Below are 57,671 nucleotides of genomic sequence, written 5' to 3' on the forward strand. Positions count from 1 at the left end.
TGCCTGCGCCTCGAGGGCGGTGCCGACGCGCGGCCGCTCGTCGACGACGCGCCTAGCGACCGACATTGGCCACTCCCTGGACAGTCGAGGTCGCGGCGCCGGATTGCTCCTGCACCTGCAGCAGGCTGCGCATGATCTGGTCGGACAGTCCGATGCCGCCGGCACGCTGCATCTGCTGGGCGTATTGCTGCGTCATCATCGAGCGATAGATGCCGCCACCGGTGCCGTTCTCGCCCATCGGGCCTTCGGTATCGGTGGTGGAGAAGAGCCGCTCGGTCATCTGCTCGAGGAACATGCTCTCGAAATCGTCGGCCTGCTTCTTGGCCTTGGCCTTGGCCGGATCGAGCGCATTGGTGATGCCGCTGATCAGCTTGCCGGCGGCGTCGAGCGCCAGGCTGGCGGCGGGGAGGGCGAGGGCAGCGGTCATCACATCACCTCGATTTCGGCCTGGAGGGCGCCGGCCGTCTTGATGGCCTGGAGAATGGAGATCAGGTCGCGCGGGCCGATGCCGAGCGCGTTCAGCCCGTCGACGAGCTCGGCCAGCGTCACGCTCTCGTTGACGAGCGCGAGCTTGTTGCCGCCTTCGGTGTCGACCTTGACGTTGGTCTGAGGTGTCACCACGGTCCGGCCGCGGGCGAATGGGTTGGGCTGGCTGACCTGCGGTTGCTCGCTGATCGTCACGGTCAGGTTGCCCTGCGCCACCGCGACGGTGGAGACGCGGACATCCTTGCCCATCACGATGATGCCGGAGCGCTCGTCGATGACGACGCGGGCGAGCTGGTCGGGCTCGACGCGCAACTGCTCGATATCGGTGAGCAGGCGGATCATGTTGCCCTGGAAGCGGACCGGAATCTGCAGCGCGACGGTCGAAGGATCGGTCGGCTCGGCCGTGTCGCCGCCGAGGAAATCATTGATGGCGGCGGCGATGCGGCGCGCAGTGGTGAGATCGGGATTGCGCAGCGAGAGGCGCAGCGTCTTCAGCTTGTTCAGCGCGAAGTCGATCTCGCGCTCGACCAGGCCGCCATTGGCGATACGCCCGACGGTCGGGACGCCGCGGGTGATCTTGGCGGCTTCGCCCTCGGCCTGGAAGCCGGAGATCGCGACCGGCCCCTGCGACACGGCATAGACCTCGCCATCGGCGCCGAGCAGCGGCGTCGCCAGCAACGTGCCGCCCTGCAGCGACTTGGCGTCGCCGAGCGCGGAGACGGTGACGTCGAGCTTGGTGCCCTGGGTGGCGAAGGGCGGCAGATTGGCAGTCACCATCACGGCGGCGACATTGGCCGTGCGCATGTTGGCGCCGCGGGTGTTGACGCCGAGCCGCTCCAGCATCGCCTGCAAGGACTGCTTGGTGAAAGGCGTGTTGTTCAGCGTGTCGCCGGTGCCGTTGAGGCCGACGACGATGCCATAGCCGAGGATCTGGTTGGTGCGCACGCCCTCGACCGAGGCCAGGTCCTTGATGCGCGAGAGCGCCTCGGCCGGGCCCGACGCCAGCGTGAGGCCGAGCGCGATGAGCGCGGCGAGCGGCGTCACGAGTCGTTTCAGGGCAGGCAGTCGGAGCATTCGTCACCAGATGAGCGAGAGCGATACGGCTCATGACTAGCGAAGGGCGTGCCAAACTCCGAAAAATTGAAAAGCCTTATTTGTCAGATGTTTGAATCTTCGGCTCAGTCTGGCCGAGGTTGCGGATGCCCTGCCGATCCTGCCGCGGCGGCAATTTCTGCCGGGTGATTTACCGTCCGTTAACCACGCCGACCCAAGGCTGCCCCATTGTCATTCGAGGCTCCGATGATCCGTATCGACCAGCGCGCGCCCGTCTCGGGAACCGGCTCGACCAGCCAGGGCAAGCGGGCCGGTGCATCCTCCTTCACGTTGCCGGGGCGCGAGAGCGCGACGGCGACGCGCGGCGCTGCGGTCAGCAGCGCCGGGCAACTGGACACCTTGCTGGCGGTCCAGGCCGAGGGCGAGACGCAGGAGCGCAGGAAGCGGCAGGCGAGGCGCGGCCATGACCTGCTCGACGGGCTCGACAAGCTGAAGGCGGCCCTGCTTTCCGGTCGCGTCCAGGTCAGCGAACTGGAGCGGCTGAAGACGGTGCTGTCGCTCAGGCGCGAGACCACCGACGATCCAGCGCTCGACGACGTGCTCGCCCATATCGAGCTGCGCGCCGCGGTTGAACTAGCGAAATTGGGGCGCTAGGCGCGGGGGCGGGCTGCGCGGTTCACCGCTGCGGCCTGGCGTCCAGGCGCTGGAATTTGGCGAGCCGGTCGATATCGCCGGAGCGAACCGGCTTCAGGCCACTCAGGAACGTCGTGATCGCGTCGTCACCATAGGCGCGGCGACTGATCGCGAGCAGGAAGACGCCCTTGCGTCCGGCATTATCCTGCCATGGCGTGTAGCGATAGGCATTCCATTCGGCGATTTGCCGGCCATCCGTGCCGCGATCGCTGATCAGGAAGTCGAGCAGGGTTTCGCCGGTCTTGGGGTTTTTCAGGATCGCCAGATTGAAGACCGGATCCTTGCCCTTGCGCTGATTGAGCCACCGGACCTGCGTGGCGAGCGCGGCATCGACCGAGGTGCCGTTGTCGAGCAGTTCGATCAGCAGCATCCGGTCATGCTTGCCGGGAACCTGGCCGGCGGGGACATATTCCTGCTTGTAGTAGCCGGGCGTCGGCTGTGCGCTCCAGGCGAGCGCGTAGCTGGTATCGCCGAATATCAGGGGGCCGGGGAGGCCGAGCCGGTCGAGCGATTGCGCGAACGCGGCCTGGACGCCGCAGATGAGCACGGCAAGGCCGAGCAGGCCCTGCGACATGAAGCTCGACGGCGTTCGCGCCATCCCGAAACCCCTTCGTGGCCGGCTTCCCGTCCGCTCCGCCAGAGCATTTCCGCGTTCTCTGAAACGCGGAAATTCTCTATCTATTTGTCTTGACGCATTTTCTTCACGCGAACCGGTATCCACTTCGCTCGAAAATGCTCTGGGAAGGGGATCAGCGGATGAACTGATCCACGTATTCCGCGCCGAGCCCGTTCTGGGCGTAATGGGCGCGGCATTTGTCGATGCGGGTGAAGACGTCGTCATAGCCCAGGCACTTGCCGTCCGGGTCGACATAGATCATCGCGCCATTGACCTGGAACATGGTGATCATCTCCTCGACATCGGGATCGACCACCAGCGTATGGGTCTCGCCCGGCGCCTCGTAGACATAGGAGCCCTCGGTAGCGACCCAGTCGTGCTCGAGATAGCGCCACTTGCCCTTGATGACATAGCCATGCACCGGCAGCGGATGGCGATGGCGCGAGAGCACGCCGGCGCGGCGGACCTTGAGCAGGTTCATCCAGTAGCCGCGCGAGGCGCTGAAGAGCAGGGGGCGGAACCAGACATTATCGTCGACCGGCACCCAGACACGCTCGTCGGTCGGGATGACATTCGGCACGACCAGCTCCGGCGGCGACTCTTTCGGCTGGGGATGGCGGTAGGGCGTCCAGCGTTCTTCGACGGTCGCCTCGACGGGCATCGGATTGGGCTTGTTCATGATGGCTTTCCCTTGAGAGCTTGATTCAAGGCGTTGTCGGATAGAGTCCGGATATAGCGGCAAGTGCCTGCCATGGCTGTCGTTTTCAGGCTAGATCATCGGACCGGATATCGTAACCGGTCCGATGATGCAGCTTCTTGCTTTCGCATCGGCTTTTCCGAAAACCGGAATCCACTTTTCGGGCTGATGCGCTGGCGCGGGTGGCCTCAAACCGCCAGATAGCCGCCGTCGACCGGCAGGATCGCGCCCGTGACGAACTTGGCCGCATCCGAGAGCAGGAACAGGATGGCGCCGCCGACATCGCTCGGCTCGCCCCAGCGGTTCTGCGGCGTTCGCGCCAGGATCGGGGCGGAGCGCACGGCATCCTCGACCAGCGGCTTCGTCAGCTCGGTTGCGATCCAGCCCGGCGCGACTGCGTTGACACGGATGCCCTCCTGCGCCCAGGCGGCTGCGAGCGACTTGGTGAGCTGGCCGACGCCGCCCTTGGAGGCGGCATAGCCCGGCGCGAAGGGCGAGCCGTGGAAGGTCAGCATCGAGGCGGTGTTGACGATGGCGCCGCCGCTCGCTGCGAGCTTCTCCCTGGCGGCGAGGCACATGCGCATCGAGCCGGTGAGATTGACCTCGATGGTGAGGCGGAAGGCCTCAATCTCGAATTCCTTGCCGCCGCGCTGGATCATGCCGGCGCAGTTCACGAGTGCATCGAGACGCGGGCAGGTGGCGATGATGGCTGCGACCTGATCATCCCTGGTGACGTCGAGCCGGGCATGGCGGATCGCGGGGTGGGGCGGCGGCGCCGCAACCTCCTCGTCGGTCAGGCCGGTGGCGAGGACCTCGTAGCCGGCCTGGGCGAGGGCGAGCGCGGCGCCGGCGCCGATGCCGCGGGTGCCACCGGTGACGAGAGCGAATTTGGCAGAGGGCTGTGTCTCAGAAGGCTGTGTCATGGCGCGCACGCTAGTGCGTGAGTGCCGTTGCGGGAAGTCGCAAGTCCGCACGGGGCCTTTGCATGGCGCGCTGCGGCTCGCCTCTCCTCCGATATTGCGGGCGTGCTATCGTCCGGAGACAAGGGCCGATTTCGGTGCGCCTGCCGCGCGAAACCTCCGCCTGCAATGGCGGGGTGCCGTCCGGATCCGGTGCGTGCCGAGTTCTCGGAGGATCAGATCATGTCCGACATCATCTCCACCGGCCCGAGCCGCCGGCAGCTTCTGGCTGGTACCGCCGCGTTCGCGACGCTGCCGGCCTGGGCGCAATATGCGCTGGCGCAGCAGGCCTATCGCTTCAAGCAGGGCGAGTTCGACATCACCGTCGTCAGCGACGGCTATCTGACCTTGCCGGCCGATATCATCATGCCCACCGCGAATGCGCAGGAGCGGGCCGAGCTGCTGAAGCGCCTCGGCGGCGCCGCCGACAGTGCGCCGATGCGGACCAATATCCCGGTGATCCGCGTCGGCTCCGACCTGATCGTCGTCGATACCGGCTCGGGCGACAAGTTCCAGGCCACGGCCGGCAATCTCGTCGAGAACCTCAAGGCGGCCGGCATCGATCCGGCTGCGGTCACCAAGGTCGTCTTCACCCACGCTCATCCCGACCATAGCGGCGGCACGCTCGGCAAGGACGGCAAGCTCGCCTTCCCGAACGCGGCCTATTATGTCGGCGCGGCCGAATGGCAGTTCTGGACCAATCCGGACTACAGGACCGCGATGCCCGAGCCGCTGCACGAATTCGCCCGCGGCGCGCAGCGCGACCTGTTCGCAGTCAAGGACCGGGTGACACTGGTCAAGCCCGGCGACGAGATCGTCTCAGGCATGCGCGTTCTCGACACGGCCGGGCACACGCCGGGCCATATCTCGCTCGAGCTCGCGGGCGGCTCCGGCATGATCATCACGGCCGATGCCGCGACGAACCATCTGATCTCCTTCGAGCATCCCGATTGGCGCTTCGGCTTCGACATGCAGTCGGACCTCGCCATCGCCAACCGCAAGAAGCTGGTCGACCGGGCGGCGAGCGAGCGGCTGCGACTGCTCGGCTATCACTGGACCTATCCGGGCGTCGGCTTCGCCGAGCGTAGCGGCAGTGGCTTCAGGTTCGTCGCCGAGGCCTGAGAGCCAGTCCGAGGCTGCGAGTCTCTGGCGCCGGGATGTCCGGCCGCGTCGCGGCCGGCGGCTCAGCGCGCCCGCAGCGCCCTAAGCAATTGCTCGTTCCAATTGTCGGACTGGTCGTTCACCGTGAAGAAGGAGCCGTCGCTGCGCTGCTCGATCCCGACCTGGAAGACCTTCAACTGGATGATGGCGGGAACGCCCTGCTCGAGATTGTCATTCTTGAAGGATTGGGTGGAGAGGTTCTTGAACTCGACCTGGGCCTCTCCCGAGGCCAGCCTGATCGGGAATTTGCCGGAGGCCGAAGCGCTTTGCTCGAAGCGAAGCTCCGCCTCCTTGCCGGTGGCCGCCCAGTTGACGATGACATAGCGCAGCGGCGAGCGGGGCTTGGCGGCCTCCGGCAGCTGCATCACCGCTTTTTGCTCGGGTGTGCTGGCATTGATCAGCTGGATGAAGTTCAGAGCCGGGGACCGCATGCGGGTGATGCGGTAGTCCTTCACGACGAGTTCCGCTGAATCGCTGATCTTCGCTTCGATCTTGACGATATCCTCGGCCAATGGCGCGCCGCCAGTGAATGAAATCCCGGCGGCTTTGATGCGTGATGCCTTGAACTCGGTGCCCTGGCCGTCCGGCCGGGTGAAATTCTGAGGCCAGGCGAGGTCGTCGAGCAATACCAGGCTGTTGGTCGATGTATCCCATAGATACAGGGTCGACAGACTGCTCAGGCCGGAATTGACGATGCCTTGATTGGTCGAGGCGTAATTGGCGTCGACCGTCACCGAATTGCAGCCGCCGAGCGTCAGGATCATCATTGCCGGCAACAGATAAATTTTGATGGAGTTCAGCACGCCAGCCCCCTCGCGCTTTATTTTGCGATTACTGGGAACTTAGCTTTTGAGGCGGGTCTTGGGAAGCTTGGCCAAGTGCGCAGGGTAAACGCACATCGCTGAAATCAGCGCGATATCGTCCTGGCGACGCTCGCGCGCCGCCGCAACCTAAGCTTCCGCCAGGCTCACTTCAGCTGGTACTTGAGCCGCAGCATCGCCGAGGCATTGCTCTGGAACTCGCTGCCGGCAAGAGGCACCTGCCGGGAGAGCTTGACGTCGAGCACTGTTCGCCAGGGTCCTGACATCGGCCCGGTCAGATCGGCCAGGACCTGCATCTGCGGTGTCACGGTCGCCTCGGGCATGTTGCGGGCTGCGAAGGCATAGGTGCTGGCCAGCGCGATCTCCGAGGTCAGGGTGACATTATCGAGCAGGCGCTGGCGATAGCCCAGCGTTGCGCTCGCATTCTGGTTCGCCGTGCCGGCCATGCCGACATCGCCGCCGGTCGCCAGCCCCCAGCGCAGTCCGGTCTCGCTATCGGCCGGCTTGCGCGCCAGCGCCCAGTCGAAGCGGGTGTCGGTGCTCTGCCAGGCGCCGGCGCCAGTGATGAAGGAGGTCGCGAGCGAGAACCGGTCGGGCCCGAGCTTCACGCCGACGGCGCGCTCGACGGCGGAGGGCGGCCCACCCCCCGTGCCGGTGAAGCCGCGCCTGATCGTGGTCGCCTCCAACTCCGGCCGGGCCAGGCCGGCCCGTTCGCTGCGGAGCTGGAAGGCGGCGCTCCTGTCGATTTGCGGCGCGACGAAGGTCGGCACGCTCAGCGCCTCGTCGGTCGGCAGCTCCCAGGAAATCGTTTCGGGCACGCGGGCAAAGGCGAGGGACGGCTCCGACCCGCCTTTCGGGCGAGCGGGCTCGGCCGTAGCCGGATGCTGCAGGACGGCCAGGGCGACAAGCAGCGCCGGCAGCACCGCACGCAGATGCGGCGCTTGATGATCAAGGTTTGTGGACACGACGATCGTCCCGTTCCAACGGTGGCGACCGACAAAGGCTGACTTTGGAAGATGCCGTTTTTGCGGCAGTGCAACATGAAGCCGGCTCAGCCTCCCGCTGCGGCCGCCACGTATCCCATGCCTAAAAGGCCGGCTTCCCCCTGCGCCGTTTAACAGCTAGGAAGCGCCGCAACGGCTTGCGGCGCCCCCGCCGCAGGTTGGGAATGGTTCCAATCCGAGCGGAAGCAGGGGTCGCATCACATGAGCAAGATCAAGGTCGCCAATCCCGTCGTCGACATGGACGGCGACGAGATGACCCGCATCATCTGGCAGAAGATCAAGGACACGCTGATCTTCCCCTATCTCGACCTCGAGCTGGATTCCTACGACCTCTCCGTCGAGAATCGCGACGCGACCGATGACCAGGTGACGATCGACGCCGCCAACGCCACCAAGAAGCATGGCGTCGCGGTGAAATGCGCCACGATCACCCCCGACGAAGGGCGTGTGAAGGAATTCAACCTGAAGCAGATGTGGAAGTCGCCGAACGGCACGATCCGCAACATCCTCGGCGGCGTGATCTTCCGCGAGCCGATCATCTGCAAGAACGTGCCGCGCCTCGTGCCGGGCTGGACCCAGCCGATCGTGATCGGCCGCCATGCCTATGGCGACCAGTACCGCGCCACCGATTTCAAGTTCCCGGGCAAGGGCACGCTCTCGATCAAGTTCGTCGGCGAGGACGGCAACGTCATCGAGAAGGAGGTCTTCAAGGCTCCGGATGCCGGCGTCGCCATGGCCATGTACAACCTCGACGATTCGATCCGCGATTTCGCCCGCGCCTCGCTGAACTACGGCCTGATCCGCAAGTACCCGGTCTATCTCTCGACCAAGAACACCATCCTCAAGACCTATGACGGCCGCTTCAAGGACATCTTCGAGGAGATTTACCAGAACGAGTTCAAGGCCGAGTTCGACAAGCTGGGCATCACCTACGAGCATCGCCTGATCGACGACATGGTCGCCTCGGCGATGAAGTGGTCGGGCGGCTATGTCTGGGCCTGCAAGAACTATGATGGCGACGTGCAGTCCGACACGGTGGCCCAGGGCTTCGGCTCGCTCGGCCTGATGACCTCGGTGCTGATGACGCCGGACGGCAAGACCGTCGAGGCCGAGGCGGCGCATGGCACGGTGACCCGCCACTATCGCGAGCACCAGAAGGGCAAGGAGACCTCGACCAACTCGATCGCCTCGATCTTCGCCTGGACCCGTGGCCTCAGCCACCGCGCCAAGCTCGACGGCAATGCCGAGCTCGCCAAGTTCGCCTCGCTGCTGGAGAAGGTCACGGTCGATACGGTCGAGGCCGGCGACATGACCAAGGACCTCGCCCTGCTGGTCGGCGCCGACCAGAAGTGGCTCTCGACCACCGGCTTCCTCGAGAAGGTCAGCGAGAACATGCGCAAGGCGATGGCTGCCTGAGGACCGTTCGATAATTCTACTGGCGCGGCCGTCTGACGCGGCCGTCTGCGCTTCCGGTGCTCACGGACGGATGTCTGCTCCGCTCCGGTTCTCGACGGCCACGCCAGTCGGCTCTCGCCAGCGAATTCTCGAAAGGCCTCTGCGCCGCCAAGCCCGTTGCCTGAGATCGAAAGCCCGGCCAGTCTGGCCGGGCTTTTTTCATGGGTGATCCAAATGACCGAGAATGGGCCTGTTCTCACCGGCGGCTGCCAATGCGGCGCCGTGCGCTATCGGTTGGCTCGGCCTCCGAGCAGGGTCTCGGTCTGCTTCTGCCGGATGTGCCAGAAGGCGGTCGGCGGCTATTTCGGCGCCTATGCCTCGTCGCGTGCCGAGGATGTGGTCTGGACCCGAGGCGAACTCAGCCTCTTCCGCTCCTCGGAGGTGGCCGAGCGCGGCTTCTGCGGGGTTTGCGGCACGCCACTGTCGTTTTCGTATCGCGGCAGCGGCCGGCTCTCGGTCTCGACCGGCAGTCTCGACGACCCGGCGGCGTTCCCGCCAGGGGTGGCCCATGGCATCGAGGGCAGGGTGCCGTTCTTCGCTGATATCTGCGAGCTCGAGGGCACGCGGACCGAGGACGACATTCCGGCCGATGAGATGGTGCGCTACCGCTCGCGCCAGCACCCCGACCACGACACAGAGCGCTAAAGCATTTTCGAGCGAAGTGGATACCGGTTCGCGTGAAGAAAATGCGTCAAAACAAAGAGATAGAGTATTTCCGCGATTCAGAGAAGCGCAGAAATGCTCTAATCGACCAGGAGCGGCCGCCGCGCCAGGATGCGCTGGCCGCTCAGCGGCGCGTTCATGATGTAGCGCAGCTCGTAGGTGCCGGATTTCTCCGGCGCCTCCAGCGTGGCCTCGACATTCTCGGCGGGGAAGAAGCTTGGTCCCTCGGCCTCTGTCGGCGCGCCGGGCTCGGTGATGACGACACGATCACGCCCGCCATTGGGGCCGATGCCCCGGGCGGGGAAGCTGACGCCGCGCTTGACGCGCTCCGGCGCCGCCAAGGTCGCCGAGGCCGGCGTCGTGGTGAGGGACTGGCGCGCCAGGATCTCGCTCTTGCCGTCGCCCTCGCGCAGCAGCCTGAGCTCATAGGTTCCGGTCTCGCCGGGAACCGTGATCGAAGCGGTGGAGGCCGCGCCAAGCGGCACCGAGACCATCGCCGTCTCCGGTGCATCGGTGGGCTTGGCGATGGCGACCAGCGACTGGGGCGGGGCCTGGCTGGCGAGAACGGAGAGCATGGTGCCGGCCATGGTGCTGCCCGAGGCGGAGAGGGCTGGCCCACCCGGCGGCGCGGGCGCGCGCTGCTGCGCCGGCGCGCCGGTCATGCCGGCGCAGAGACAGGTGACAAGGGTGAGGGCGGTCAGGGTTCGCATCATGCTTTCGAAGTATTGGACAGGCGTTCGGCGAGTTCAGGATGCCGCGCCATGAGCGAGCGGAAATCGACGGCGTCGAGGATAAGCAGCTTGGTCGGCACCACGGCGCGGGCCGCGGGCGTGTCCTCTCTACCCAGCAGGGCGATTTCGCCGAAAGTAAGGGCACCGAAATGATGACCCTCATCGAGCCGGCGGCTTTCCTTCTCGTCGTCGAGCTCGACCTCGCCGCTGGCGATGAAGAAGATGGACTGTATCGGCTCGCCGCGGCGCGTGATGGTAGCGCCAGTCTTGACCGTCTGCGCTCGCAGGAAGCGCATGATTTCGGCGATCTCGGCTGCGTTCAGGGCGCCGAAAAGCGGCATGCGCGCGATCATGCTCCAGGTCACCACGAATTCGCGGCGGTGGATCTCCTGCGCGAAGGCGGTGGCGACGATGCCGACCGGCAGGGCCAGCATGACGAGCCCCATCACGGCGGTCAGTGAGGCGACGACCTTGCCGGCCGCACTGATCGGATAGGCATCGCCATAGCCGACGGTGGTCAGGGTCACGATCGCCCACCACATCGCATCGGGAATCGTGCCGAACTTGTCGGGCTGGACGTCATGCTCGGCGAAATGCATCAGCGTCGCCGAGAGCAGCATGACGCCGATCAGGATGACGAGGCACGCCGTGAGCGCCTTGCGCTCGGCGGCAAGGGCTGCGCCGAGCGAGGCCATGCCGGGCGAGTAGCGGCCGAGCTTGAAGAAGCGCAGCAGCCGGAAGATCATCAGGATCTTCAGATCGTTCCAGCCGAACAAGCCGAAATAGAGTGGCACCGTCGCCAGGAAGTCGATGATCGCCGGCAGGGAGAGAGCGTAGCGTGCGCGCGCCTGCCAGGGCGTCAGGTCGCGATAGCGTGCATGCTCGGGGGCGGTCCAGAGCCGGACGGCATATTCCAGCGTGAAGACGATCAGCGAGACCAGCTCGATCAGCTCGAAGAGCCGGGCGTAGCGCTGCATCAGGCTCGGCACGGATTCGAGCACGAGCGCGCCGACATTGATGATGATCAGCGCGACGAGCGTCGCATGGACGAGCCGGGCGCCGAGATCGTCGCCCGTGCCGAAATCGATGATCAGATGGACCCTGCGCCGCCAGCTCGGATGTGGCAGCGCAGCGGCCATGACGAGCCTCAGGCCATCGCAGCGGCGACGGCGTCGAGCGCCGCCTGAGCCTTGGCCCCGTCCGGCCCGCCGGCCTGGGCCATGTCGCGGCGGCCGCCCCCCCCCTTGCCGCCGAGCTGCTCGGAGGCGGCGCGCACCAGCGCGACCGCGTCGAAGCGCGAGGTCAGGTCCTCGGTGACGCCGACGACGACGCCGGCCTTGCCGTCCTCGGCAACGCCGACAATGGCGACGACGCCGGAGCCGACGCGGGCCTTGGCCTCATCGGCCAGGCTCTTCAGATCCTTCATCTCGACGCCGGTGACGGCGCGCGCCAGCAGCTTGGCGCCGGCGATCTCCTGGATTGGATCTTCGGCCGCGCCACCGCCGCCCATGGCGAGCTTCTTGCGCGCGTCGCTGAGCTCGCGGTCGAGCTTGCGGCGCTCCTCGATCAGCGCGGAGAGCCGGGCCTCGGCCTCGGACGCCGGGACCTTGAGCAGGCCGGCGAGATCGCGCAGGCGCTTCGAATCGGCATTGAGCTGGCGGCGGGCATTGGTTCCGGTCATGGCCTCGAGCCGGCGCACGCCGGCCGCGACCGCGCCTTCGCCGACGACGCTGACCAGGCCGATATCGCCGGTGCGGCCGGCATGGGTGCCGCCGCAGAGCTCGACCGAGAAGGCCTTGCCGCCATCGGTCGTGCCCATCGAGACGACGCGGACCTCGTCACCATATTTCTCGCCGAAGAGCGCGCGGGCGCCCGAGGCGATCGCCTCGTCGACGCTCATCAGCCGCGTCGTCACCGGCTCGTTGCGCAGCACGATCGCATTGGCGATCTCCTCGACCTTGGCGAGCTCCTCCTCGGTGATTGGCTTGGGATGCGAGAAATCGAAGCGCAGCCGGTCCGGCGAGACCAGCGAGCCCTTCTGCGCGACATGGTCGCCGAGCACGAGCCTGAGCGCCTCGTGCAGCAGATGCGTCGCCGAGTGGTTGGCGCGGATGGCGTTGCGTCTGATGTGATCGACCGCCAGCTCGGCGGCGGCACCGAGCTTGATCTCGCCCGAGGTCACCTTGACCGAATGGGCGAAGACGTCGCCGAGCTTCTTCTGCACATCCGAGACCTCGGCGCTGAAGCCGGCGCCGCTGATCGTGCCGGTATCGCCGACCTGGCCGCCCGACTCGCCGTAGAACGGTGTCTGGTTGAGCAGGACGATGCCGCTCTCGCCCGCCTTGAGGCTCTCGACCTCGGCATTGTCGCGGATCAGCGCCGTGACGACGCCCTCGGCCGTCTCGGTGTCGTAGCCGAGGAATTCGGTCGCGCCGACCTTGTCGCGCAGCGGGAACCAGAGCTTCTCGGTCGCGGCCTCGCCGGTGCCGGCCCAGGCGGCGCGCGCCTTGGCCTTCTGCTGCTGCATCGCCGCGTCGAAGCCCTCGGTATCGACACCGACGCCGCGCGAGCGCAGCGCGTCCTGCGTCAGGTCGAGCGGGAAGCCGTAGGTGTCGTAGAGCGTGAAGGCGACGTCGCCCTTGAGGTTCTGGCCGGAGGTCAGATCCCTGGCCGCGTCGTCGAGGATCGAGAGGCCACGCGCCAGCGTGGTGCGGAAGCGGGTCTCCTCCAGCTTCAGCGTCTCGCTGATCAGGGCCTCGGCGCGGATCAGCTCGGGATAGGCCTGGCCCATCTCGCGGATCAGCACCGGCACGAGCTTGTGCAGCAGCGGCTCCTTGGCGCCGAGCAGCTGCGCATGGCGCATGCCGCGGCGCATGATCCGGCGCAGCACATAGCCGCGACCCTCGTTCGAGGGCAGCACGCCATCGGCGATCAGGAAGGCCGAGCAGCGCAGATGGTCGGCGATGACGCGGTGGCTCGCCTTCATCGGCCCGTCGGAATCGACCGAGGTCAGGTCAGCGATGGCGCGGATCAGCGCGGCGAAAAGGTCGATCGAATAATTGTCGTGCGTGCCCTGGAGCACCGCGGCGATGCGCTCCAGCCCCATGCCGGTGTCGATCGAGGGCCGGGGCAGGTTGCTGCGGATGCCGCCAGCCGCCTCCTCGTATTGCATGAAGACGAGGTTCCAGATCTCGATGAAGCGGTCGCCATCCTCGTCCGGCGAGCCGGGAGGGCCGCCGGGGATATGGTCGCCATGGTCGTAGAAGATCTCGGAGCAGGGGCCGCAGGGGCCGGTATCGCCCATGCGCCAGAAATTATCCGAGGTCGCAATGCGGATGATGCGCGAATCCGGCAGGCCGGCGATCTTCTTCCAGAGCCCGTGCGCCTCGTCATCCTCGGAATAGACGGTGACGGTCAGCTTATCCTTGGGCAGGCCGAACTCGCGCGTGACCAAGGTCCAGGCATGGGTGATTGCCTGCTCCTTGAAATAATCGCCGAAGGAGAAGTTGCCGAGCATCTCGAAGAAGGTGTGATGGCGGGCCGTATAGCCGACATTGTCGAGGTCGTTGTGCTTGCCGCCGGCGCGCACGCATTTCTGCGCCGTGGTGGCGCGGACATAAGGACGCTTCTCCTGGCCGGTGAAGACGTTCTTGAACTGGACCATGCCGGAATTGGCGAACATCAAGGTCGGGTCGTTGCGCGGCACGAGCGGGCTCGACGGCACGACCTCATGGCCGTTCGCCTTGAAATAATTCAGGAAGGTGGACCTGATCTCGTTGACGCCGGTCATCGCAATTCGAACTCTGCTGCTGGGCTGAAGGCGGAGCGGACCGCCCGCTGATAAATCGGTTCTAGTCAGCGGTTTTGCCAGTGTCCAGAAACTCGGTGCCAGAGCCTTGAGGCTCCAACGAAAACGGGCGACCCGAAGGCCGCCCGCTTCTTATCCCGCCACTGGCGTGGGGAGGCTCAGGCTTCGCCTTCGTCGAGATCATCCTCGGTCGGCGTCGCCTGGTCGAGGATGCGCTCGGCGACGAGGCCGGAATTCTGGCGGATCGTCGCCTCGATGCGCGCCGCCATCTCGGGATTGGCCTTGAGGAAGGCCTTGGCGTTCTCGCGGCCCTGGCCGAGGCGCTGGCTGTCGAAGGAGAACCAGGCGCCGGATTTCTCGACCATGCCGGCCTTGACGCCGAGATCGATCAGCTCGCCGACCTTCGAGATGCCCTCGCCGAACATGATGTCGAACTCGACCTGCTTGAAGGGCGGCGCGACCTTGTTCTTGACGACCTTGACGCGGACGGAGTTGCCGGTCGCCTCGTCGCGCTCCTTCAGGGTCGAGACGCGGCGGATGTCGAGGCGCACGGAGGCATAGAACTTGAGCGCGTTGCCGCCCGTCGTGGTTTCGGGCGAGCCGTACATTACGCCGATCTTCATGCGGATCTGATTGATGAAGATCACCATGCAGTTCGAGCGCGAGATCGAAGCGGTGAGCTTGCGCAGGGCCTGGCTCATCAGGCGGGCCTGCAAGCCGGGCTGGACGTCACCCATCTCGCCCTCGATTTCGGCGCGCGGGGTGAGGGCCGCTACCGAGTCGACGACGAGCACGTCGATCGCGCCCGAGCGGACCAGCGTGTCGGTGATCTCGAGCGCCTGCTCGCCGGTATCGGGCTGGGAGATCAGCAGGTCGTCGAGATTGACGCCGAGCTTGCGGGCATAGACCGGGTCGAGCGCGTGCTCGGCATCGACGAAGGCGCAGACGCCGCCCTTCTTCTGCGCCTCGGCGATGGTCTGCAGGGCGAGCGTGGTCTTGCCAGAGGATTCAGGACCGTAGATCTCGATGACGCGGCCCTTGGGCAGGCCACCCACGCCAAGCGCGATATCGAGGCCAAGCGAGCCCGTCGAGATGGTCTCGATCTCGATCGCCTGCTGATTCTTGCCCAGCCGCATGATCGAGCCCTTGCCGAAGGCCCGTTCGATCTGAGAGAGCGCGGCATCGAGCGCCTTGGCCTTGTCCATCGAAGAGCCTTCCACGAGCCTGAGATTCGCCTGATTCACGGTGCGCGCTCCTTATGGCAGGGGCGCGACCACATCTCAATGCGCGCCATGCGCAAATATGGTCATGGTTTGTTCTCGTCTTCAAGTTCTTTTTTTGTTCTGGTTCTTCCAAGGCTGACGCCGCCATCCGGATGCAGCTGTTCAGTTACAGGCGGGTTCAGCCGTTTCGTGACGAAAGGCTGCCGGTATTGCGCCAGCGCTGCAGGGGCTGGCGCAATTTTGGACCGGTGCGGCCGTCAAGCGAACCGCTGAAATAGCCCTCGCGCTGCAAGCGGCGCTGCAGGGACCGCATCGTATCGGGGGACCAGTTCCTGGTGGATTTGGTCAGTTCCTCGAGCGTGTCGCCCGGATCCGCCGCGACGGCGCGAAGCAGGAACTCTGCTGCGGCATCCGGGTCCTTGCGCGTGCCCCGGCCTTCGTCGAGCAGGACCGCTGCGGCGCGATAGCCGCGCACGTCGCCGAGCTCCACCGCCTTGCGGAAATAGCCGAGCGCCTGGTCCGGCGCGCCGCTGACACCCTGCTCGGCGAGAACCCCGAGATTATAGGTGGCGATCGCGGAGCCCTGCTGGGACGCGCTCGTCAGGAGCTCGATCGCGCGCGGAACGTTGCGGGGCAGGGCGCCGCCCTGCATCAGCGCCACGGCGAGGTTGATCGCGCCATCGGGGCTGCCGCCGGCGGCGGCGCGCTCATAAAGGGCGTAGGCGCCGCGCACATCCTTGGAAACGCCGTCCCCCGCCTCCATGATCAGGCCCAGGCTCACCAGGGCGCGCAGGTTGCCGCGCTCGCCAGCCTCCCGATAGAGCCGCAGGGCTTCGCCGCGCTGGTTGGCTGCCCAGAGTGCGCGCGCCAGCAGCGCCGCGTAATTCGGCATCTGCGGATGGGACGTCATGGCCTGGCGGCAGGCCGCGATCGCCCTGTCGACATTGGCGACGAGGTTTTCGAGGGGGACACCGTCCAGATTGGCTGTCGCATCCCTCGGGTGGGTCGCGAGGCGCTCGCAGAGGGCTTCCGGCGGGGTGCTGGAGCTGTCGGCCTCGGGCAGGGCACCCAGGAGCTTGCGAGCGGAATCCGCATATTTTCCGGTCGGATAGCGATGCAGGTAGAAATCGACCAAGGGCCGCATCCGCACCCGCGACACCAGCTCCCATAATCCGTCCTCCCCGGCGGCATCGGCGCTCGGAGCGCTCCGGGCCGTCCCCGGATCGAGGGAGGCCAATTTGGTGGGCTCGAGCAGCGTGCGCGCCTCGCTGACATGGGCCCCGGTCGGGAACCGGTCGAGATAGAGCCTCAGCAGCGCCGGATCGCGCAGGCCGACGCCGAGCTGCCAGAGTTGAACCTCGGTCGAGGCGGCTTCGGGAGCGCCCGGCTTGAAGGCGAACTGACGGGTGAGGGAGGAATTCTCCCAGGGCACCTGCTGCCCGCCCGTCGCGGCGATCACATCGCGGCGCACCTTGATCATCATCGACGCGATGTCCTGGCCGCGCGTTCCGATATGGCTCAAAAGCGCCCCGGCGAAGGGGCTGTTCCGTCCTGCGCCATCATAGGCGACGTTGTCGGGCTGAGTCGCAAAGGCGAGCAGGAAGTTGGCGGCATTGCCGACGCGGGCAAGCCCGTCCCGGAAGATGTCCCCGGCACCGGCAGCCGCCGATTGGGCCAAGGGATTGTTGCGGCAGGCATCCAGGAAGATCAGATGAATGCCGCGCGCGCCCTCGAGCGCCGAGAGCATCGAGCGCAGCTCGATCGTGGAGCGCTTCACGCCGGCCGCGTCGCGGATCACGGCGTCGGCCGGGACAAGATAGTTCTGCGATTCGATCTGGAAGGCGTGGCCCGCATAGTAGAACATCGAGACATCGGCATCGCGGGCGAGATCGGAAAATCGCGTCATGAGATCGCGCATGGCCGCCATGCCGAGGTCCTCGCCGAGAAGGACCTCGAAACCCTGCTGCTTCAGCGCGTCCGAGACGTCGGCCGCATCATTCCGCGGATTTTTCAGCGGTGGCATCGACTGGTAGGCGCTGATGCCGATAACGAGGGCGACGCGCTTTTCCGCGAGGGCAGGGCAGGCCGACAGGATGAGAACGAAAGCTGCCAGCAGGACGCGCCGGCTGTGCAACTGAATATAGGATTTCACCTGCACAAGCCCGCCCATGAACACCGCTTAAGGTCCTTCCTGTCCGGCGCCCTCAGGTTATCGCAACGTAATCCGGCGATTTTCGGATGAGCTCTCCATGGACGCAAGGCTTGCCGGACACCGCGCCCGGACAGGTGCGTCGGGCGCGACAGCCCTGCGCCGGCCCCGGATCTCACAGCCCCGTGGCACGCGACAGGCGGGTCTCGACCGACCCGAGCGCGGTCGCGATCCGATTGCCTTGCCGGAGCTGGAGCTGACCGATCGCGGGGTCGTCCGCCCTGATCAGGGCAATCGCCTTGCGGACCTCGGTGAGCGCGGCCCGGACGGCGACGCGCGCCTCCTGGACGGTTCGCGCGGCGCGGACCTGGCGCGCCGCCTGCCTGATCACGGCCGGTATCCCCCGCATCGGTCCGGGCAAGGTCAGCGCCCTCGAATCGAGCGCGGTAGCGAATTGCTCGAGGGCATCGCTGACGCAGGACGTATACTCCCGAACCTCCTTGTCGCGGCGCCCGAACTGGCCCTCGCAGCTCGCGACCTTCGACTCGAGGTCGTTCGACGAGCGCTCGATCGCGGCGAGCGTGTCGCGCGCCGCATCCAGCTCGCCCGGGCGCCCGGTTCCGAGGGTGGGTCCACCGCCTCCGACCGAACCGCCGCCGCCGCTGAGGCCCGTCAGGTCCATGACATCGGGTGGATTCGGCAGGTCGACCGTCGTCACCGGCAATTGGCGGCTGGGCACGCCGGCCGCCGTATTCTCGGCGAGGGCGAGCCCGGCCAGCCCGCCGACCGCGACGATCATCGTGCCCGGCACGTAGCTGATCGTGTAATTGGCGGGGTTGAAGGTTCCGCCCGCTGCGCCACCGATCAGGATCGGATAGAAGCCGAGACCGGCGAGGGCGGCCGCGCCATCGCTCGACAGCGTCGCGGCTCCGACCGTCTCGCCGTTCTGCAGTCCGGTCGCAGTGAACTCGAACCCTCCGAACGAGAAGGGCTGGCCGAAAGCCTTGAGCTGGTTGTTTGCCGCGATGATCAGCGATGCCGGCGTCACGGCCAGCGTGCCCGCAGCATAGGAGATGCTGTAATTGGCCGGATTGAAGGTGCCGCCCGCGGCGTTGCCGATCAGGATCGGATAGAGGCCGACATTGGCAAGGGCGGAGGCGCCCGCGCTCAGGAGCGTGGCCGCTCCGACCGTCTCGCCGTTGCGCAGCCCGGTCGCGGTGAATTCGGTGCCTGTGAACGGGAAAGGCGTGCCATAGGTCGCCGTCTGGTTGTTTGCTGTGAGGCTCAGCGGTGCGGGCGCGACCGTGAGCGCAGGAGTCAGCGCCGCATCCGCCAAGGTCGCCACGACACGATAGCCGACGCCCTGCGCGCTGGTCTGGTTCACCCCGACGATCGGGTAGAGGCCGACCGGGCTTGTCGCGCCGGCGGGCGAGGCGAGTGCGCCGGAGAGATCGACCGTGTCGCCTGCTGGCCCGAAGCCGAAGGTACCCGGGCCGCCAAAGCTGCCGAGAACCGGAAAGGCCGGGTTGGCATCGCCGTAGAGACGCGTCGCGTTGTCGGTCACGACGCGAATGACGGGAGAGATGGCATAGAGTTCCGGATAGAAGCCGGCGCTAGGCGGAGCCCAGTTCGTCTCGAAATCCCAGCCCTGCGCGCGGGCCAGGGGCACGAAAATTCCTGGATCCTGGAATTGCGCGGTGGTCAGGCCGGTGGGCGCTGCCGCAGCGGAATCGGTGCCGATCCCCTGTGCCTGCCCGCTGGTCGCGATGTCCCAGAACGATGCCGTGACCGCGCCGGTGTTGGAGCCGATGAGACCGCCGACGCTGGTGCTGCCGGCGCCGCCGTTCACCGGGACGGTTGCGTAGGACTGGTCTACCGAGCCGAGCAGATTCGAGCCGATCAGGCCACCGACACTTGTACTCGCAGCGCCGGACGTCACCGCGCCCGTCGCATAGGACAGGATGATCACTCCGGAATTCTGGCCCACGAGACCGCCGACGCCCACGGCACCAGCGCCGGCCTGGACGGAAACATCGGACCGCGACTGGGCGATGCCGCCAGGAATGAACGGATCCGCCGAACCGTTCTGGCCGACCAGTCCGCCGACCAATTGGTCGCCGACCACCGTTCCGGACGCGATCACCTGGCTGACGGCCCCGAGATTGCGGCCGGTGAGCGCCCCGACGCGCGTGCCTCCGAGGATGCTGACATTGGAGAGCGCGAGATTCTGGACCGATCCCGAGATCTCGTAGAAGAGCCCTGTGCCCGTGTCGCCCGGACGGTTGATGTAGAGATTGCTGATCGTGTGATGCTGGCCGTCGAAGGTTCCGGAATAGGGAAGCGTGCTGGACGAGAAATAGCGGCCGATCGGGACGAAGCCGGTGCCGCCATTCCATAGACGCGTCCCGCTGGCGTCAATGTCGTTAGCCAGCTGATAATCGAATCCGAGAGTGGCGAAGGAGTTGATGCCCTGGAGACCGTAGATGTCGGCGATCACGTAGGAATTGGTGCCTGCACTGAGCGCCCGGCGAAAGCTGCCGCCATCCAGGCGGAAATCCGTCGCGGAGAAGGCCGGCAGCGGGTCGGCCACCTGGTTCCAGGTGCCGGCAGTGAGAATGAAGGTGCCGACATTGACCGCTGCGGTCGGGGTGATCGTTCCGCTGGCATTGATCGTCAACGTGCCCACGTCGATCGGGGCCGCCAGCGTGATGCCGCCCGCGGTCAACTGCGAGATCAGGGTCAGCCCGCCCTGGGGAGCGGAAACGGCCTGCCCGATGGTGATGGTGTTCAGGGCATTGAGCGTGAGGGTCGTCGACTGGGACCAGGTGATCGGAGCGCTGACCGTGATGTTGCCGGCCCCGGCGCCGGGGCTGCCGGTTCCGCCGGTGCTCACGATGACATTGGCGGTCGCCAGTGCGTTTTGCAGGTCCACGACGTTGAGGATCGAGACCGACGGGGGCGGCGGCGACAAGGGCGGCGTAAAGGTGAGATTGGGCGGTGCGCCGGTGAACCCCCATCCGGCTGTGGTCGTTCCGGTCTCGATGAAGATGTCGAAAGGATCGAGCAGAAGCGTCCCGATCTGGCCGCGAGCGGCGGTGAGAATCGTCTGCCCGCGATAGGCGAGCACGCCCTTGCTCGAGACTTCAGCAAAGCCGCCATCGCCGCCATTGGGGCCGCCCTGCGCCCGGATCCTGCCGTCAAAACCGGTGAACTCGTCCGACCAGACGATGATCCTGCCGCCATTACCGGACTCGGTCGCATCGGCGCTGATCTGTGTCGCGCCATCCACCATCGCCGTGCGCGCATGGGGCAGCGACCCCGTGCCCTGCAGGTCGCCGCCGATCCTGATGATCCCTCCGCCCTTGCGCCCGCTCGCGTCGATCGTCGCGCCGGCAAGCCGGATCTGATCGCCGGTGATGGTGATCTCTCCGCCGGTCCCGCCGGACGGGCGAGGCCGCGCGCTCTGCTGCCTGCGGCCCGGCCGGGCGGTTGCCTCGAGCCGGCCGGAGACATTGACGGTTCCGCCGGCCCCGCCGCCGAGAATGATGGCGCCGGAGCGCCCGCCCACTGTGCGCGCCTCGACCACGCCCGAGAGATTGATCGCCTGCCGGGCGACCTCGCGCGCCGTCGCCGCCTGCATCTCGACCCGGCCGCCGCGCGCCCGAATGCGGCCGCTGTGCTGGATGAGCGCCTTCTCGCCACTCGAGCCGGAGGGCACCGCGACCTGAAGGAAGCCATCGCCGGAGATGTCGAGGGTCGCCTGTTCACCGGCGCCGAGCCCGACCTTTCCGAGCGGCACGCTGATCGTTCCGGAATTGTCGACCGAGCCACCCAGGAGGGCGGCATATCCGCCACGGCCGACCTCGATCAGGCCCTGGTTGACCACGGCGGCGGAGGCGCCGTTTCCGGAGAATGTCCGGCGCCCCGATTTGAAATCGTCGTCGCTGATGCCGAGTGTCGAGGCCACGAAGCCACCGCCAGCCCTCACGGCGCCCGACGGGGTGATGACGATGCCATTGGGATTGACGAGATAGACCTGGCCATTCGCGTTGATCTGGCCTGCGATCGTCGAGGTGGTCGAACCCGTGACGCGGTTGAGCAGCGCTGATGAGGCCGAGGGCTGCTGGATATTCACTTGCGCGCCGGCACCGACCGAGAAGCCCTGCCAGTTCACGATCGCGGAGGGAGACCCCTGCTGGATGGTCATCGCGTTCGCGCTCGGGCTGGCGATGCCGACCGAGCCGTGGACGACCGATGGGCCGGTGGGCAGTTCCGTGGCCAGGAGCGGGCGCGGCGACACCAGGCAAGTGCTTGCGAGGAGCGTGAAGCACAAGGTGGTCTTGCGAGGTCTCATCCGATCCCTCCTCGAATCCGAGAGGCGATTGCCAGCTTCACGATCAAAAACGAATGGAGCCCACCACGGTGAAGCGGTTGGCGTCCGGCTGCAGATCATCACGGTATCTTCGCCCGAACTCGAAGGTCAGCGATGCCTGTGAAAAGGCGGGGTCCAATGTTGCCGCCAATCTCAGCCCGAGGCCGATCGACGAGACATGCACCGTCCCCTGCTCGAATGCGGTGGGATGCACCAGGTAAAGCGCTCCGGTCGCCGCGAAGGCGTATGGGGTGGCGAAGACCGGAAACCCGGCGAGCGAGGCCTGCCAGGGCGAGTTGACCTCGCCCCGCACGATCCAGCCGCTATCCCCGCCCAATGTGCCGGCATCGAAGGTCGAAAGCTCCTGGAAGGAGGCGATGCCGAGTTGCTCGGCGCGCGGCAGCGCCGTGTTGAACGAGGTCTGGCCGCGGGCGAACAGGGCAATTCCGACATGCTCCGCCAGAGGCTGCGAGAATGTGAGAATGCCTTCCAGCTTGCGGAAATCGGCGTCGGCTCCGAAGCGGGAGAGGGGAAGAAGCGGCGATGCATCCGCCGCGCTCCGCGCCCCGAATGCATCGAGCCCGACAGAGAGGATCGCGCGCCCCGAGAGGACGCCGCCCGAGGGAAGCTGCAGCACTCCGTCGGTGGCTCCGCGCAGCACCCGGAGCCGATCGAACGAGATCGGCAATTTGAGCCCGGTCGCCAGAATGTCGACGCGCTCCTCCTCCGCGTCGAAGATCAGCTCGGAGCCGAGGGTGAATTCGCGCGATCGGATCCAGGGGTAGCGCAGGCGGGCGGAATAGCGCTCGAATACGCTCGCAGTTTGGGGCGAGCCCAGCGGAGGCTTGGGCGTGGTCCAGCTCTGCACCGCTTCCAGGTTCAAGGTCAGGCCGTCGATCCCCAGCGGTACGACTGTCCCTCCCGACAGGGTCCGCATGCGCGGATAGCGATCGAACAGCCCGCCGAACCCGGTCCCGTCGTTGCCGCCGGGATGGCCGGCGGCGCGGATGTAGAAGGTCTCGCCCAGGCCGAAGACGCTGTTGATGTCGGCCCCTACGGTGCCCGTCGTGCGGCCGAGCTCGCTGGAAAGCGTGTTGTCGAACCCGACGAGGCCTGACAGTGCGCGATAGCGGGCCTGGACGACGAGGACTGTGGCGCCGAGCTCCGCCCCCGGCGACAGGGCCGAGCGCAAGGCGACGCCCGGCGTATCTCCGGCGATCAGCAGCTGGCGCTCGATCTCGCCAAGCCGCAGCTCGCGCCGGCCGATCAGCGGCGCGAGAACGCTCTCGACGCGGCCGCGAACGGCCTCTGGAACCGCATTTGCATCGATCCGCTCGATAAAGCCGCTCACGATCACGATGCGGAGCCGGCCGCCATCGCTCAGGTTCTGGGCGGGCAGCACGACGCGCATGAGGACATAGCCTGCCCGGGCATAGGCAGCCTCGAGGTCGCGGGCGGCCGCGAACAGCTCGGATGCGAGAAGGCGCTTGCCGCTCAGCCGCGCCTGCAGGCGCTGATGCTCGGGGGCCAGCGCGTTGACACCGCCCTCGACGCTCACGCCCGAAAGCCGGATCCACAAGCGCTCGGCCCCAGCCGGGGCATCCAGTCCGGGCTTCCCGGAAAAGACCAGCCCGCCGCCGGCGCGCGGCTGATCGGGCCGGAAACTGGGCGGCGTGATCTGGCTGGCAGTCTGGGCAAGCACCGGCGACGCGAGCAAAAATGTACCAGCCAGGGGCAAACACGCCCTGATCGCCTGCCCGAGGATACTGTGCATCGCCTGAGCCAATTCCCGCCCTCTCAGACCATCATCCGGCCGGGCGCCGTCCGGTCAAGATAAAATTCTAATAACGGCTCTTCTTGTTCCGCCGAGTTGCGAACCGGCAACATAAAAGCGGCCCACGTTCATCGTTCTCGTCAAGTTCTTGCTTGCGACAACTGGCGGATAACACGAAATCCATTCATCCAGGTATGGAATTTCGGGGGCTTGACGTAGGTACCTATTGGCTTGGCTCCGAAATGTTTATCTGTACGAAAATATTTGAAAACTTCAACAAATGCCGCGATCTCTGCGTCAGGCATGTCAATTCAGACCGTCGGGGCCTCCTCTTGTATTCAAATCACCCTATTCTGGAGGTAACGAAGCGTGCGGGAATGCCTGTCCGAGAAGTTTCAGTAGAGCACACGGATACCGCGTGTTTACTGAGCTGGCTTTCAAGCCCCGCGCGTCTCCGCGGCCGGACCGCCGACGGCATTATAGGGTGCAACCTTGAGCGTCGCGGCGAAATCGCCCTGGAAAACGAAGGAGTTGCTGACGTGGCTGAGTTTCGCGGTCACGTCGACATGGACCTTGCCGCCAATATCACGCCAGCGACGGCAGAAGGCATAGTCCTCGGAGAGGAAGCGGTTGGTTTCCGGCTCGATCATCGAATCAAAGAAGCGGAAGCAATGGCGCGCCCTGTCCGGATCTGGCGGCCCATCCGGTGTGTAGCGCAGTTCAGGATAGCTCTGCCGCATCCGGTCGAGTACGCCGCGCTTGATGGCCATGAAGCCGGTTGGCGCCTCGGTGACCTCGAGAAAGCCCTCTTCATCGACCACGAGCGGAATCATCGTACCGTCGGGGAGCCCGCCATTCACAGGAAAGCGCAGATGCGCGGCATTGCGATCCTGCGGGGCAAGCCTGGCGGCGGTTTCCAGCGTGATCGGGTGGAAGCCCTTGAGCGGATAGGCTCCGGCAACGACGTCCCTGTCCGCCAGGAGCAGGCGGAAGACCGATTCGGCTTGGAAGCCGACATCGGAATCGATCCAGAAGACATGGGTGAAGCTGGTTTCGACGAAGAACCGGACAAGCGCCTCGTTGCGCGCCCGGGTCACGAGGCTGCCCCCGAATGCGATATCGAAGCCGGAATTCATGTTCCGCCGCACCATTTCAGCGGTGAGCTGAATGACGCTGTTGGCGTAGCTGCAGGTCACCGAGCCGCTATGGCAGGGGGTAATGAAAAGCGGCCGGATGTTAGCCAATTCACTCGCGGGCAACATGTGCTGCAGGCTTTCCAAGGCTGAACTGGTCGGCGGCGGCAAACCGTCGAGGCGCGGAACAACGAAGGTCCCAGGCGAGAGAACTTACCTGTCTTCCATCATTTATCCAGCGCCTCGAGCCTGGCGACCGAAAGCGGAATGACGCATCGGTCGAGCGCGGCGCCGAAGCCTGCGGGCTTTTCGCGCCCGCCGTCCTATTTCCAGCCACCGCCCGGCAACCTGCCGTGATAGGGCGTATTGCGGCAATGGCCCCAGGGGCCGCGCCAATAGCCCGGCGGGCAGCCATTGCCGACGCGGGTCTGATAGTAGCCATTGGGCAGACGGCCATAGTATGGGGTGGTACGGCAATGGCCCCACGGACCGCGCCATGCATTGGGGCCGCAGCCGCCGGCGACCCGGATGATCTCGCTCAAAGCCGGGACCTGGACCGGCATCGGCATGGCCGAAGCTGCGGCGGGCAGGGCAACGCCGGCGGCAATGGCCAGGCCGGCAATTCGGGGGAGCATCATGGACTTTCTCCTGGGCTTGAGGGTTGGACCGCCCTGCGGATGCATGGCGGGGCTTCGAGGTCGACGGCCGAGAGAGCGGTACGTCGACTGAAGAGGTTGAGGATGCCGGGGGGCATGGCGCAGGCGCGCATCGGGCTGCTACCGCTTCCGCTCTTTCTTGCTCTCCTCACCGCCCTGGCCGTGGCAATCGCCGTGCCGGAAGGAGGGGAGCAGGTGAGCGGCCTGCTCCTGCCCGTTTTGGGCGGATTCATGCTGGCCGAGATCGGCGGCCGCATCCCGTGGCTGCGGAATGCCGGGCTCGATACGGTGCTCGTGCTGCTCGTGCCGTCCTGGCTCGCCTCGGCGGGACTCTTGCCCGATGGCACCCTCATGGCGTTGCGTCGGCTGCTCGAAGCAACCGATGCCGTCGGGTTCTTCGTGACGGTGCTGATCGTCGGAAGCGTGATGAGCATCGAGCGCGCTGCACTGCCCACGGACACGGCGCGCCTGATGGCCTTGCTGGCCGGCGGGACCGCGGCGGCGCTCGTCGGTGGCCTGGCCGCTGCAATGCTGCTCGATCGCCCGGCCATCGAAACGCTCGCGCTGACCCTCGCTCCGGCCATGGCCGGCGGTCTCAGTGCCGGCGCCATTCCGCTCTCGGTCGCATATGCCGATGCGCTGGGCGCCCCGCAAAGCGTCTTGCTGGCGCGGATGCTGCCGCCACTGATAGCGGCCAACCTTCTGGCGATCCTGTTCGCGGGGGCTATCGCCCTCGTGGAGCGACAGCACGATCGCATGAGCGCCGGCGCGCCGCGGCCTTCCCCGCCAAAGGCGCCGACGCCTGTCACGAGCCTCGGCCGCCTCGCATTCACCTGCGCCGGATTGGTTGTGCTGCATCTCATCTCTTCGCATGTCGCGCGCAGCTCGGGCTGGGCGGCCCCATTGATCGTCCTGCTGCTGGCAGCCTTGCTGCGACTTGCCGATCCGCTGACGGCTGGTCCGCGGCAGGACGTCGTCGTGCTCTACCGGCGTTGCCTGCAGTGGCTGATCCATCCGGTGCTGTTCATCGCCGGAGCGCTCTTCACGCCCTGGGCCCAACTCGTCGAAGGATTCTCACCGTTCAATCTGCTGCCGGTCGCGGCGGCTGTCGGCGGGATGGTGCTCGCGGGCGCTGCACTGGCGCGGCCGCTTGGCCTCGCCGCAGCAGATGGTGCCGTGCTCGCCCTGACCCGCGCCGCCATGGGCGGCACGGGCACGATCGCGATCCTCAACGCGAGCCGCAGGCTCCGGCTGATGCCGCAGGCGCAGATCCTCACCCGGATTGGCGGCGCCCTCACGCTTGCCTTGGCGATGGCGGCGATCGGCGCGCTCGACCCTTGAGCCGGTTTAGGATTTGTAGAGCGTCTTGACCGCCTCGTGCAGTTTCTCGGCAAGCGGCGAGGCGGCATAGGCGTCCGTCACGACCTCGATATAGGCGGCGCTATCGGTTCGGCCTGCTGCCGCCATGGCCTCGTCGAGCTCGGAGCAGGTCGAAACGCGGGCCGTCAGCCAGCCCTCATTGCCGAAGGCCTGCGGCAGCTCGGCATAGCGCCAGCGCGCCAGGTCGTTATACGAGGCCGAGGGGTCCTTGCAGAGCAGCCGCTCGATCAGATAGCCGTCATTGTTGAGCACGAAGATGCTCGGCTTCAGCCCATGCCGGCCGAACTGGCCGATCTCCTGCACGGTGAGCTGATGCGCGCCCTCGCCGGTGATCAGCACGACGTGGCGGTCCCGCGCCGCGATCGCCGCGCCGAAGGCAGCCGGCGTCGCCCAGCCGATCGATCCCCACAGCGTCTGGTTATGGAAGGTCGCTCCCTTCGGCAGCAGGGCGAAACCCATACCCATCGAGACCGTGCCGGTCTCGACGACAACGATGTCACCGGGCTTCAGGAACCTCTCCCAGCGCGAATAGAGCGCGGCGGCGCCGATCTCGTCCCCGCCTGTCCCGCCTGCGTCAGCGAGAGGTTTGGCCGCGAGCTTCTGCCAGTCGCGCGGCAAGAGTCGCTTCGCCAGCAGGATCAGAAGCTCGCCCATCTCGACATCCGGATAGATCCTGCCGTCGATCTGGACGTGATGATGAGCGATCGTGATCGTCTTTGCCGGGTCGAGCCTGGCGGTGAAGGCGCCGCTGTTGAAATCGGTCATCGGCGCCCCGACGAGCAGGACGCGGTCGCTGCTCTCGACGAAATCGCGGACCGGCTCGTTCATCAACGCGCCATTGTACATGCCGATATAGGCCCGGTGCTGCTCGTCGAGCACGGACTTGCCCATCATCATGGTCGAGAAGGGCAGGCCGGAGGCGTCGACCACGGCCTGAAGCTCGTCGCGCAAGCCGGCGCGCGCCACCAGGATGCCACCGACGAGGCAGGCGGACGACGCGCCGGCGAGCGCCGCGACGATCGCGTCTGCCGCCGCGGCGAGCCGGGCCTGATCGCTGTGCGGGGCCGGGATCGGCGCGGCCTCGCCCAGGACCGGCTGGTTCGCCAGATCGGCCGGGAAGGCCATGTAGACCGGCCGGCGATGATAAAGCGCCTCGGCGATCAGGCGCTCGGTCTCATAGGCGACGTTCTGCGGGGTCATCACCGCATGGGCGCAGACGACCGGCTCGCTCATGCGCCGAAACAGGTCGTATTCGCCGTTGCCGAAGGTGTGGTGCATCGGCGCCCGGGCATATTGCGTCGCCATGTTCGGCATGCCGACGAGATGGAAGACCGGCAGATGCTCTGCATAGGCGCCAGCGACCCCGTTGATCGCGCTCAATTCGCCGACGCCATAGGTGGTCGACAGTGCAGCGACACCCCTGATGCGGGCATAGCCATCGGCGGCATAGGCTGCATTGAGCTCGTTGCCGCAGCCGATCCAGCTGAGCCGCGGATCGGCGCAGACGGCATCGGAGACGGCGAAGGAATAGTCGCCGGGCACGCCGAAGACATCGCTGACGCCGATATCATGGAGGCGCGACAGCACATGCTGGATGACGGTCCTTGTCATGGTCGGTTCCTCTGATTGCGACGGGGGCGTCAGAAGGCCGAGGCCCTGGCCAGCGCCGCGGCGTGGATCGGAATGGACAGTCCCTCGAGCGTGGCCTGCTGCTGGGCGCCGAAGACGTCCCGTTCGTCAATCGAGGCGGAGATGTTGGGGCGATCGACCGAGATCTTGATCGCATTGCAGCTGTCGACGAAGAAGGTGCCGACAATCCGCTCCGCCGGCAGGCCGAGAATGTCCGCGATGTTCTCCTTGCAGAAGACGTTCGAGCGCAGCGCCGCCTCGTAATTCTCGCCGGAGGTGAAGATGATGTCGAAGGTCAGGCGGTTGATGCCGGCATCCTTGCTGCGGATCACCACGGCCATGTCGAGCAGCCGATGGCTGCCGATCGCGACGCCGGAAGGCGGTACATCGGCGATCAGCGAGAGCGTGCGATCGTCGAGATTGCCGGCATAGCCTGTCTCGCCGATGTCGAAATAGCGTGCGCGCGCCGTTGCTTCCTGCCTCCAGTCACCTCCGTCGGCGCGGAAATAGGTGATCGGGAACATCACATCCTTGATCACCGCCTCGTTCTGCAGGAGGTGATAGAGCGACCAGGCATAGGCATCCGGCGCGTCGAGGGCCAGGAGGGTTCCCGGCTGGAAGGCTGCGAGCTTGCCGATGCGCTCGATCTCCTGGCCATGCAGGGCCTCGAGGCGTTGCGCGTCGCGCTCGACCGTCCGCAGCAGGATCGCGGGCCTCGACTCATCGGCTTCGATGATCTTGTAGCTGGCATCGGCGAGCGCATCCGGGAACTCATCCTCGATCAGCTTGATCACGGCAGCCTTGATCGCCGCGTAGTTGGCGAAGAAGACCGGATCGCGCGTGCCGCTGGGAACGATCGCGCCGAAAGTGCCGTCCTCGCGCTGGAAGCTGACCAGATTGGGAGAGAGCGGATAGGCGATATTGCCTGCCGTCGCCTTGCGGCCGGGATAGCCGTAATGGATGAGGTAGTGCGTCAAAAGACTGGCGAGCAGGACCGCGGCGTCCCGGCTCCTGGCGCTGGTTTCGATGATAATGCCGAGCTCGCGCTCTGCTGCCGCCACGTGCCGCGTCTGCACGCCGTTGCGGCCATAGACCAGCACGTCGTCCGGTATCTTCGCCAGGTCCGCGGGGTCGATATGGATCAGCGAGACCTTGCGCCGGCCGAGCTTGCGCGCGCCTTCCAGCTTGATGCTCCAGGGCCAGGGCTTGGCCGAGCGGATGAAGCGACTATTGCGAATGCCGGCCGTGCGGCCGTCATGGGAGAAGAACTCGGTCTTCTCCATGGCCAGGATGCCTTCGGGGTAGAATTGCAGCTGCGGATGGCTCTCCTCATAGAGCGAGTGAGCCGCGATCGAGTAGGCGGTGCAGCGCCGGGCCGGGTTCGGAGCGACGAAGAGTGCGGTGCCGTCATCGTAGATCTCGGCCACGAGGCAATCCGACGGCGAGCCGGGATCGCAGGCCAGCGCGCCGCATTCGAGCACATGGCCGACATGATAGGCGAGGCCCGGTTCGATGCCGCGGCGGATCATGTCCGAGGCGAACAGCGCGATGTCGCAGGAGCGCCCGGCGAGGATATACTGCGCCCCGTCCTCCAGCGCGGTGATCAGCGGATGGATACCCATCTGGCCAACGATCGTGCTATCGCGCAGGGCCTCCTCGTCGAGATCGGGGCCGCGCCCGGTCGGCAGGAGCTTTCCGGCCTGGAACTCCTTGATCACCAGCTCCGGATCGAGCTCGGCGCCGATCGTCGCGACCTTGGCGTCCTTGACGCCGAGCTCAGCGAAGACCTCCTTGGCGATGCCGACCATGAGATCGAGATTGCGGTTCCCGCCGGCCATGCCGCTGCTGCCGAGGATCACCGGGCAGCCCAGGCGCTGGCCGGCCTCGACCATGTGGCGGAAATCCGCCTTAACGGCCTCGGTTTCGAAATATTCCGTGCCGGTGCCGAGATAATAGGGGCCGGCATCCATGGAACCGCCATCGGAGATGATGGCATCGACCTGCCCGGCGAGAGCCGCCTCGAGCGATTCCTTGGGATAGCCGTATCCGAGAGCGCCGCAGGCGGAGACGACACGATAAAGCAGCTTCGGCATGGTGAGCTCCTTCCAGGTTCAGGAGCTGGCCTGCCGCCATGCCCCGCGTGATGCGGCGGGACATGTGTCGCAAACCGGGCGGCAGGAAAAATATTACTTCGCTATGCGCGTATCGGCGCCGCTTATGGCTCGGCGGCACCGATCCAGGTCGCCCCTGGTGGACAGCTCTTCGCCAGGTACTCCGCCATCAGCCGAACGAGGATGTCGCGCACGGCTTCCCCCGCATGGGTCAGCGGGTAGTCGCTGGATGAGATGATCGAGGCCGTCAGATGCAGCGGTGGCTCGATCACGGCCGGCGCGGCAAGACCAGCCCCGAGACCATCCCCGAGGGCGCCCATCGGGATGATGGTCGCGCCGATGCCGGTCCGTACGGCTGACAGCACGCTGGAGAATTGATCGGCCTCGATCACGACGTTGGGCTGCAGCCCCGCGGCGGCGAAGATGCGGTCCAGGAGGCGGCGCGTGACATTGGCCTGGCCCGGCAGGACCAGCGGCAGCCGCGCGAGTTCGGCAAGCGAAATCGCGCCGTCCGATGCTGCTTCGCCATGATTGCGGATGGCATAAAGCCGCTGCCGGAACAGCAGCTTGCGGGCGAAGGCCGGCACCATCTCGTCCTCGAAGACGAGCGCCATATCGAGCGCGTGAGCTTCCACCCGGGCGCGGATCGTCTCGCTATCCGCGACCGCGAGCTTGAGAGTGACCTTCGGCAGGCCCGACCTGCAGACATCCACGATCTGGCCGGCAAGGCTTGCCGCGAGGGTCGACGACATGCCGAGGCCGACGGTTCCGGCTGCTTCGCCGCTGCTGGAGCGCACGATGCCGGGAAGCTGCTCCATTTGCCTCAGGATCGACGAGGCTTCGCGATAGAGAACCTCGCCGGCCGCAGTCGGGCGGACGCCGCGGGCGCTGCGCTGGAGAAGACTCAGCCCGAGCTTCTCCTCCAGTTCCGCAATCTGCTGACTGAGCGCGGGCTGCGCGACATGGATCAGGGTTGCGGCGCGCGAAAAACTGCCCGCCTCGACGATGCGCACGAAGTAACGCAGATGGCGGAGCTGCATGAGACGGTCCGGTCGTTGAACATCAGTTCGATCGCGACAAGAGCATTTTCGCGTTTCCTCGAAACGCGAAAATTCTCCAAGCTTTTGTTTTATCGCATTTTCGTCACGCGAACCGGTGCCCACTTCGCTCGAAAATGCTCTATCGGAAGCGAACCATACTCGATCAGGCCCGCCCTCCAAGCGCACGATTATCGGCCTCGCAGTCGGGCCGCAAAGATATGCGCCAGTTGCAATGTCTCGACTTCAGCCGGCGTGCCGCGAAGGGAGGCGGCGAGGGAGCAGGCTGTTCGGCCTAATGCCACGTACTCCCGCATCGTCTCGCTCAACTTCGACAGGTCTCTGCCATCTGGACGCGCCGAGCTATCTTTCCGGTGAGAATCGGGACCTGCTTGGGTACAGATGGCCTTGCGCGTCGCCGCAAGCGCCATGGAAATGTCTTATCGCTGAAGAATAAGGCCGGCCGAGCAAACGAGCCGGCGGCCAAGGAGGGTAGGTGAGCATCCAGGTTCTCGTCAGCGGGGGGAATGGCCGGCTTGCGCGCGCATTGGTGGCCGTTGGCGGCCCTGGCGTGCACGCGCTGTCGCGTGCCGAACTGGATGTGACGGACATCCCTGCCTTCAAGGCAGCCCTGGCGCAGTTGCGGCCGGATGCCGTCATCAATGCGGCGGCCATCAGCAATGTGGATGCATCCGAAGCGGCGACGGATCGGGCGCAGGCCGTCAACGCACGGGCACCCGGTCAGATGGCGCAAGCCTGCGCCGGGATGGGCGTGCCCTTCATCCATATTTCGACGGATTACGTGTTCGGTGACGGGGTGGATCGGCCTTGGCGCGAGTCCGATCCCGTCTCGCCGATCAACAATTATGGTCGCCTGAAAGCCGAGGCCGAGCGGAATGTCCTCGCTGTCGGGGAGGGGGTCTGCGTCGCCCGGGTCGCGTGGCTGTTCGGCGACGGCAAGGACTTCATCAGCCACCTCCTGCGCGGCCAAGGCGCTATCGCCAAGGTCGCGAGCGATCAGGTCGGCTCGCCGACCCCGATCTTTGCGCTCGCCAGACGGTTGCTGGACCTGGCCGCACGCATGAAGGCGCGAGAGGCTGTTCCCCGCATCCTCCACCTGGCGGGCTCGCCCGCAGTGTCGCGGGCGGATTGGGTCGCCGCGGCATTCGATGCGCTGGCGCTGGCAGGAAAGCGAACGCCGCAGATCGAGCGGGTTGACATGGCCTATTTCCCCTCTGCCGCTCCGCGTCCGCGCTATAGCGCCCTCGATTGCAGCCTGGCGGCCGATTTGTTCGGAGGAGAGCTCGACTGGCGCAACGTGGTGGCGCAGCCCGAGACCTTTTCCGCAGCCTTCGATCGGCCCGCGACGAGCTGAAGCAAAAGGGCTGGAGCGCTCAAGCTTCGGCCGTCCGCCGCTAGGGCATTTTCGCGCCTCTTCGAAACGCAAAAATTCTCTATCCCTTTGTTTTAACGCATTTTCTTCACGCGAACCGGCGTCCACTTCGCTCGAAAATGCTCTATGATGTGGGCTATAGTGGCGAGGATACCGGCTAACATTAGCTACCCCTTCCGCGCACTTTCTTCGCTCCCCCCGAACATCGACAATCCCTGCTGACCTTGAGCGGCAATCGGGCCGCGGGGTGGATTTGTGAATCCCGCAGCGGAGTCGCGGGTCCGGAACAGTGCAGCAGGTTTGAGCAATGAGCTTGAACGGTGGGGTTTCTGAACGTGGCTTGCCGGTGCGGCCACTCGATATTCGGCACCTGATCTTCGATGAAGCCGACGATCATCCGTCGGGGGCCAACGGCCTGCACCAGGTCGCGCGCCAGCTCGCACTGGAACAGATTCATTCCGGCGATCAATCGCGCCTCGTCTTCCTGGCCGCGCCAGGCCGCGAGCCCGAAGTTCCCGCGGGGATTCCGGCGCAGATTCTGCCGCTTCGCGGCCGCCGGATGCTGGGCAAGACCATCGGGCTCGATCGGGATGTCCTGGATGCGGTCCTGTCCGATGCCGGGCCCTCGACCGTCTATCATATCCATGGGGTCAGGCAGCCGTTGCTCCTGCCGATCACCAGCGCGCTGCGCCGGCGCGGCGTGCCCTATGGCATCACCGCGCATAGCCGCTTCGCCCATATCTACAGCCTCGACTACAAGCTGGAGCGGCGCAAGACCGCCCTCTACGTCAAGCTTGTCGAGAGCTTTGCGTTGAAGTCGGCACGATTCATCCACGCGCTGACACCGCACGAAGCCGATGTGATGCGCCTGCTCGTCCCGGCCGCCAATGTCGTGCTCCTGCCCAATGCCGTCTATTCCAGCCGCCTGGACGGGGTTCCGCCGGCGCCGACGCGTCTCGCCCCGTCTGCCGAGTTTCCGACCTTCGGGTTCTTCGGGCGCCTGGCGGTCGAGCATAAAGGCCTCGACCTGCTGATCGAGGGCTTCGTTCGCTATCGCCGCGAAGGGGGCAAGGGCAGGCTGGCGATGTTCGGCAGCGGGCAAAACCATCAGCAGCTCGCGGAGATGTGCCTTGCTGGCGGCGTGGCCGAATTCAGCTCGATCGGGGGGCCACGTTTCGGCGAAGACAAGCTCCGCGCCGCAAGCCAGTGGGATTTCTATGTCGCCCCGTCGCGCTTCGATCACATGCCGCTCGCACTGATGGAAGCCGGCCTCATGGGCCTGCCGCTCATCCTCTCCGAGGGAACCGGGTTGCTCGGCGAGGTGGAGGCGGCCGGGGCCGGCCTCGCGATTGCGGATCTCAGCGCCCAATCCGTCGCTCAGGCAATGCATGCCGCCGAGACGATCGGACCGAAGCAATGGCGCGTGCTGTCGCAGAGCGCCTATGGCGTTGCGCTATCGATTGGAGACTGGACGACGATCTCCGCCTGCCTGCGCGATCTCTATTGCGGGCATCCGCTCGCTGACGGGGGCCGCTCGGCGACCTCCGTCACAAAGCATGCCGCAGCCTGAGCCTATTCGGCGTCAAAATGGATTACCCCTTATTCCTTGGGGTTAGCCTAGTAGTAAATCTCAAGTGTCGTTAGTGTGGCGGTGAGTTACATGCTAGCGTTATTTTTGTCAGATCTCTTTTATATAAAGATCTGAATACAATCCATTTTTACCGTGAAGCTCCATTATTTGATTTTTAAAGAAATCGAAGGGGGCAGAAACGACAGGAGACGGAAATGAAGGTTCCGTTCTACCGGCATTCATTAGATGCTGGCAGTGCAACACTTGTCGCCGACGTTATTGAGAGTGGCTTTCTGACGAGCGGGAAGCGTTGCGCCAGGGTCGAGGAGCAGCTTCGCGCCTTTTTCGGTGTATCGCACGCAAAACTGACCAGCAGCTGGACACAGGGCGCCGTGGCGACCCTGCTCGCCTTGGGCATCGGGCCCGGCGATGAGGTGATCGTGCCGGCGATGACCTTCGTCGCGACGGCCAACGTCGTGAAGCAGGTCGGGGCGAGACCTGTCTTCGTCGATGTCGATCCGCTGACGCTCCTGATCGACATCGCCCTGGTCAAGGCGGCCGTCACGCCGCGAACCAAGGCCGTCATCCCGGTGCATCTCTATGGCCAGTTGGTGGACATCGCTGCCTTGCGCGCCGCCCTGCGCCCCGACATCAGGATCATCGAGGACGCCGCCCATTGCTTCGAGGGCAGGCGGGGCGGTCGGCGCCCCGGAACGGGCAGCGATGCCGCGATCTTCTCGTTCTACGCGACGAAGAACGTCACTTGCGGCGAGGGCGGCGCGGTCATCACGAACGATGCCGAACTGGCCGCCAGCCTGAACGAAACCGTGCTGCACGGCATGTCCGCCACCGCAGCGCAGCGTTTCTCCGGGGGGCGCTACCAGCATTGGGACGTCGCGCGGCTCGGAACGAAGGCGAACCTTCCCGATATCCTGGCTGTCCTCCTCGAAGGGCAGATCGAGACCGTCGACGATCGGCTGGAGCGCCGCGAGGCGCTGTCCAGGCGCTATGAGGACGCCCTAGCCGACACGCCGATCAGTTTCCCGGTCATGGAGCTCGGGTCGGCCTCGGCGCGCCATCTCTTTCCGATCCATGTCCCTGACGGCCGCCGCGACTGGGTCATGCGCACGCTCAACGACCAGGGCATCGGCGCGACGGTCAACTATCGCGCGGTGACCGAGCTCAGCCTCTATCGCAACGATGCCTTGGTGAGCCAGGGCAGCTTCCCGGTTTCACGCGAGTGGGGCGAGGGCACGCTGTCCCTGCCACTGTTCCCGACTCTGCAGGAGGAAGAGCAGGACTACGTCCTGAACGTTCTTCGCTACCAGGTCCTGCCCTTCCTTGATTCCAGCGCAACAGACGAAAGAGGAGTGGCTGCGCTATGAACAAGACCATCGCAGTTACTGGCGCTGCTGGCTATATCGGCTCCATCCTGGTCGGGCGATTGCTTGACGCAGGCTATCGCGTGAAGGCACTCGATCGCTTCTACTTCGGATCGGACACGCTTGGCCGCTACGCCAATCACCCCGGGCTCGAGCTCAAGACGATCGATATTCGCGACGTGACACCGCGCGACCTGGAAGGCTGCTGGGGCGTCATCGATCTCGCAGCCCTGTCGAACGACCCATCGGCCGAGCTCGATCCCGCCCTGACCTGGGAGATCAACGAGAAGGGGCGGATCGATCTGGCCCGGTGCGCCAGGAGCGCCGGTGTCGAGCGCTATGTCTTTTCCGGCTCCTGCTCCGTCTATGGTGCCGGCGGGCGAGCGGAACTCTCCGAAGACTGCGCATTGCGGCCGCTGACGGCCTATGCCCGGGCTGCGGCAAACGCCGAGGAGGCGATCCGGGGCATGAACCGGCCCGGCTTCGCCACCGTAGCCCTGCGCAATGCGACGGTATTCGGCCTGTCGCCCCGCATGCGCTTCGATCTCGTCGTCAATGTGATGACCCTCAGCGCATTCGAGAACGGCCGGATCGTGGTGACCGGCGGCGGCAAGCAAAGGCGGCCGCTGGTGCATGTCCAGGATGCCGCAAGAGCGTTCATCTGCGCGCTCGAGGGCTGCGACCGGGGCATAGGCGGGGACGTCTTCAATATCGGGCTGTCGAATTTCCGGATGGTCGAGCTGAGCGAGGTGGTGCGCGAGGCGATCCCGACGCCGGTCCAGGTTCAGTTCGCGCCAGGCGGTTCGGACAAGCGCGATTACAGCGTCAAATTCGACAAGGCGCGGGACGTTCTGGGCTTCTCGGCCGCTGTCGGCGTGCCGGAGGGCGTGGCGGAGATCCATCATGCGCTCCTGGCAAACCAGGTCGAGCGTGGCCTCGTGACGAAGACGGTGGCCTGGTACAGCCACATCATCCAGATGCAGCGGATGTGGAGCTTCGGGCTGGTGGCGCGCTCGCTTGCCCCGACCCCGGCCGAGCCCGAGCCGGGCCTCGCGGCAAGGCAGGTCGCAATCTCCGCTGCTGTCGCCAGGGAGCGCCCGCGCGCCGGGGCAATCGGCACGCTCGCTGCCCTGATCGGCATCGTCTTTGGTGTCGAAGCCGACTATTCGGACGAATATTTGGGCCTTGCCGAGCGCATCCCGAGACTGGCCGGGGCCTTCGAGGCCACGCTGGCGGGAGTGATCTGACCGGCCTTACGTCCCGGCCGCGCTCAGGACAGGACGGATCCGGCTGCGTTGAACAGAACAGCTTGAAGCCCGGTGACGCTACGACGTCGCCGGGCTTCATCTACGTGTGGGGTGATCGACCTTGAGGCGCCGAGATTGCAGATCGGCGCTTTGAAAGTCGATGCAGGCGGTGCACCGGCTTCTGTCGGCAGTCTCGGCTTGAACTGATCGTCATGAGCCTCGTAATGCGGCATGCTTCCCGGGCTCCCCCTTGATCAAGGTGATCAAGCGGCAGCGAGAGAAGAGATATCGCTCATTCAACGGTCGCGGGTCATGGCCTGACGTAGGTCCAGCCCCGCTCCTGCAGCTCCATCACCCGCACAACGCCGGACTTCACCACGGCGGCCTCGGGAATGAGGGTAATGTCCTTGTTCTCGGCCTTGCTCATGTTTTCCTGGGTGTTGCCGCAGGCCTTGAAGGAAATTCCCGGAGTCGCCGCGATTGTCTTGATCCGCGCCTTTACCGGCGAGGTGTCGTCGCGCAGCATGTGGAGGCCAGGGCCGAATGTAATGATCTCGATCTCCACCTTCTCGCCGAGATCCTTGTAGTATTGAGCGACGTTGGTCGCATTGTTGAGCGCGAGATTCATCGCTCCCGGTTCGTTCGTATTCACCTGCAGGATGAGGTGGTGCGGCTTTTTCTCGGCGACGGGCCGCTTCGACGCCTGCACAGCCGCCTGCTTCTTGTCCTGAGCCGTCGCGGTGGGCGCGACGATGAACAGGGCTACGACACCCGCGAGGGCAGCTCCGATAACTGTGTTGAATCCGCTCATCTCTGTATCTCCCATCTCGGTTCGAGCACGATCAGTTGCGTGGTCCGGCGACGGCCTGTGGTGGCCAATTGCAGGCGGCTGCGACCTTCTCCCGCACCGTTTTCAGCCCGCCGAGGGAGAAGGATCCGTCATGGGCGGGGCTGCCTCTCCTGGCGAGATGGACGGCGATGGCGCCCTCCTCAGGGAGCGACTGCAGTAATCTCACGACGTCGCCGCGGAAGGCGGCGCCGGGTCCGAAGGATGGCGGGCCTGCCGAGAACTGCACTGGCTGACCGCCATTGACGCGATAGGAAATGGTGTAGTCGCCGCCGGATATGGCCGGCCCGGAAACCACCAGTTCGGTGCGGCCGCCGCGGCAGTGAACGGCAAGCTGCATCTCGGAGTCAGCGGCACCACCACGGGACAAGGTGGTGGCCGTGACGATCGGCGTGTAGTTCACTGGCGAGGTCGTCTCGCTGATGATCCAGTTGTCGCCGATTGGCGCCGGTCGATCCAACTGTCCTAGGCGAAGCTGCGTCACCGGTGCGCCCGCTCCCTGCGCGAGCGCGATCCGGCTTGCAGCCTCGAATGCGACGAACAGGACGACCATTTTCATTGCGACGCTCGTTGTGCGCGGGCCTGGCGATCCAGCCATTCCTGAGCGGCCGGGAAGCGGTCGAGGCCGGGGACGGTCGCGGCGAGGTTGATCGACTTCCATTTCTGGTCGAAGCCGGGCGCCTGCAGCTTGTCGACCCTGGCGAACAGCATGTCGACGAAGCGGGCGACGCGCTGATAGCGGTTGGTTTGCGCCGGCCAGTTGAACGCGACCAGGGCGGTCGGCACCGCGATCGTCGATACCCGCTCGCCCTGTTTGATCAGGCCGGGATATTCACCGGCCTCCAGCACTGCGGGGAGATAGTAATCCTCGAATTTGCTGTCGTATTTGACCGGGAGGAACTTGAAGCCGGGTTCCCAGCGTCCGCGCACGAAAGCGTCGACCGGCTTCGACGTGACGAAGACGACGGCCGCCATTTCACCCTTGCGCATCTGTTCCAGCGCGATCTGGTGGGGAATGAAGGTCTTTTCCGCGTTGATGCCGAGACGGCTGAAGATCATCGGCCCCGAATAGGCGGCCGCCGTACCCTGCGTGTTGAAGTTCACTTTCTTGCCGGCGAGATCCTGCAGGCTCTCGATCTCGGGCCGAACGAAGATATGCAATTCCGACGGGAAGAGATTGAGGATGTAGGCAACGCGACGCCGGATCTGCGGCACCTGAACCTTGTATTCCTCCAACGCGTCGGAATTGATGATCGCGGTATCGATGCCGCGCAGATAGAGCAGCGAGTTGACGTTTTCCGTGGCGCCGCGCGTGACGATCGGCAGGAGATGCAGGTTCGGCCCGTCATCGACGACGCGGGCCATCTCCGCTGCGAGACGAAGAGGCGCCCCCTCGATCAAGCCGCCGGCGAGGCCGACGGTCCAGGCATTCATCTTCTCCTTTTCCAACTGGTAGGCGGGGATGCGATTTTGAGATAGCGCGCGCCGCGGTGCGGGCGCCGCGCCGGGCGGGGCATTCATCTCGAATGTCTGCGCCTGCGCCCTGGCTGGCGGAAGCGCCGGGACGAGCGCCGCCAACGCGGCCAGAGCGAACAGGCATCGGCTTGAAAACATGCGCATTCGTGAACTCCCTTCTGGAAGTGCCTCACTGAGGCAGCGCGTTGAAACGATCCTTCGCCTCCTGAATGCCGCCGGCATGCGCCTTCGCATAAAGCTCGCGCGCCCTCGTCACCTCGCCGCGTGTTCCATAGGTTCCCCAGGCGGATAGAACGATGGGATCGTAAGTCTCCGCGAGCATGAAGCTCGCCCGAGCGCTGCCCGTTTCGGCCGCGCGCTCAAGCACTGTGCGTGCCGCGCCGATATCTCCCTGGCCGAGCAGCGTCGTGGCGCGCGCGATCAATCTCGCCGCTTCCGGGCTGCTTTGCGCTTCTGCGACCCGCGGCTGCTCCGTCACTGCCGCTTCCACGGCTTGCGCTGCTTTCGGAACGGGGCTGCTCGCCGCCTGCTGCGGCATGGCGCGGGCCTCGATGCTGCGCCGCGCCGCTTCAAGCTCGCTCGCCATGACCTCGGCCCTGTCGCGCTCCTGCTGCAGGGATTGCCGCAGGTCTGCCATCGCGATCTCTGCCGCCTGCTTGAACTCGCCACTCTTTTCGCTGTTCTGGCGCAGCTGCGCGGCCTGCGCCTCGCTATCGCGCCGCGCCATCGCCAGTTCGCTCGCCAGCGCAGCGCTGCGCGTGCGTTCTTCATCGAGCGCCCGGCGATATTGCGTTGCGCTTGCGGTCAGCTCCTTGCGAACCGCGGCGGCGTCGGCGATGGCTGCCGTCTTCAGCCGCTCTTGGTCGAGCGCGCGGGCGCTCGTTGCGGCTTCCGCCTGCCTGAGCTGTCCTGTCTCATCGCCCGCCTTGCGCAGCTGCACCGTCTGCGCCTCGATCTCGCGCCGGGCGGCCGCCAGTTCGCCTGCCAATGCGGTGCTGCGCGTGCGCTCCTGATCAATGGTCTGCCGATTCTGTATCGCGCTTGCGGTCAGCTCCTTTCGCACGGCAACGGCTTCGGCGAGGGCTGCTGTTTTCATCCGTTCCTGGTCGGACGAACGCGCGCTCGCCGCGGCCTCGGCCTGCTTCAGCTGCCCTGCCTCGTCGCTTGCCTTGCGAAGCTGAGCCGTCTGCGCCTCGATGTCGCGCCGTGCCATTGCGAGGTCGTTCGCCAACGCGGAGCTGCGAGCGCGCTCCTCATCGAGTGACTGGCGGTATTGCGCCGAGCTTGCGCTCAATTCCTTGCGAGCCGCCGCGACCTCCGCGACGGCGACCGCCTTCAGCCGCTCCTGCTCGACCGCATGCATGTTCTTTGCCGCCTCGGACTGCTTCAACTGCCCCGTTTCGTCGCTCGCCTTGCTCAGCTGTGCGGCTTGCCCTTCGATCTGGCGCTGCGCCGTCGCGAGTTCAGCCGCCAACGCGGCGCTGCGCGCACGTTCGGCCTCGAGCGCCTGCTGATTTTGGGCTGTGCCTGTGGCCAGTTCCTTTCGTGCGGCCGCCACTTCGGCGAGGGCAGCTGCCTTCAGCCGCTCCTGTTCGAGCGAAGATGCGCTCGTCGCGACCTCTGCCTGCTTGAGCTGTCCGGCCTCCTCGCCTGCCTTGCGCAATTGCGCCGCCTGAGTCTCGATCTGGCGCTGCGCCGTCGCAAGTTCGCTCGCCAAGGCGGCGCCGCGCGCCCGTTCGGAGTCGAGGGCCTGACGGTTTTGGGCGGCGCTTGCAGCCAGCTCCTTTCGCGCGGCCGCGGCCTCGGCCAGGGCAGCTGCCTTCAGCCGCTCCTGTTCGAGCGAAGAGGCGCTCGTCGCGGCCTCCGCCTGCTTGAGCTGGCCGGCTTCCTCGCCTGCCTTGCGCAGCTGTGCCGCCTGCGTCTCGATCTGGCGCTGCGCCGTCGCAAGCTCGCTTGCCAGTGTGGCGCCGCGCGCCCGTTCCGAGTCGAGGGCCTGACGGTTTTGGGCGGCGCTGGTGGCCAGCTCCCTTCGCGCAGCCGCGGCTTCGGCCAGGGCAGCGGCCTTCAGCCGCTCCTGTTCGAGCGAGGATGCGCTCGTCGCGGCCTCCGCCTGCTTGAGCTGGCCGGCCTCCTCGCCCGCCTTGCGCAGCTGTGCAGCCTGCGTCTCGATCTGGCGCTGCGCCGTCGCAAGTTCGCTCGCCAGCGCGGTGCCGCGCGCTCGTTCCGAGTCGAGGGCCTGACGGTTCTGGGCGGCGCTTGCCGCCAGTTCCTGGCGGGCAGCCGCAGCTTCGGCCAGGGCAGCTGCCTTCAGCCGCTCCTGTTCGAGTGAAGAGGCGCTCGACGCGGCGCCCGCTTGCTTGAGCTGCCCTGTTTCATCGCTCGCCTTGCGCAGCTGAGCCGCCTGCGTCTCGATCTGGCGTCGCGCCGTCGCCAGTTCGCTCGCCAGTGAGGCGCCATGCGTGCGCGCCTCCTCGAGCTCCTGGCGGTGCTGCGCCGTGCTCTCGGTCAGTTCCTTTCGTGCGGCGGCGGCGTCCAGTTCGAGGACGGCTTTTTGATCGCGCTCTTGGCCGAGCGAAGAGGCGGCCTTTTCGGCGGCAGTCCGCAGCTGCGCATCCAGCCGCTCGATGGCGCGCCTCGCTCCGGCAAGCTCTTGCTCCAGCGCTTCGGCTCGCTTCGCATTCGGAGGTTGTTGTGGTTCAGGCCCGGACGCCAGGGCGAGCCGATGAAGTGGCGGAGCCGGCTGCGCTTGCGTCGGCGGGCTGGGTTGCCTGGCTTCCATTTGCAACGGCGCCTGGAGAGTGGTCTTGGAGGCCGGGCTCGGCAATTGGGCGGCTTGCGCGACGAACTGCTCACCGCCCCCGGCACTGCCCGACTGACCGGTATCCTGGGATCCGAAGAAAAGCAGGAGCGCCGCCGCTGCCGTCACGCAGATGAAGCGGCTGGCGCGGCGTCGCCCGGCCGATGGCTCAGCAGGATCGCTGAACTGTTCGTCCTCGCGCAGGAGATATTTGTCGCGCGCCAACGGGTGCCAATGCGTCGGCGTGATCTGGCTCGGCACGCCATTTTCCCGGAGCCATTGACCCGCGTCAGGCGACCAGTGGGCGACGTCATAGGTTCCACCCGCGTCATCTTCGAGGATGACGAATTTACCGTTCTTGGGTGCGGTCTCGATCGTATGGCGCATGTGAAAGACGCCCGTTCCGATGGTGCTATCGAGCCATTTCTTCTTCGCCTCTCCTACACAGGAACCGCCCGGGACAAGCAATTCAACCGGGGAAAAGGGAGTGCCGGGAGGGGCAAAGGGGTTAGTCTGCTCCGATCGCGGAATGCGGCTGGGCGCGTGGCACTTGGCTGGACCAGCCTCACTCGAGATGGTGAAGGTTCCCGGCCAGGCGCCGGGCATGGTAGATGATGCGGATCAGTTCGGCGCGATGACGCGGCTGGTCGGTGATCTGCTGTTTCGAGAGCAGCTTTTGCAGCTTCATGACGTCGGAGGCGACCACCGTCCCGGCGGCTTCGCGCTCCAGCTTGGCCAATGGCTTCGAGACGTCCGAGCCCTCCATGAGCCCGGCCTGAACCTTGGCGCAAAGCGTGGTCAGGATATCGGCGCGCGTCTTTGGCCGATCCGAAAGGTCGGGCTTTGCCTCCTTGCGCAATGCCGGATCCGCATGGGCCGCTTCAACCTCCCGCGACAGATTGAACGCCAGCCACTGCCACAGGAGGGCGCGCTCGCGATCGCCGACTTCGAAAGGGCGCCTTCCGATCAGATAGCGGTCTTGCTCGAAATGCCGTGCCGCGGCCTGGGGCAGCAGCTTTTGGGCCGAGTTTATGCTGACCAGCCAGTTGTGCATGAGTTCTGCCGGGCCGTCGAACGTATCGATCTGGCTGAGGTGATTGAGAGCTCGCAGATTGTGATCGGTGGCCTCGTCACCCGTATCGAAGCGCCTGTGATCCGAGTGGCTCAATTGCGTCTCCTGCGAGGCGGCGATGGAGGCGTATTCAGAACCGGGCGTTCAAGCCGTTTCGAGTGGCCTGGTTCGATGCGCCCCCATGGAGGCAGGCCTATGATATTCCCGTGGCCGGCCGGGCAAAGCCCTGACCGCCGGCGCAAATGGACAGGCCTGGATGCCAAAAGTCGGACGCCGGAAGAGCCAAAAGGGGGAGGCGCAGGCGATGTAACTGTTACAGAGCTGACTTGCTCCGCGCTTTGCCCAAGATCGCCCAGGCTGGGATGAGCTTGCAGCTCCGAGGGATCGAGATGGACGAGGGCGCCGGACCGACAGCACGCGATGCCGTCCGGGAACTCCAGAGCCGGATCAACCAGGACATCATCGGGCAGGAGAGGGTGGTCGAGCGGATCGTCATCTCGCTGCTCGCCAATGGCAATGCGCTCGTCGAGGGGCTACCCGGCCTGGCCAAGACGCGCGCGATCAAGAGCCTGTCGAAGAACCTGGAATCGGAGTTCAGCCGCATTCAGTTCACGCCCGACCTGCTGCCATCGGATGTGACGGGCGGCGAGATCTTGCGCGCGGACGGGCAGTTCGAATTCCGCAAGGGCCCGGTCTTCGGCAACCTCATTCTCGCCGACGAGATCAATCGCGCCCCGCCCAAGGTGCAGTCGGCGCTGCTGGAGGCGATGGAGGAGCGCCATGTCACCGTGGCCGGCAAGCGCTACGATCTGCCGCCGCTCTTCATGGTGCTCGCCACCCAGAACCCGATCGAGCAGGAGGGCACCTACCCTTTGCCGGAAGCGCAGATGGATCGCTTCCTGATGCATATCCGCATCGACTACCCGTCCGATGCGGATGAGGTGAAGGTGATGCGGCTCGTCCGCTCCGAGAGCGCCGCTGCGTCGGCGGCAGCCGCTCCCGCGCCCGCGAAGATTCCGGAGAAGGCGATATTTGATGCGCGGGCGGAGATCGACCGGGTCACGACAAAGGATGTGGTCGAGGCCTATATGGTCGGCCTCATCGCGGCGACGCGCCGGCCCGGCGAGTTCGGCGACAAGCTCAAGAGCTGGATCGCCGTCGGCGCGAGCCCGCGTGGCTCCCTCGCTCTGGATCGCTGCTCCCGTACCTATGCCTGGCTGAAGGGGCGCGACTACGTCACGCCGGAAGACGTGCAGGCGGTGGCGCATGATTGCCTGCGCCACAGGCTGTCGCTGGGCTACGAGGCTGGCGCCGACGGCATGACGGCAGACACGGTGCTCGACGAGGTGATCAAGCAGGTTGCGGTCGCGGTTTAGGCGGAGCCGGCCATGGCGCTGATGCGCGAGAGGGCAAGGACGGACGGCGGCGCTCCACATAGTGGAGCCAGGGCCTTCGTCACGCTCGACGAGTTGCTGCGCCTCAAGCATCGCGCCCGCGGCTTCAGCTTCCTGCCGCGCCAGCCGGTGCACAGCCTGCTCGCCGGGCGCCACGCCTCGCGGCTGCGCGGGCGCGGGCTGAATTTCGAGGAGCTGCGCCATTATTTCGAGGGTGACGACACCCGCACCATCGATTGGCTGGCGACGGCCCGGCTCGGCAGCCCGCATGTGCGCGTCTATTCCGAGGAACGCGACCGGCCGGTGCTGCTGCTCATCGACCAGCGCAGCACGATGTTCTTCGGCAGCCAGAGGGCGATGAAATCGGTTGCGGCTGCAGAGGCTGCGGCGCTGGCGGCCTGGAGGGTGACCTCGCTCGGCGACCGGGTCGGGGCGGTGGTGTTCGGCGATAGCGGTAGCGTCGCGGTCAAACCGCAGGCGCGCGATTACGGTGCGGTGCGCGTGCTGACCGAGGTCGCGAGACAGAATGCGGGACTCGCTCACGCGGCGAAGCAAGCGACCGCGCCTGACGGGCTGAACGTGGCCCTGGAGACGGCCGTGCGCATGGCGACGCATGACTGGCTGGTTTGCCTGATCTCGGATGCTGCCGGTGAGGATGACGAGACCGCCCGGCTGGTCACGCGTCTCACAGCCCATAACGACGTGCTGGCGATCTTCGTCCACGATCCGCTCGAGGAGGATCTGCCGGATATCGGAGTCGCGACCTTCGCATCCGGCGAGGCCCAGATCGAGGTCGATGCCTCCTCGGCCTCGCTGCGGCAGGCCTTCTCCTCCGAGCGGGTGGACTGGCGGACGCGGCTCGCGCAGCTCTCGCGTGACCGTGCCATTCCCGTGCTGCCGATCTCGGCGGCGCGCGATGTCTCCGACCAGCTGCGCGAGCTGATCGGCAGACGCCGCGCCCAGGCACTGGCAGGAGCGACGGGAGGGAAGGCGTCATGAGCGCCGATCCCGGCGACCTTGCCAATCTGGCCGATCTGGCATTGCCGCTGCCGGTTTCGTTCTCGCCGCCGGCTGCAGGCATCTGGATCGCCGCCACAGCAGCATTGGTTGCGCTTGTGCTGTTCGGTTGGCGGGCGCTGCAGCGCTATCGCGCCGATGCCTATTTGCGAGCAGCAGCGGCCGAGCTCGACGCGCTCGCGGCAGGTCCGAAAGGAGATCGGTCAGGCATCGCCGAGGCTGTTTCCGCCATCCTGAAGCGCGCCGCCATCGTCGCCTATGGCCGCGAGCGCGTCGCCTCGCTGACCGGAGTGGCCTGGGCGGGCTTCATTGCCGAGACGGCGCCGCCTGGCGTGGAAACCGCCACCATCGCCGCAGGCCTGGCCAAAGCCCTCGACACTCGACAGGCCACCGAAGCGGCCGCGTCCGAACCGCTCGTCCGCGAGGCCAAATCCTGGCTTCGCTGTCAGCGCGGTCGCGCTGCGGCGGAGGCGTGACGATGCTGTCCTTCGCCTATCCCTGGATCGCCCTGCTGGCGCCGCTGCCGCTCGTCGTCTGGTTCGGCCTGCCGGCGCATGTCGAGCGCCGCTCCGGGCTGCGCGTCCCGTTCTTCGACAGGCTCGCGCGCTTGAGCGGACAGCAGCCCTTCACCGGCGGCGTCGTCGCGCGGCGCGGACCATGGCGACTCCTGCTCGTCTCCTTTGCCTGGCTCCTGGTGCTCGCGGCGCTGGCCCGGCCGCAATGGATCGAGCCGCCGCTGCATCGCGACCTGCCGACGCGTGACCTGCTGCTCCTGGTCGATCTCTCCGGTTCGATGGACACCAAGGATTTCGTCGATGCATCCGGCAAGACCGTCGACCGGCTGACGGCGGTCAAGCAGGTGCTCGACGATTTCCTGTCGCGCCGCAAGGGCGACCGCGTCGGCGTCGTCGTCTTCGGCGATGCGCCCTTCGCGCTCGTTCCCTTCACCACCGATCTCGATCTCTGCCGCGCCATGCTGCGCGACACGACCGTCGGGATGGCCGGGCCGCGTACGGCCTTCGGCGATGCGATCGGCCTGGGCATCGGGCTGTTCGCGCATAGCACGGTGAGGGCGAAGACGATCATCGCGCTCACCGACGGCAATGACACGATCAGCAAGGTGCCTCCGGTCGAGGCCGCCGGTGTCGCCAAGGACCAGGGCATCGTCATCCACACGGTCGCAGTCGGGGATCCCCGGGCCGCTGGCGAGGACAAGCTCGACGAGGCGGCGCTGAAGCAGGTGGCCGATGTCACCGGCGGCGGCTTCTTCCGCGCCCTGGACCGCGACCAGCTCGCCGGCATCTACCGGAGACTCGACGAGATCGAGACGCGCCGTATCGATACGGTGAGTTTTCGCCCGCGACGGGACATCTATTGGGTGCCGCTCGCTGCCGCCCTGTTGCTGACGCTGCTCGGGCAGGCGCTCGGCCTCGCGCGTCGGGCCATCCACAGGGCACCATCGCACGCGCCTGCCGCGATCGTGGAAGCACCGCGATGATGGCGGCATTATCCGCCTTCCATTTCGAGCGGCCGCTTTGGCTGCTGGCGCTCATTCCGGCCGTTGCGCTTTGGCTGATCGCGCGACGCGGCGCGGACCCGCTGCTGCAATGGCGCCGCGTGATCGATCCGGTGCTGCTGCCCCATCTCATCGCCGGCCAGGACGCTCGCCCGCGCATCGGCCTGCCGGACTGGCTGTTCCTGGCCTGGGCGATCGCGGCCATCGCCGTCGCCGGCCCGGCCTGGCAGCGGGAGCCGTCGCCCTTCGCCGATGCCAAGCCCGCGGTCGCGGTCATTCTGAAGGTCACGCCGTCGATGCTGACGCAGGATCTGGCGCCGACCCGGCTCGACAGGGCCCGGCAGAAGCTGGCCGATATCCTCGCCGCCCGCGAGGGCGCCTCGACCGCGCTCATCGCCTATGCCGGCTCGGCGCATCTCGTCCTGCCGGCGACGCCCGATGGCGGCGTCGTGCTCGATCTCGCCAAGGCACTCTCTCCGCAGATCATGCCCAAGGAGGGTGAGGATCTCGGCGCTGCCCTGGCGCTCGCCAAACGCGCTCTGGCTGCCAGCGCGAATGGCGGCTCGATCCTGCTGCTGGCCGATACGGTCGGGCCGGATGTGACAGTGCGCCCCGCGGAGGGCAGGGCGGTCCCGCTGACAATTCTGGCGCTCCAGCCGCCGGAGACGGAGATTGCCGGGTTCGAGCAGGTTGAGCGGGCTTTGAACGCCAGCGTGGTGGCTACGACCGCCGATCAGGCCGATGTCGCAGCGGTGGTCAGGCATCTCGACAGCGGTGACGCAGCCGCGAGCACGGCGGGCGAAGACCAGGGCCAGCACTGGCGCGAGGCAGGATACTGGCTGGTGCCGCTGCTCGCCCTGCTGACGCTGATGTGGTTCCGGCGCGGATGGGTGCTCGCATGAAGCACGTCCGCACGCTCCTCTCCGCGCCTTATGTTTTGGTCGGGCTCGCGGCTGCCCTGGCGCTCTTGGCCGCGGGCTATCGCGTCGGCTGGCGCGACCTGTGGCTGACGCCGGATCAGCGCGGGCGCTTGCTGCTCGGCGCGAACCGGCCGGCCGAGGCGGCGCAGGCCTTTCGCGATCCGCTCTGGCGCGGCGTCGCCCTGTTCAGGGCGGGGGATTTCAAGGGTGCCGCCCAGGCCTTCGCCGCGCGGGACACGGCCGAAGGCGCCTTCAACCAGGGCAATGCGCTGGTGATGCTCGGCCAGTACGATGATGCGCTGAAACGCTACGATCGGGCGCTGGCGCTGCGGCCGGGCTGGGCGGATGCGCTCAAGAATCGCGAGATCGCGCGCATTCGCGGCGAGCGCAAGAAGACCGAGGGCGGCGAGACCGGAAATACCGACACGAAACCGGACGAGATCGTCTTCGACAAGACCAAGAAGGGCGGCGAAGACGCTACTGTCGAGGCCGCGAAGCCGATGTCGGACGATGCTGTGCGCGCGCTCTGGCTGAAGCGCGTGCAGACGAAGCCGGCCGATTTCCTCAAGGCGAAATTCGCCTATCAGCTGGGCGAGCAGACTCAGGGCGTGACGCCATGAGGATCGTCGCCGCATTCGCGCTGCTGATCATCCCCGCCATGGCGCTGGCTCAGGCTCCCGCCCGCGCGCCGATCATCCGCAGCACGCTCGATCCGGCCGAGGGCATCGTCATCGGTCAGCCGGTGCGGCTCGACGTGCTCGTGCTGTTTCCCGGAGACATGCCGCACCCGCCGCTCGTCAGCATGCCGGAGGCGCCGGGCGCCCAGATCCTGCGCTTCGAGACGCAGGCAACGACGACACGAGACCGGATCGACGGCCAGGACTATGTCGGCCAGAATTTCGAGTTCATCCTGTTCCCGCGGCGCGGCGGCGAGATCGCCATTCCCGCGCCGAGCGTGACCATGCTCGACCGCAGCGGCGATCCGACCGGTTCCGCGAAGGGCGAGACGAAGCGGATCAACGTCACCGTCCCGCCCGGAGTCGATCCGTCCGGGCCGGTGCTCGTCGCCGACCGGGTCGGCGTGGAACAGGATTGGTCGCCCGATCCAGGCGCAGCGCAGTTCAAGGCCGGCAGCGCGCTCGTGCGCACGATCCGGCGTCAGGCCGATGGCGTGCCCGCGCTCGGCATGGCGGAGTTCGGCTTCACAGCGCCTGAGGGCGTGCGGGTCTATGCCGATCCGCCGATGATCGAGGACCGCAGCAACCGCGGCAGTGTCGAAGGCCATCGTACCGACAAGGTGACCTATGTCTTCGAGAAGGCGGGGAGGTACGAACTGCCGGCGCTGTCGCAACCATGGTGGAGCCTCGCCGACAAGCGGGCACGGACCGAGACGTTGCCGGGGGTGACAGTAACGGTGGCGGCTGGTGCGACGGCGTCTCCAGTGCAGGCGCGATCGTCGCTTGGCCCGGCGTGGCTTGCTGCGATCCTTGCCCTACTCGGTCTCGCCGCCGTCCTCGTGCTGTTCCGTTCGAGGCTGGTTCATCTCTATCGAAACGCAGCGCAACGATACCATTCTTCCGAGGCCGCCGCTCGCCGGGCGCTGTTGCATGCGGCCCGTGCGGGCGAGCCGGCCGCGACCTATCAGGCGCTGCGCCAATGGCTCCAGCGCCTGCCAGCCGACGAGCGGCAACGCGTCTGCACTGACGAGCGGCTGGCAGGTGCCACGGCCCGGTTGGAGAGCAGTCTTTTCGGCTCAGGTGGCCGCTGGAGCCGCGAGGCTGGAGCGGCACTGGCTGCCGCCCTGGCTCAGGCCGATGGGCGAAGCCGCTCCGCGCCGGTGCCCGAACGCGGGCTGCTTCCACCACTCAATCCCTCGACTTGAGGAGCATGCAGATGAAGCCGCTCTCATTGAAGATGCTCGCGCTGTCTGCTCTGCTCGGCGCTTCGCCGGCACTGGCGCAAAACCCCGCTTCCGACGATCTGGACAAGCGCATGATCGAGCGCCGTGCGGTCGAGGCCGTCATCTGGGGCATGCCGGCGGTCAATTACGACCTGATGCTGCAGGAGATGCTGAGCAAGACGCCAGGCAAGGTGCATCAGGTCATCTACTGGGGCCGGCCGCTCGACTCTAAGAACCAGACGCTGACGCCCAATCCTGACGCGCTCTACTTCATGACCTTTTTCGACACCAAGGACGGGCCGATCGTGCTCGACCTGCCGCCCGGCGACAAGAACGGCTCGTTCAACGGCAATATCGTCACGGTGTGGCAGATGCCGCTGGAGGATGCCGGCCTGCTCGGCGCCGACAAGGGCAAGGGCGGCAAATATCTCGTCCTGCCGCCGCGCTACAAGGGCAAGCCGCCAGCCGGCTACATCCCGCTGCAATCCGACACGTTCGGTGGCTACATGCTGTTCCGCTCGAACCTGAAGAGCCATGGCGAGGCCGACGTCGCCAATTCGATCGCCTATGGCAAGCGGATGAAGGTCTATCCGCTCGCTCAGGCAGGCAAGCCTCCAGCGACAGTGTTCAGCGACGTCAAGGATGTCACCTTCGACTCGACGATCCGCTATGATGCGAGCTTCTTCGCGCATCTCGACCGGATCGTGCAGTCCGAGCCCTGGCTGCAGCGCGACCGCGCCATGATCGACCCGCTCAAGTCGCTCGGCATCGAGAAGGGCAAGCCCTACCGGCCCGATGCCGCGGCGACAACGGTGCTCAATGCCGGGGTGCAGGAGGCTCGAGGCTGGCTCGAGCGGAAATATGATGCCGGGTTGCCGCCCTTCTTCTCACCGACCAGCCGTTGGACCTTCCCGGCGCCTCCCGATCTGATCAAGCAGGGACAGAGTGGCTATGCCGATCCCGACCAATATCCCACGGACTCGCGCGGCCTCGCCTATAGCTACGCCTATATCGGCATCAAGCGGCTCGGCGCCGGCCAGTTCTACCTGATCTCGATCCGGGACAGGGACGGCGATGCCTTCGACGGCGGCAAGACCTATCGCCTGACCGTGCCGCCCAAGGCGCCGGTCGAGCAGTACTGGTCGGTGACGGCCTATGACCGGCAGACACACGCGCTGATCCGCGGCATGCCGCGCGCCAGCCGCTCGTCGCAGATCCCGGAGATGCAGAAGAATGCCGATGGTTCGATCGAGGTCTATTTCGGCCCGAAGGCGCCTGCCGGCAAGGAGGCGAACTGGGTGCCGACCGATCCCGCCCGCAAGTTCGAGCTGATGTTCCGCGCCTATGCGCCGACCAAGGCGCTGTTCGACAAGAGCTGGGCGCTGCCCGACGTCGAGAAGGTGGCAGGGCAATGAGCCGCCGGGGTGCCGAGGCGTCCTGCCGAGCGCTCGGTTCCGTCAGCCGTGGGAAGGGTGAGCCATGACCGGTCTCGATATCTTCGCCTGGATCGTCCTCATCGTGCTCGTCGCCAGCACGGCCTTCATCATCGTCTTCATGGCGATGTGGCCAGGCATGGTCGCACGGCGGCGTGGCCACCCTTACGCCGAAGCCGTCGCGATCGGCGGTTGGGTGACGCTCTTCCTCGGCTTCGTGCTCTGGCCCATCGTCCTGATCTGGGCCTATGTCGACGTGCCGCCGAACCCGCGCAGGTCTGTGACCGGAGGGGAGGCGGCGCGATGATCGTTGTCCTGCTCAACACTTATCTGGCGCTGCTCTTCATCCTGGTGAAGCTCAAGGTCGTGCCCTTCAACGGGTTCTGGAAGGCATCGCCAGTCCTCGTCTTCCTGCTGCTGCTGATCGGCCTGTTCATCCCGATGAACTGGGGCGCGCCGCAGGGGGCGGCGCTTGTGGTGCGCAACTCTGTCGCGATCGTGCCCGATGTCTCCGGCGAGGTGGTCGAGGTGCCCGTCCGGCCCAATCAGCCGATCAAGGCCGGCGACGTCCTGTTCAGGATCGACCCCGTCCCGTTCCAGTCGCAGCTCGATGCCCTGAACGCGCAGCTCAAATTCCAGGAAACGCGGCTTGGCCAGATGACACAGCTGCAAACGCAAGGTGCCGGCCGCGCCTTCGATGTCGAGCAGCGCGAGGCTGAGGTGGAGCAACTCAGGGCTCAGATCGTCGGAGCGAAATGGAGCCTGGAGAAGACGACGGTGCGCGCGCCGGCTGATGGCTATGTCACCAATCTGGCGCTGCGCACAGGTGCGCGGGTGACGAACCTGCCGCTTTCGCCGGTTATGGCTTTCATCGATACGGCGGAGACCATTATCGGCGTTCAGGTCGACCAGAACGCTGCGCGCTATCTCGCTCCGGGCCAGCCCGTCGAACTGACTTTCAAGCTGAATCCGGGCACGGTTCAGACGGGCAAGGTCGAGAGCATCCTGCAAGCAGTCTCCACGGGACAAGTCCAGACCTCGGGCCTTGCCGTCGCGCCGCGAGCCGTCGAGACTGCGCCGCTCGTGGTGCGCGTCAAGCTCGACGACGAGGCCTTCGCCCGTTCACTGCCCGCCGGAAGCACCGGTACCGCCGCGATCTTTACCGAGCACGTCAAGGCCGCGCATGTGATCCGCAAGGTGCTGCTGCGTCAGATCGCGATCACCAATTACATCAACCCGTTTTGACGGGCGCGCTCGGGCCCGAGGCTGGCAGCGATCTGCTCGAAACCGGACCGGTCGTCCTTCAACGGGATCAGCGAGGGCGGGAACACCAATGTCCTGTTGGAAGCGTACGGCATCCACCTGTGCGGGGGAAGCCGGCCTCACCGCATTTTCGGGACAGTAACAGTTACGACATTGCCGGAGGCTGACGGCTGATCGACCGTTATCTGTCCGGATTTTCGTCACCTCGGACCAGAGGGAAGAACTCAGCGCATCTTCGACGAGTCCCATTCGCTCCGGTTCCGGCTTACGCGAGAGGATATGCCATGCAGAAGAAGCAGGACGTTCCCGACACGAACCCGTCGCTCGACAGGCGCAGCATCCTGCTCGGCGGAACCGCATTGGCTGCTGCGTCTGCCTATCTTGCGGCTTCGCCGATCGAGCGGGCCCAGGCCCAGCAGCCGGCGGCGCCGGCGAGCGGACGCAAGCCGAATATCCTGGTCATCTTCGGCGACGACATCGGCATACCTCAGGTCAGCGCCTACACGATGGGAATGATGGGCTACCGCACGCCCAATATCGATCGCATCGCCAGTGAAGGCGCGATTTTCACGGATGCCTATGGCCAGCAGAGCTGCACGGCCGGGCGCGCCTCCTTCATCCTCGGCGAGGAGCCGTTCCGCACCGGTTTGCTGACGATCGGCATGCCCGGTGACCCGCATGGCATCGCGGACTGGATGCCGACCATCGCCGACGCCCTGAAGACGCAAGGCTATGCCACCGGCCAATTCGGCAAGAACCATCTCGGTGACCGCGACGAGCACCTGCCGACGCGGCACGGCTTCGACGAGTTCTTCGGCAACCTCTACCACCTCAATGCCGAGGAGGAGCCCGAGGGCTATTTCTATCCGAAGGATCCGAACTTCCGGAAGCAGTTCGGCCCGCGCGGCGTGCTCAAGACCTCGGCCGACGGCAAGATCGAGGATACCGGTCCGCTCAACACCAAGCGGATGCCGACAGTCGACGAGGAATTCCTGGCCGGCGCCAAGGATTTCATCGACAGGCAGGTCAAGGCGAGCAAGCCGTTCTTCTGCTGGTTCAACTCGACCCGCATGCACGTCTTCACCCATCTCAAGCCGGAATCGATGGGGAAGACCGGGATGGGCATCCATGCCGATGGCATGGTCGAGCATGACGGGCATGTCGGGCAATTGCTCAAGCAGCTCGACGATCTCGGCATCACCGACAACACCATCGTGCTCTACACGACCGATAACGGCGCTGAGATCGCACTCTGGCCCGACGGCGCCATGACCCCGTTCCGGGGCGAGAAAGGCACGACCTGGGAAGGCGGCTTCCGTATCCCGATGATGGTGCGCTGGCCGGGCGTGATCAAACCCGGCACGCAGTACAACGAGATGATCACTCTAATGGACTGGTTCCCGACCTTCCTCGCCGCAGCCGGCGAGCCGGAGATCAAGGAGAAGATGAAGGCGGGCTTCCAGGCAGGCAGCAAGACCTTCAAGGTCCATCTCGATGGCTACAACTTCCTGCCCTTCTTCAAGGGCGAGTCGAAGCAGCCGCCACGTGACGTAATGTTCTTCTTCGACCAGGGCGGCAATCTCAATGCGGTGCGCTGGAATGACTGGAAGGTCAGCTTCGCCGTCAACAGCGAGGGCAATATCGCCACGGCCACGCGCGAAGTCACATCCTGGGCGTCGATCACGAACCTCCGGATGGACCCTTACGAGCGGGGCATGAAGGAAGGTGGCGAAGCCACCAAGTTCCTCGGCCAGCAAATGTGGCTGCTGGTGCCGATCCAGTCCAAGGTGAAGGAGTTCTTCTCCGATTTCGCCGATTACCCGTACCAGACGGGAAGCTCTCTGAACGCGGCCGGCATCAATTACGGGCTGCTCCAGCAGCAAGCGGCGCTGAAGCGACTGGGCGATCTGGAGCGGTTGAGGCCGCGCTAGGAAGCGCCGAGTTCGTCTGAGAGCAGATGCGGGCCCATCAGTTATTCCACCCAGCCTTCTGTACATAGTTTGGCGACGAACGGGCCCAGATCGTTCTCAACGCCCTACAGTGAAGGGCATATGAGTGCTGCAAAGCATGAAGTTTATCCATAACATACATCAGATGGCTGACTGGTTAAGGTCAGTTTCTAGTTTCTAGAGCACAATCATTCGCAGTAGGTGGCGGCGCGGCGCAGATGGTCCGGATTGCGCAGCCGCGCCGGCGCCGGTCCACCTCAGGTGAGCCCGGGGCCACTGGCTGCGTCAGCGCGACAATGACCACTCACCGCCTTTCGATTGAGCGTACCTACCCCGACGATGACAGATACTGGCAAGTCCGCGAAGAAAGCGGAGATTTCGTCGGTATAATAGTCGACTGTCGTGACCAAACAATCGAGGATCGGCCAGCCTGGTTCTGGGCGATCAGCGTCTTCGGCATGCCTCAGCCCGGCATATTTCGTGGGGACGAATGGACCCGCGAGGATGCAGTCGCCAAGATCCATGAACGATGGCCGGCCTTCCGGGCTCAGTTCAGCGATGAGGAGTACGAATGACACCGGAGCGCGGACGGCAACGAACCGCGTTTAGGTGGCGCCTCGTGCCGGAGCGATCCAGCGGCGACGACAGCGGCTTCGCGCCATCGCCGAATAAAAAGCCCGCCAGCATGACCTAGCGGGGCAGAGTCTCATGACGTGGGACTGGCATCCCGTTCACCTAACGCTCGCCAACTAAACAGGTTTCAACATAAAAAGCCCGGCCCCCTTTCGGAGTGCCGGGCTTTGTGACCGTCGACGCACAGAGGCGAACGGACGGTCGCTTTCGATCTCGGTGCTACCTCCGACCGGCGGCCGGTACATCCGCGGCTCGCAACGGTCGGCTGTAGGCTGGCGCTGGATGAGTGCCGGAAAACCAACGCGGGGCAGCGCAAAAGGTTCATTTGAGTCTGCCGCGGAAGCGCTAGTAGGCTCCGCCAGCGTGAACCGACGGAGCCTGGCCAGCATCAAAGGTGTTGCGACACGACCTTCGATCTACGAAGTGCAGGCGAGTTGGCAAGGAGGTCCTTACCAAAGGTTAGGCCGGCAAAAATAAATGCACCCTCGGAAAGACGAAATCTCCCTGAGCTCCCAACCGAATTGACGCCTTGTCCCCAAGGACAAGTGACTGCGCGGGGCGAGGACATCAAACTGCACTTGTAGCAAGCGTTGGAGCAGCAATGATGGGCCCGGCCGCGGATCGAGGGCGATGCAGGCTGATGCTTCGCATGCCCGCGTGGCGTGCCGAGCCGCAGCAAATCACGACTCCAGATTTCTTAGACGTCTGTGAAGCCTATGAGCTGATCTGGAATGCGATCGCCGCCTTTGACAAGGCAGGTGCAACGGAGAAGGTCGAGGAATTCAGAACCCTTGCCGAGTTCCTCGAGGGCGAGGCATTGCTGATCGCCCTCCATATCCACTGAGAGACGTCGGGGCTCCACGGGCCTACGACACTAGACCACTTGCTTATTGATCCGTGGGAGCGCCTTGTGGAGGAGCGCGGCACACCTTCGCTTTATCCCTCCTGAGAGCTGTGCTTCGGAGTGAACCCAAGCGAGAACATTATGTAAAGCGGACGGGGCAGGCTTATCCTGCGGGGCGGCTCCGACGTGCCTTTGCAATACTGTTTCGCCTCGCTCAAAGATGGCGCTCGACGCTACGGAACCCTTTTTGGCGATTTAAGCACCATGGACTGGGGAGAATTCGCGTATCAGCTCCGATATCACCCGGAGGGTGGCACCGAGTTCCCGGTGTTGATCACGACCAGCGGCGACCGATATCTCACGTTTGTCAGCGATAACGTTCAATTGCCCCGCGACAGCGCGATATCGCATGGATGAGGGACGAACAGACCGCCACGTCGCCCGACAAGCTGGATCCAACTACTCGGCTCAAAGGGAATGAAGTCGACGGAGCGGGAACGGCCGATGGAGAAATTCGTGCTGCCGGACCGAAAGGGCGGCTCATGATGTCAAGTTCAATCCAGCGCGCGCGTGCCGCCGCGAAGCAAATGATTCGAAATACTGAAGAAGCTTGCGCCGCACTGACGCGAGCCGAGCGCCTGTCGGGCTGCACCGAGGCTTCGGCCGAGGAAATCGAATTGATCTCTCTCATGTTCGCGTTGGAGGTCTGGGACGCTCAGGAATGCTGGCGAGGAACCGCTTCACCGCGCCGACTTTGAGCTGGATCAGTCTTGCTGCGAAGGTGTCGGAATTGAAGTGGCTATCCACGTCATATGTATTCGAGGCAAAAAAAGGCCGCATTATTCCAATGGGCAAGGCAGTTCGTTATGTGACATCGGCAAACGGCCGAGCCGCCATTATTCCCAATGCGACCACCCGGAATGCACTGCCGTTGGCCGATTGCCTTCGTATCCTGTCATTACGCTACGGACGATCCGTGGCTTGCCCGGCATGACGTGCACGATCGATCGTGGACGGGAGGTCAAATTTGTGGACGATAATAGTTCTAGATCGTCGAACTTGCGTGCTGATCACGCGCCGCCCCTAGCGCCGAATAGGAAAAGCACATGCCGGACAGTATAGTGAGACTGAAGTTCGTCGACCTCTTTGAAATGGCCTTGAGCATGGACCTTCTTGAGGGTGCCGTAATTAAGGGCCGCGTTTCAGACGGAAGCGAGATCGAGGTACAATTCTCTGCCCGAGCACTTGCCAAACTTGAGTCTTTCCTTGTGCACGCGAATGTCGAACAGGCAAAGCATCACTCGTCGCATTGAGCCTGCAGACACGCGATCAACGAATCCCTGGCCTTCAGCTTGCTCGCCAATCGCGAGGTCGCGACCTGGCCGGAAGAAGGGCGCCACCGATGCA

The 57,671-nt window shown here is 65.6% G+C and carries 47 protein-coding genes (1 of these 47 cut by a window edge); 22 read left to right on the forward strand and 25 right to left on the reverse strand.

Translation table 11 applies throughout. The features are described 5' to 3' along the window. The 3 genes in view from EV560_RS23500 to EV560_RS23510 are tightly spaced (each overlapping or abutting the next) and all read right to left on the reverse strand, a layout consistent with a single transcriptional unit that may run on beyond the window. A protein-coding gene (locus tag EV560_RS23500; RefSeq protein WP_131858265.1) for a hypothetical protein crosses the window boundary here: on the reverse strand, positions 1-66 show its 5' end (the start). Its footprint begins 423 nt before the window's first position; only the first 66 of its 489 coding nucleotides appear in the window; the start codon lies at positions 64-66; the stop codon falls past the left edge of the window. Next, positions 53-427: a rod-binding protein gene (locus EV560_RS23505; RefSeq protein ID WP_131858266.1), complete on the reverse strand. Its 375-nt coding sequence runs from the start codon at positions 425-427 to the stop codon at positions 53-55. Before EV560_RS23505 ends, EV560_RS23500 begins: the two co-directional genes overlap by 14 nt. Further along, entirely contained in the window at positions 427-1,560 is a 1,134-nt protein-coding gene (locus EV560_RS23510; RefSeq protein ID WP_131858267.1) for a flagellar basal body P-ring protein FlgI, read from the reverse strand. Before EV560_RS23510 ends, EV560_RS23505 begins: the two co-directional genes overlap by 1 nt. A 225-nt stretch (positions 1,561-1,785) precedes the next feature. Here EV560_RS23510 and EV560_RS23515 point away from each other — a divergent pair, with 225 nt between their 5' ends. Then, positions 1,786-2,193 (forward strand): flagellar assembly protein FliX, encoded by a 408-nt coding sequence (locus EV560_RS23515; RefSeq protein WP_248312168.1) that lies wholly within the window; start codon positions 1,786-1,788, stop codon positions 2,191-2,193. 22 nt (positions 2,194-2,215) lie between these two features. On the opposite strand, the gene EV560_RS23520 is transcribed toward EV560_RS23515, so the two are convergent. From EV560_RS23520 to EV560_RS23530, 3 genes are all read right to left on the reverse strand, one after another. Then, the gene (locus EV560_RS23520; RefSeq protein WP_131858268.1) at positions 2,216-2,830 is read right to left on the reverse strand and encodes a hypothetical protein; all 615 of its coding nucleotides are present in this window, start codon (positions 2,828-2,830) and stop codon (positions 2,216-2,218) included. A 151-nt stretch (positions 2,831-2,981) separates the two neighbouring features. Next, entirely contained in the window at positions 2,982-3,527 is a 546-nt protein-coding gene (locus EV560_RS23525) for a 2,4'-dihydroxyacetophenone dioxygenase family protein (protein WP_248312169.1), read from the reverse strand. A 206-nt stretch (positions 3,528-3,733) separates the two neighbouring features. Further along, positions 3,734-4,468, reverse strand: coding sequence for an SDR family NAD(P)-dependent oxidoreductase (locus EV560_RS23530; RefSeq protein WP_131858269.1), 735 nt, complete (start codon positions 4,466-4,468; stop codon positions 3,734-3,736). A gap of 219 nt (positions 4,469-4,687) precedes the next feature. On the opposite strand from EV560_RS23530, the gene EV560_RS23535 reads away from it, so the two are divergent. After that, entirely contained in the window at positions 4,688-5,626 is a 939-nt protein-coding gene (locus EV560_RS23535) for an MBL fold metallo-hydrolase (protein ID WP_131858270.1), read from the forward strand. A 62-nt stretch (positions 5,627-5,688) separates the two neighbouring features. On the opposite strand, the gene EV560_RS23540 is transcribed toward EV560_RS23535, so the two are convergent. Continuing rightward, positions 5,689-6,468 (reverse strand): hypothetical protein, encoded by a 780-nt coding sequence (locus EV560_RS23540; protein ID WP_131858271.1) that lies wholly within the window; start codon positions 6,466-6,468, stop codon positions 5,689-5,691. Between the two features lie 164 nt (positions 6,469-6,632). Continuing rightward, positions 6,633-7,451: a hypothetical protein gene (locus tag EV560_RS23545; protein WP_131858272.1), complete on the reverse strand. Its 819-nt coding sequence runs from the start codon at positions 7,449-7,451 to the stop codon at positions 6,633-6,635. Between the two features lie 240 nt (positions 7,452-7,691). Here EV560_RS23545 and EV560_RS23550 point away from each other — a divergent pair, with 240 nt between their 5' ends. Next, the gene (locus EV560_RS23550; RefSeq protein WP_131858273.1) at positions 7,692-8,906 is read left to right on the forward strand and encodes an NADP-dependent isocitrate dehydrogenase; all 1,215 of its coding nucleotides are present in this window, start codon (positions 7,692-7,694) and stop codon (positions 8,904-8,906) included. A gap of 213 nt (positions 8,907-9,119) precedes the next feature. After that, on the forward strand, positions 9,120-9,590 hold the full coding sequence (locus EV560_RS23555) for a GFA family protein (RefSeq protein WP_131858274.1): 471 nt from the start codon (positions 9,120-9,122) through the stop codon (positions 9,588-9,590). Positions 9,591-9,688: 98 nt separating this feature from the next. Here EV560_RS23555 and EV560_RS23560 read toward each other — a convergent pair whose 3' ends face one another. From EV560_RS23560 to EV560_RS23600, 9 genes are all read right to left on the reverse strand, one after another. After that, on the reverse strand, positions 9,689-10,318 hold the full coding sequence (locus EV560_RS23560; protein ID WP_131858275.1) for a hypothetical protein: 630 nt from the start codon (positions 10,316-10,318) through the stop codon (positions 9,689-9,691). Further along, entirely contained in the window at positions 10,318-11,478 is a 1,161-nt protein-coding gene (locus EV560_RS23565) for a cyclic nucleotide-gated ion channel (protein ID WP_131858276.1), read from the reverse strand. The genes EV560_RS23560 and EV560_RS23565 overlap by 1 nt, the downstream gene beginning before the upstream one ends. Before the next feature lie 8 nt (positions 11,479-11,486). After that, a complete protein-coding gene (gene alaS / locus EV560_RS23570; RefSeq protein ID WP_131858277.1) occupies positions 11,487-14,129 on the reverse strand; it encodes an alanine--tRNA ligase in 2,643 nt (880 codons plus the stop codon). 176 nt (positions 14,130-14,305) lie between these two features. Continuing rightward, entirely contained in the window at positions 14,306-15,391 is a 1,086-nt protein-coding gene (gene recA, locus EV560_RS23575; RefSeq protein WP_282568873.1) for a recombinase RecA, read from the reverse strand. Positions 15,392-15,548: 157 nt separating this feature from the next. After that, positions 15,549-17,540 carry a caspase family protein gene (locus tag EV560_RS23580; protein ID WP_207908098.1) on the reverse strand — a complete coding sequence of 664 codons (1,992 nt, stop codon included), beginning with the start codon at positions 17,538-17,540 and terminating at the stop codon, positions 15,549-15,551. Between the two features lie 154 nt (positions 17,541-17,694). Continuing rightward, a complete protein-coding gene (locus tag EV560_RS23585) occupies positions 17,695-21,873 on the reverse strand; it encodes a two-partner secretion domain-containing protein (protein WP_165923590.1) in 4,179 nt (1,392 codons plus the stop codon). A gap of 43 nt (positions 21,874-21,916) precedes the next feature. Beyond that, positions 21,917-23,665: a ShlB/FhaC/HecB family hemolysin secretion/activation protein gene (locus EV560_RS23590; RefSeq protein WP_131858279.1), complete on the reverse strand. Its 1,749-nt coding sequence runs from the start codon at positions 23,663-23,665 to the stop codon at positions 21,917-21,919. 437 nt (positions 23,666-24,102) lie between these two features. Continuing rightward, entirely contained in the window at positions 24,103-24,801 is a 699-nt protein-coding gene (locus EV560_RS23595; protein ID WP_207908099.1) for a hypothetical protein, read from the reverse strand. Positions 24,802-25,121: 320 nt separating this feature from the next. Next, on the reverse strand, positions 25,122-25,436 hold the full coding sequence (locus EV560_RS23600; RefSeq protein ID WP_207908100.1) for a GCG_CRPN prefix-to-repeats domain-containing protein: 315 nt from the start codon (positions 25,434-25,436) through the stop codon (positions 25,122-25,124). A 114-nt stretch (positions 25,437-25,550) separates the two neighbouring features. Between EV560_RS23600 and EV560_RS23605 the strand changes: the two genes are divergently transcribed. After that, the gene (locus EV560_RS23605) at positions 25,551-26,795 is read left to right on the forward strand and encodes a 2-hydroxycarboxylate transporter family protein (RefSeq protein ID WP_165923591.1); all 1,245 of its coding nucleotides are present in this window, start codon (positions 25,551-25,553) and stop codon (positions 26,793-26,795) included. 6 nt (positions 26,796-26,801) lie between these two features. Here the strand turns inward: EV560_RS23605 and EV560_RS23610 are convergent, their stop codons facing one another. The 3 genes from EV560_RS23610 to EV560_RS23620 form a co-directional block, all read right to left on the reverse strand. After that, positions 26,802-28,445: an alpha-keto acid decarboxylase family protein gene (locus tag EV560_RS23610; RefSeq protein ID WP_131858282.1), complete on the reverse strand. Its 1,644-nt coding sequence runs from the start codon at positions 28,443-28,445 to the stop codon at positions 26,802-26,804. Positions 28,446-28,474: 29 nt separating this feature from the next. Beyond that, positions 28,475-30,556, reverse strand: a complete 2,082-nt coding sequence (locus EV560_RS23615) for a DUF4387 family protein (protein WP_131858283.1) — start codon at positions 30,554-30,556, stop codon at positions 28,475-28,477. Between the two features lie 122 nt (positions 30,557-30,678). Next, on the reverse strand, positions 30,679-31,737 hold the full coding sequence (locus EV560_RS23620) for a LysR substrate-binding domain-containing protein (protein ID WP_248312170.1): 1,059 nt from the start codon (positions 31,735-31,737) through the stop codon (positions 30,679-30,681). A 370-nt stretch (positions 31,738-32,107) separates the two neighbouring features. On the opposite strand from EV560_RS23620, the gene EV560_RS23625 reads away from it, so the two are divergent. From EV560_RS23625 to EV560_RS23640, 4 genes are all read left to right on the forward strand, one after another. After that, positions 32,108-32,986 (forward strand): SDR family oxidoreductase, encoded by an 879-nt coding sequence (locus EV560_RS23625; RefSeq protein WP_131858284.1) that lies wholly within the window; start codon positions 32,108-32,110, stop codon positions 32,984-32,986. 325 nt (positions 32,987-33,311) lie between these two features. Further along, a complete protein-coding gene (locus tag EV560_RS23630; RefSeq protein WP_131858285.1) occupies positions 33,312-34,574 on the forward strand; it encodes a glycosyltransferase in 1,263 nt (420 codons plus the stop codon). A 215-nt stretch (positions 34,575-34,789) separates the two neighbouring features. Then, positions 34,790-35,959, forward strand: a complete 1,170-nt coding sequence (locus tag EV560_RS23635) for a DegT/DnrJ/EryC1/StrS family aminotransferase (protein ID WP_131858286.1) — start codon at positions 34,790-34,792, stop codon at positions 35,957-35,959. After that, positions 35,956-37,203 carry an NAD-dependent epimerase/dehydratase family protein gene (locus tag EV560_RS23640; RefSeq protein WP_131858287.1) on the forward strand — a complete coding sequence of 416 codons (1,248 nt, stop codon included), beginning with the start codon at positions 35,956-35,958 and terminating at the stop codon, positions 37,201-37,203. The genes EV560_RS23635 and EV560_RS23640 overlap by 4 nt, the downstream gene beginning before the upstream one ends. 310 nt (positions 37,204-37,513) lie before the next feature. Here the strand turns inward: EV560_RS23640 and EV560_RS23645 are convergent, their stop codons facing one another. The 5 genes from EV560_RS23645 to EV560_RS23665 form a co-directional block, all read right to left on the reverse strand. After that, complete coding sequence (locus tag EV560_RS23645) at positions 37,514-38,014, reverse strand: DsrE family protein (protein WP_165923592.1); 501 nt, start codon at positions 38,012-38,014, stop codon at positions 37,514-37,516. Between the two features lie 31 nt (positions 38,015-38,045). Continuing rightward, positions 38,046-38,609 carry a hypothetical protein gene (locus tag EV560_RS23650; RefSeq protein ID WP_165923593.1) on the reverse strand — a complete coding sequence of 188 codons (564 nt, stop codon included), beginning with the start codon at positions 38,607-38,609 and terminating at the stop codon, positions 38,046-38,048. Beyond that, complete coding sequence (locus EV560_RS23655; protein WP_131858290.1) at positions 38,606-39,664, reverse strand: TAXI family TRAP transporter solute-binding subunit; 1,059 nt, start codon at positions 39,662-39,664, stop codon at positions 38,606-38,608. Before EV560_RS23655 ends, EV560_RS23650 begins: the two co-directional genes overlap by 4 nt. 31 nt (positions 39,665-39,695) lie before the next feature. Then, positions 39,696-42,710, reverse strand: a complete 3,015-nt coding sequence (locus EV560_RS23660) for a coiled-coil domain-containing protein (RefSeq protein WP_131858291.1) — start codon at positions 42,708-42,710, stop codon at positions 39,696-39,698. A gap of 178 nt (positions 42,711-42,888) precedes the next feature. Continuing rightward, positions 42,889-43,491 (reverse strand): hypothetical protein, encoded by a 603-nt coding sequence (locus EV560_RS23665; RefSeq protein WP_131858292.1) that lies wholly within the window; start codon positions 43,489-43,491, stop codon positions 42,889-42,891. Between the two features lie 266 nt (positions 43,492-43,757). On the opposite strand from EV560_RS23665, the gene EV560_RS23670 reads away from it, so the two are divergent. The 13 genes from EV560_RS23670 (at position 43,758) to EV560_RS23730 (ending at position 57,022) form a co-directional block, all read left to right on the forward strand. Further along, positions 43,758-44,771, forward strand: a complete 1,014-nt coding sequence (locus EV560_RS23670) for an AAA family ATPase (protein WP_248312171.1) — start codon at positions 43,758-43,760, stop codon at positions 44,769-44,771. A 12-nt stretch (positions 44,772-44,783) separates the two neighbouring features. After that, the gene (locus EV560_RS23675; RefSeq protein ID WP_131858293.1) at positions 44,784-45,788 is read left to right on the forward strand and encodes a DUF58 domain-containing protein; all 1,005 of its coding nucleotides are present in this window, start codon (positions 44,784-44,786) and stop codon (positions 45,786-45,788) included. Further along, the gene (locus tag EV560_RS23680; protein ID WP_131858294.1) at positions 45,785-46,282 is read left to right on the forward strand and encodes a DUF4381 domain-containing protein; all 498 of its coding nucleotides are present in this window, start codon (positions 45,785-45,787) and stop codon (positions 46,280-46,282) included. The genes EV560_RS23675 and EV560_RS23680 overlap by 4 nt, the downstream gene beginning before the upstream one ends. 2 nt (positions 46,283-46,284) lie before the next feature. Further along, the gene (locus EV560_RS23685) at positions 46,285-47,304 is read left to right on the forward strand and encodes a VWA domain-containing protein (protein WP_131858295.1); all 1,020 of its coding nucleotides are present in this window, start codon (positions 46,285-46,287) and stop codon (positions 47,302-47,304) included. Beyond that, entirely contained in the window at positions 47,304-48,224 is a 921-nt protein-coding gene (locus tag EV560_RS23690) for a VWA domain-containing protein (RefSeq protein ID WP_131858296.1), read from the forward strand. The genes EV560_RS23685 and EV560_RS23690 overlap by 1 nt, the downstream gene beginning before the upstream one ends. Beyond that, a complete protein-coding gene (locus tag EV560_RS23695) occupies positions 48,221-48,862 on the forward strand; it encodes a tetratricopeptide repeat protein (RefSeq protein WP_131858297.1) in 642 nt (213 codons plus the stop codon). The genes EV560_RS23690 and EV560_RS23695 overlap by 4 nt, the downstream gene beginning before the upstream one ends. Continuing rightward, positions 48,859-50,124 (forward strand): BatD family protein, encoded by a 1,266-nt coding sequence (locus EV560_RS23700; protein ID WP_131858298.1) that lies wholly within the window; start codon positions 48,859-48,861, stop codon positions 50,122-50,124. The genes EV560_RS23695 and EV560_RS23700 overlap by 4 nt, the downstream gene beginning before the upstream one ends. An 11-nt stretch (positions 50,125-50,135) precedes the next feature. Then, entirely contained in the window at positions 50,136-51,557 is a 1,422-nt protein-coding gene (locus EV560_RS23705) for a DUF1254 domain-containing protein (protein WP_131858299.1), read from the forward strand. Positions 51,558-51,621: 64 nt separating this feature from the next. Continuing rightward, positions 51,622-51,882: a DUF3302 domain-containing protein gene (locus EV560_RS23710; protein ID WP_131858300.1), complete on the forward strand. Its 261-nt coding sequence runs from the start codon at positions 51,622-51,624 to the stop codon at positions 51,880-51,882. Beyond that, on the forward strand, positions 51,879-52,820 hold the full coding sequence (locus EV560_RS23715) for an HlyD family secretion protein (protein WP_131858301.1): 942 nt from the start codon (positions 51,879-51,881) through the stop codon (positions 52,818-52,820). The genes EV560_RS23710 and EV560_RS23715 overlap by 4 nt, the downstream gene beginning before the upstream one ends. A gap of 302 nt (positions 52,821-53,122) precedes the next feature. Next, on the forward strand, positions 53,123-54,769 hold the full coding sequence (locus tag EV560_RS23720) for an arylsulfatase (RefSeq protein ID WP_131858302.1): 1,647 nt from the start codon (positions 53,123-53,125) through the stop codon (positions 54,767-54,769). 1,291 nt (positions 54,770-56,060) lie between these two features. Beyond that, positions 56,061-56,264, forward strand: coding sequence for a hypothetical protein (locus EV560_RS23725; protein ID WP_131858303.1), 204 nt, complete (start codon positions 56,061-56,063; stop codon positions 56,262-56,264). Positions 56,265-56,677: 413 nt separating this feature from the next. Continuing rightward, positions 56,678-57,022 (forward strand): hypothetical protein, encoded by a 345-nt coding sequence (locus EV560_RS23730; RefSeq protein WP_131858304.1) that lies wholly within the window; start codon positions 56,678-56,680, stop codon positions 57,020-57,022. Positions 57,023-57,671: the final 649 nt, after the last annotated feature.

This window comes from Allobosea sp. BK604, from assembly GCF_004341515.1.
In the GTDB taxonomy this organism is placed as follows: Bacteria; Pseudomonadota; Alphaproteobacteria; order Rhizobiales; family Beijerinckiaceae; genus Allobosea.

Bases quoted from the DNA above. Each gene is read 5' to 3' on its own strand.
- EV560_RS23505 (WP_131858266.1), bottom strand. From the start codon at position 427: ATGACCGCTGCCCTCGCCCTCCCCGCCGCCAGCCTGGCGCTCGACGCC.
- EV560_RS23510 (WP_131858267.1), bottom strand. From the start codon at position 1,560: ATGCTCCGACTGCCTGCCCTGAAACGACTCGTGACGCCGCTCGCCGCG.
- EV560_RS23515 (WP_248312168.1), top strand. From the start codon at position 1,786: ATGATCCGTATCGACCAGCGCGCGCCCGTCTCGGGAACCGGCTCGACC.
- EV560_RS23520 (WP_131858268.1), bottom strand. From the start codon at position 2,830: ATGGCGCGAACGCCGTCGAGCTTCATGTCGCAGGGCCTGCTCGGCCTT.
- EV560_RS23525 (WP_248312169.1), bottom strand. From the start codon at position 3,527: ATGAACAAGCCCAATCCGATGCCCGTCGAGGCGACCGTCGAAGAACGC.
- EV560_RS23530 (WP_131858269.1), bottom strand. From the start codon at position 4,468: ATGACACAGCCTTCTGAGACACAGCCCTCTGCCAAATTCGCTCTCGTC.
- EV560_RS23535 (WP_131858270.1), top strand. From the start codon at position 4,688: ATGTCCGACATCATCTCCACCGGCCCGAGCCGCCGGCAGCTTCTGGCT.
- EV560_RS23550 (WP_131858273.1), top strand. From the start codon at position 7,692: ATGAGCAAGATCAAGGTCGCCAATCCCGTCGTCGACATGGACGGCGAC.
- EV560_RS23555 (WP_131858274.1), top strand. From the start codon at position 9,120: ATGACCGAGAATGGGCCTGTTCTCACCGGCGGCTGCCAATGCGGCGCC.
- EV560_RS23560 (WP_131858275.1), bottom strand. From the start codon at position 10,318: ATGCGAACCCTGACCGCCCTCACCCTTGTCACCTGTCTCTGCGCCGGC.
- EV560_RS23565 (WP_131858276.1), bottom strand. From the start codon at position 11,478: ATGGCCGCTGCGCTGCCACATCCGAGCTGGCGGCGCAGGGTCCATCTG.
- alaS (WP_131858277.1), bottom strand. From the start codon at position 14,129: ATGACCGGCGTCAACGAGATCAGGTCCACCTTCCTGAATTATTTCAAG.
- EV560_RS23580 (WP_207908098.1), bottom strand. From the start codon at position 17,540: ATGGGCGGGCTTGTGCAGGTGAAATCCTATATTCAGTTGCACAGCCGG.
- EV560_RS23585 (WP_165923590.1), bottom strand. From the start codon at position 21,873: ATGAGACCTCGCAAGACCACCTTGTGCTTCACGCTCCTCGCAAGCACT.
- EV560_RS23590 (WP_131858279.1), bottom strand. From the start codon at position 23,665: ATGCACAGTATCCTCGGGCAGGCGATCAGGGCGTGTTTGCCCCTGGCT.
- EV560_RS23595 (WP_207908099.1), bottom strand. From the start codon at position 24,801: ATGAATTCCGGCTTCGATATCGCATTCGGGGGCAGCCTCGTGACCCGG.
- EV560_RS23600 (WP_207908100.1), bottom strand. From the start codon at position 25,436: ATGATGCTCCCCCGAATTGCCGGCCTGGCCATTGCCGCCGGCGTTGCC.
- EV560_RS23605 (WP_165923591.1), top strand. From the start codon at position 25,551: ATGGCGCAGGCGCGCATCGGGCTGCTACCGCTTCCGCTCTTTCTTGCT.
- EV560_RS23610 (WP_131858282.1), bottom strand. From the start codon at position 28,445: ATGACAAGGACCGTCATCCAGCATGTGCTGTCGCGCCTCCATGATATC.
- EV560_RS23615 (WP_131858283.1), bottom strand. From the start codon at position 30,556: ATGCCGAAGCTGCTTTATCGTGTCGTCTCCGCCTGCGGCGCTCTCGGA.
- EV560_RS23630 (WP_131858285.1), top strand. From the start codon at position 33,312: ATGAGCTTGAACGGTGGGGTTTCTGAACGTGGCTTGCCGGTGCGGCCA.
- EV560_RS23635 (WP_131858286.1), top strand. From the start codon at position 34,790: ATGAAGGTTCCGTTCTACCGGCATTCATTAGATGCTGGCAGTGCAACA.
- EV560_RS23640 (WP_131858287.1), top strand. From the start codon at position 35,956: ATGAACAAGACCATCGCAGTTACTGGCGCTGCTGGCTATATCGGCTCC.
- EV560_RS23645 (WP_165923592.1), bottom strand. From the start codon at position 38,014: ATGAGCGGATTCAACACAGTTATCGGAGCTGCCCTCGCGGGTGTCGTA.
- EV560_RS23650 (WP_165923593.1), bottom strand. From the start codon at position 38,609: ATGAAAATGGTCGTCCTGTTCGTCGCATTCGAGGCTGCAAGCCGGATC.
- EV560_RS23655 (WP_131858290.1), bottom strand. From the start codon at position 39,664: ATGTTTTCAAGCCGATGCCTGTTCGCTCTGGCCGCGTTGGCGGCGCTC.
- EV560_RS23660 (WP_131858291.1), bottom strand. From the start codon at position 42,710: ATGCGCCATACGATCGAGACCGCACCCAAGAACGGTAAATTCGTCATC.
- EV560_RS23670 (WP_248312171.1), top strand. From the start codon at position 43,758: ATGAGCTTGCAGCTCCGAGGGATCGAGATGGACGAGGGCGCCGGACCG.
- EV560_RS23675 (WP_131858293.1), top strand. From the start codon at position 44,784: ATGGCGCTGATGCGCGAGAGGGCAAGGACGGACGGCGGCGCTCCACAT.
- EV560_RS23680 (WP_131858294.1), top strand. From the start codon at position 45,785: ATGAGCGCCGATCCCGGCGACCTTGCCAATCTGGCCGATCTGGCATTG.
- EV560_RS23685 (WP_131858295.1), top strand. From the start codon at position 46,285: ATGCTGTCCTTCGCCTATCCCTGGATCGCCCTGCTGGCGCCGCTGCCG.
- EV560_RS23690 (WP_131858296.1), top strand. From the start codon at position 47,304: ATGGCGGCATTATCCGCCTTCCATTTCGAGCGGCCGCTTTGGCTGCTG.
- EV560_RS23695 (WP_131858297.1), top strand. From the start codon at position 48,221: ATGAAGCACGTCCGCACGCTCCTCTCCGCGCCTTATGTTTTGGTCGGG.
- EV560_RS23700 (WP_131858298.1), top strand. From the start codon at position 48,859: ATGAGGATCGTCGCCGCATTCGCGCTGCTGATCATCCCCGCCATGGCG.
- EV560_RS23705 (WP_131858299.1), top strand. From the start codon at position 50,136: ATGAAGCCGCTCTCATTGAAGATGCTCGCGCTGTCTGCTCTGCTCGGC.
- EV560_RS23710 (WP_131858300.1), top strand. From the start codon at position 51,622: ATGACCGGTCTCGATATCTTCGCCTGGATCGTCCTCATCGTGCTCGTC.
- EV560_RS23715 (WP_131858301.1), top strand. From the start codon at position 51,879: ATGATCGTTGTCCTGCTCAACACTTATCTGGCGCTGCTCTTCATCCTG.
- EV560_RS23720 (WP_131858302.1), top strand. From the start codon at position 53,123: ATGCAGAAGAAGCAGGACGTTCCCGACACGAACCCGTCGCTCGACAGG.
- EV560_RS23725 (WP_131858303.1), top strand. From the start codon at position 56,061: ATGCTTCGCATGCCCGCGTGGCGTGCCGAGCCGCAGCAAATCACGACT.
- EV560_RS23730 (WP_131858304.1), top strand. From the start codon at position 56,678: ATGAGGGACGAACAGACCGCCACGTCGCCCGACAAGCTGGATCCAACT.